Origin of the sequence: Streptomyces sp. NPDC001406 (assembly GCF_042895285.1) — a bacterium.
Taxonomy (GTDB): domain Bacteria; phylum Actinomycetota; class Actinomycetes; order Streptomycetales; family Streptomycetaceae; genus Streptomyces.
On the sequence record NZ_JBIAWG010000012.1, the window covers coordinates 1 to 56,273 of the forward strand.

General features: G+C 71.3%; 52 protein-coding genes (1 of these 52 running past the window's edge). 19 read left to right on the forward strand and 33 right to left on the reverse strand.

Going from position 1 to position 56,273, the window contains the following annotated elements:
* Positions 1-476: 476 nt before the first annotated feature.
* Positions 477-689, reverse strand: a complete 213-nt coding sequence (locus tag ACFY1J_RS27765) for a hypothetical protein (RefSeq protein ID WP_390732175.1) — start codon at positions 687-689, stop codon at positions 477-479.
* Between ACFY1J_RS27765 and trpS the strand changes: the two genes are divergently transcribed.
* On the forward strand, positions 683-1,708 hold the full coding sequence (trpS, locus tag ACFY1J_RS27770; RefSeq protein ID WP_390732176.1) for a tryptophan--tRNA ligase: 1,026 nt from the start codon (positions 683-685) through the stop codon (positions 1,706-1,708). The genes ACFY1J_RS27765 and trpS overlap by 7 nt on opposite strands.
* On the opposite strand, the gene ACFY1J_RS27775 is transcribed toward trpS, so the two are convergent.
* Positions 1,648-2,649 (reverse strand): GlxA family transcriptional regulator, encoded by a 1,002-nt coding sequence (locus tag ACFY1J_RS27775; RefSeq protein ID WP_390732177.1) that lies wholly within the window; start codon positions 2,647-2,649, stop codon positions 1,648-1,650. The two genes, trpS and ACFY1J_RS27775, sit on opposite strands and share 61 nt — an antisense overlap.
* A gap of 75 nt (positions 2,650-2,724) precedes the next feature.
* On the opposite strand from ACFY1J_RS27775, the gene ACFY1J_RS27780 reads away from it, so the two are divergent.
* On the forward strand, positions 2,725-3,309 hold the full coding sequence (locus tag ACFY1J_RS27780) for a cysteine hydrolase family protein (protein ID WP_390732178.1): 585 nt from the start codon (positions 2,725-2,727) through the stop codon (positions 3,307-3,309).
* Between the two features lie 31 nt (positions 3,310-3,340).
* On the opposite strand, the gene proC is transcribed toward ACFY1J_RS27780, so the two are convergent.
* The 3 genes from proC to ACFY1J_RS27795 all read right to left on the reverse strand — a co-directional run bounded on the left by proC (position 3,341) and on the right by ACFY1J_RS27795 (position 6,014).
* A complete protein-coding gene (gene proC / locus ACFY1J_RS27785; protein WP_390732179.1) occupies positions 3,341-4,153 on the reverse strand; it encodes a pyrroline-5-carboxylate reductase in 813 nt (270 codons plus the stop codon).
* A 299-nt stretch (positions 4,154-4,452) separates the two neighbouring features.
* Entirely contained in the window at positions 4,453-5,226 is a 774-nt protein-coding gene (locus tag ACFY1J_RS27790; protein WP_390711609.1) for an ABC transporter permease, read from the reverse strand.
* The gene (locus ACFY1J_RS27795) at positions 5,223-6,014 is read right to left on the reverse strand and encodes an ABC transporter ATP-binding protein (RefSeq protein WP_390711610.1); all 792 of its coding nucleotides are present in this window, start codon (positions 6,012-6,014) and stop codon (positions 5,223-5,225) included. Before ACFY1J_RS27795 ends, ACFY1J_RS27790 begins: the two co-directional genes overlap by 4 nt.
* A 227-nt stretch (positions 6,015-6,241) precedes the next feature.
* Here ACFY1J_RS27795 and ACFY1J_RS27800 point away from each other — a divergent pair, with 227 nt between their 5' ends.
* On the forward strand, positions 6,242-7,678 hold the full coding sequence (locus tag ACFY1J_RS27800) for a SulP family inorganic anion transporter (protein ID WP_390711611.1): 1,437 nt from the start codon (positions 6,242-6,244) through the stop codon (positions 7,676-7,678).
* Between the two features lie 34 nt (positions 7,679-7,712).
* Here ACFY1J_RS27800 and ACFY1J_RS27805 read toward each other — a convergent pair whose 3' ends face one another.
* The 3 genes from ACFY1J_RS27805 to ACFY1J_RS27815 all read right to left on the reverse strand — a co-directional run bounded on the left by ACFY1J_RS27805 (position 7,713) and on the right by ACFY1J_RS27815 (position 9,893).
* On the reverse strand, positions 7,713-8,921 hold the full coding sequence (locus ACFY1J_RS27805; protein WP_390711612.1) for an RNA-guided endonuclease InsQ/TnpB family protein: 1,209 nt from the start codon (positions 8,919-8,921) through the stop codon (positions 7,713-7,715).
* Between the two features lie 83 nt (positions 8,922-9,004).
* Positions 9,005-9,523 (reverse strand): EamA/RhaT family transporter, encoded by a 519-nt coding sequence (locus tag ACFY1J_RS27810; RefSeq protein WP_390711613.1) that lies wholly within the window; start codon positions 9,521-9,523, stop codon positions 9,005-9,007.
* Between the two features lie 43 nt (positions 9,524-9,566).
* Positions 9,567-9,893 (reverse strand): SH3 domain-containing protein, encoded by a 327-nt coding sequence (locus tag ACFY1J_RS27815; RefSeq protein WP_263211155.1) that lies wholly within the window; start codon positions 9,891-9,893, stop codon positions 9,567-9,569.
* Positions 9,894-10,075: 182 nt separating this feature from the next.
* Between ACFY1J_RS27815 and ACFY1J_RS27820 the strand changes: the two genes are divergently transcribed.
* The gene (locus ACFY1J_RS27820; protein WP_390732180.1) at positions 10,076-12,241 is read left to right on the forward strand and encodes a serine/threonine-protein kinase; all 2,166 of its coding nucleotides are present in this window, start codon (positions 10,076-10,078) and stop codon (positions 12,239-12,241) included.
* 55 nt (positions 12,242-12,296) lie between these two features.
* On the opposite strand, the gene ilvD is transcribed toward ACFY1J_RS27820, so the two are convergent.
* The 4 genes from ilvD to ACFY1J_RS27840 all read right to left on the reverse strand — a co-directional run bounded on the left by ilvD (position 12,297) and on the right by ACFY1J_RS27840 (position 16,882).
* Positions 12,297-14,150, reverse strand: coding sequence for a dihydroxy-acid dehydratase (gene ilvD / locus ACFY1J_RS27825; RefSeq protein ID WP_390711615.1), 1,854 nt, complete (start codon positions 14,148-14,150; stop codon positions 12,297-12,299).
* Between the two features lie 178 nt (positions 14,151-14,328).
* Positions 14,329-14,955, reverse strand: a complete 627-nt coding sequence (locus ACFY1J_RS27830) for a TetR family transcriptional regulator (protein ID WP_390732181.1) — start codon at positions 14,953-14,955, stop codon at positions 14,329-14,331.
* Positions 14,952-15,782, reverse strand: a complete 831-nt coding sequence (locus ACFY1J_RS27835; protein WP_390711617.1) for a sugar phosphate isomerase/epimerase family protein — start codon at positions 15,780-15,782, stop codon at positions 14,952-14,954. The genes ACFY1J_RS27830 and ACFY1J_RS27835 overlap by 4 nt, the downstream gene beginning before the upstream one ends.
* Before the next feature lie 167 nt (positions 15,783-15,949).
* Complete coding sequence (locus ACFY1J_RS27840) at positions 15,950-16,882, reverse strand: Ppx/GppA family phosphatase (protein WP_390711618.1); 933 nt, start codon at positions 16,880-16,882, stop codon at positions 15,950-15,952.
* A gap of 71 nt (positions 16,883-16,953) precedes the next feature.
* On the opposite strand from ACFY1J_RS27840, the gene ACFY1J_RS27845 reads away from it, so the two are divergent.
* Positions 16,954-17,802, forward strand: coding sequence for a hypothetical protein (locus ACFY1J_RS27845; RefSeq protein WP_390711619.1), 849 nt, complete (start codon positions 16,954-16,956; stop codon positions 17,800-17,802).
* 32 nt (positions 17,803-17,834) lie between these two features.
* Here ACFY1J_RS27845 and ACFY1J_RS27850 read toward each other — a convergent pair whose 3' ends face one another.
* Complete coding sequence (locus ACFY1J_RS27850) at positions 17,835-19,538, reverse strand: hypothetical protein (RefSeq protein ID WP_390732182.1); 1,704 nt, start codon at positions 19,536-19,538, stop codon at positions 17,835-17,837.
* Positions 19,539-19,737: 199 nt separating this feature from the next.
* On the opposite strand from ACFY1J_RS27850, the gene radA reads away from it, so the two are divergent.
* Both radA and disA read left to right on the forward strand, forming a co-directional pair.
* Positions 19,738-21,147, forward strand: a complete 1,410-nt coding sequence (gene radA, locus ACFY1J_RS27855) for a DNA repair protein RadA (RefSeq protein WP_390732183.1) — start codon at positions 19,738-19,740, stop codon at positions 21,145-21,147.
* Positions 21,148-21,227: 80 nt separating this feature from the next.
* Entirely contained in the window at positions 21,228-22,352 is a 1,125-nt protein-coding gene (gene disA, locus ACFY1J_RS27860; RefSeq protein WP_263211139.1) for a DNA integrity scanning diadenylate cyclase DisA, read from the forward strand.
* Positions 22,353-22,405: 53 nt separating this feature from the next.
* Here the strand turns inward: disA and ACFY1J_RS27865 are convergent, their stop codons facing one another.
* Complete coding sequence (locus ACFY1J_RS27865; protein WP_390732184.1) at positions 22,406-23,257, reverse strand: hypothetical protein; 852 nt, start codon at positions 23,255-23,257, stop codon at positions 22,406-22,408.
* Positions 23,258-23,437: 180 nt separating this feature from the next.
* Here ACFY1J_RS27865 and ACFY1J_RS27870 point away from each other — a divergent pair, with 180 nt between their 5' ends.
* The 5 genes from ACFY1J_RS27870 (at position 23,438) to cseC (ending at position 27,907) form a co-directional block, all read left to right on the forward strand.
* Positions 23,438-24,313: an A/G-specific adenine glycosylase gene (locus tag ACFY1J_RS27870; RefSeq protein WP_390711623.1), complete on the forward strand. Its 876-nt coding sequence runs from the start codon at positions 23,438-23,440 to the stop codon at positions 24,311-24,313.
* A 268-nt stretch (positions 24,314-24,581) separates the two neighbouring features.
* A complete protein-coding gene (locus ACFY1J_RS27875) occupies positions 24,582-25,121 on the forward strand; it encodes a SigE family RNA polymerase sigma factor (protein WP_263211134.1) in 540 nt (179 codons plus the stop codon).
* Complete coding sequence (locus ACFY1J_RS27880) at positions 25,109-25,762, forward strand: hypothetical protein (RefSeq protein ID WP_390711624.1); 654 nt, start codon at positions 25,109-25,111, stop codon at positions 25,760-25,762. Before ACFY1J_RS27875 ends, ACFY1J_RS27880 begins: the two co-directional genes overlap by 13 nt.
* 88 nt (positions 25,763-25,850) lie before the next feature.
* Positions 25,851-26,555 carry a two-component system response regulator CseB gene (gene cseB, locus ACFY1J_RS27885; RefSeq protein WP_390711625.1) on the forward strand — a complete coding sequence of 235 codons (705 nt, stop codon included), beginning with the start codon at positions 25,851-25,853 and terminating at the stop codon, positions 26,553-26,555.
* An 11-nt stretch (positions 26,556-26,566) separates the two neighbouring features.
* Complete coding sequence (gene cseC, locus ACFY1J_RS27890; protein WP_390711626.1) at positions 26,567-27,907, forward strand: two-component system sensor histidine kinase CseC; 1,341 nt, start codon at positions 26,567-26,569, stop codon at positions 27,905-27,907.
* Between the two features lie 253 nt (positions 27,908-28,160).
* Here the strand turns inward: cseC and ACFY1J_RS27895 are convergent, their stop codons facing one another.
* The 3 genes from ACFY1J_RS27895 to ACFY1J_RS27905 all read right to left on the reverse strand — a co-directional run bounded on the left by ACFY1J_RS27895 (position 28,161) and on the right by ACFY1J_RS27905 (position 30,816).
* Positions 28,161-28,607, reverse strand: a complete 447-nt coding sequence (locus ACFY1J_RS27895; RefSeq protein WP_390711627.1) for a VOC family protein — start codon at positions 28,605-28,607, stop codon at positions 28,161-28,163.
* Between the two features lie 59 nt (positions 28,608-28,666).
* Complete coding sequence (locus tag ACFY1J_RS27900; RefSeq protein WP_390711754.1) at positions 28,667-29,089, reverse strand: helix-turn-helix transcriptional regulator; 423 nt, start codon at positions 29,087-29,089, stop codon at positions 28,667-28,669.
* 104 nt (positions 29,090-29,193) lie between these two features.
* Positions 29,194-30,816 (reverse strand): MDR family MFS transporter, encoded by a 1,623-nt coding sequence (locus ACFY1J_RS27905; protein ID WP_390711628.1) that lies wholly within the window; start codon positions 30,814-30,816, stop codon positions 29,194-29,196.
* Between the two features lie 146 nt (positions 30,817-30,962).
* On the opposite strand from ACFY1J_RS27905, the gene ACFY1J_RS27910 reads away from it, so the two are divergent.
* Entirely contained in the window at positions 30,963-31,574 is a 612-nt protein-coding gene (locus ACFY1J_RS27910) for a TetR/AcrR family transcriptional regulator (protein ID WP_390711629.1), read from the forward strand.
* Here the strand turns inward: ACFY1J_RS27910 and ACFY1J_RS27915 are convergent.
* Positions 31,564-32,115 carry a M23 family metallopeptidase gene (locus tag ACFY1J_RS27915; RefSeq protein WP_390711630.1) on the reverse strand — a complete coding sequence of 184 codons (552 nt, stop codon included), beginning with the start codon at positions 32,113-32,115 and terminating at the stop codon, positions 31,564-31,566. The two genes, ACFY1J_RS27910 and ACFY1J_RS27915, sit on opposite strands and share 11 nt — an antisense overlap.
* 372 nt (positions 32,116-32,487) lie before the next feature.
* Between ACFY1J_RS27915 and ACFY1J_RS27920 the strand changes: the two genes are divergently transcribed.
* Both ACFY1J_RS27920 and ACFY1J_RS27925 read left to right on the forward strand, forming a co-directional pair.
* Entirely contained in the window at positions 32,488-35,775 is a 3,288-nt protein-coding gene (locus ACFY1J_RS27920) for an NACHT domain-containing protein (protein ID WP_390732185.1), read from the forward strand.
* A 159-nt stretch (positions 35,776-35,934) separates the two neighbouring features.
* Positions 35,935-36,528 (forward strand): HAD family acid phosphatase, encoded by a 594-nt coding sequence (locus ACFY1J_RS27925; protein WP_390732186.1) that lies wholly within the window; start codon positions 35,935-35,937, stop codon positions 36,526-36,528.
* A gap of 118 nt (positions 36,529-36,646) precedes the next feature.
* Here ACFY1J_RS27925 and ACFY1J_RS27930 read toward each other — a convergent pair whose 3' ends face one another.
* Positions 36,647-39,172 (reverse strand): ATP-dependent Clp protease ATP-binding subunit, encoded by a 2,526-nt coding sequence (locus ACFY1J_RS27930; protein ID WP_390711633.1) that lies wholly within the window; start codon positions 39,170-39,172, stop codon positions 36,647-36,649.
* Between the two features lie 429 nt (positions 39,173-39,601).
* Here ACFY1J_RS27930 and ACFY1J_RS27935 point away from each other — a divergent pair, with 429 nt between their 5' ends.
* Positions 39,602-40,300 (forward strand): SCO3374 family protein, encoded by a 699-nt coding sequence (locus ACFY1J_RS27935; RefSeq protein WP_390732187.1) that lies wholly within the window; start codon positions 39,602-39,604, stop codon positions 40,298-40,300.
* Here ACFY1J_RS27935 and ACFY1J_RS27940 read toward each other — a convergent pair.
* From ACFY1J_RS27940 to ACFY1J_RS27985, 10 genes are all read right to left on the reverse strand, one after another.
* Positions 40,279-40,614 carry an Lsr2 family protein gene (locus ACFY1J_RS27940; RefSeq protein ID WP_030573823.1) on the reverse strand — a complete coding sequence of 112 codons (336 nt, stop codon included), beginning with the start codon at positions 40,612-40,614 and terminating at the stop codon, positions 40,279-40,281. The genes ACFY1J_RS27935 and ACFY1J_RS27940 overlap by 22 nt on opposite strands.
* 234 nt (positions 40,615-40,848) lie before the next feature.
* Positions 40,849-41,382, reverse strand: a complete 534-nt coding sequence (locus ACFY1J_RS27945; protein ID WP_390711635.1) for an amino-acid N-acetyltransferase — start codon at positions 41,380-41,382, stop codon at positions 40,849-40,851.
* Between the two features lie 9 nt (positions 41,383-41,391).
* A complete protein-coding gene (locus ACFY1J_RS27950) occupies positions 41,392-41,787 on the reverse strand; it encodes a BlaI/MecI/CopY family transcriptional regulator (protein ID WP_390711636.1) in 396 nt (131 codons plus the stop codon).
* Between the two features lie 202 nt (positions 41,788-41,989).
* A complete protein-coding gene (locus ACFY1J_RS27955) occupies positions 41,990-42,169 on the reverse strand; it encodes a hypothetical protein (RefSeq protein WP_390711637.1) in 180 nt (59 codons plus the stop codon).
* Positions 42,170-42,255: 86 nt separating this feature from the next.
* Positions 42,256-42,900, reverse strand: a complete 645-nt coding sequence (locus ACFY1J_RS27960) for a hypothetical protein (protein ID WP_390711755.1) — start codon at positions 42,898-42,900, stop codon at positions 42,256-42,258.
* Between the two features lie 725 nt (positions 42,901-43,625).
* Complete coding sequence (locus ACFY1J_RS27965) at positions 43,626-44,423, reverse strand: type III pantothenate kinase (protein WP_390711638.1); 798 nt, start codon at positions 44,421-44,423, stop codon at positions 43,626-43,628.
* A 5-nt stretch (positions 44,424-44,428) separates the two neighbouring features.
* Complete coding sequence (nadC, locus tag ACFY1J_RS27970) at positions 44,429-45,415, reverse strand: carboxylating nicotinate-nucleotide diphosphorylase (RefSeq protein ID WP_390711639.1); 987 nt, start codon at positions 45,413-45,415, stop codon at positions 44,429-44,431.
* A 5-nt stretch (positions 45,416-45,420) separates the two neighbouring features.
* Entirely contained in the window at positions 45,421-47,139 is a 1,719-nt protein-coding gene (locus ACFY1J_RS27975; RefSeq protein WP_390711640.1) for an L-aspartate oxidase, read from the reverse strand.
* Complete coding sequence (gene panC, locus ACFY1J_RS27980; protein WP_390711641.1) at positions 47,136-48,137, reverse strand: pantoate--beta-alanine ligase; 1,002 nt, start codon at positions 48,135-48,137, stop codon at positions 47,136-47,138. Before panC ends, ACFY1J_RS27975 begins: the two co-directional genes overlap by 4 nt.
* Positions 48,138-48,207: 70 nt before the next feature.
* Positions 48,208-49,128 (reverse strand): Rossmann-like and DUF2520 domain-containing protein, encoded by a 921-nt coding sequence (locus ACFY1J_RS27985; RefSeq protein ID WP_390711642.1) that lies wholly within the window; start codon positions 49,126-49,128, stop codon positions 48,208-48,210.
* A gap of 196 nt (positions 49,129-49,324) precedes the next feature.
* Here ACFY1J_RS27985 and ACFY1J_RS27990 point away from each other — a divergent pair, with 196 nt between their 5' ends.
* Both ACFY1J_RS27990 and ACFY1J_RS27995 read left to right on the forward strand, forming a co-directional pair.
* On the forward strand, positions 49,325-50,497 hold the full coding sequence (locus ACFY1J_RS27990) for a threonine aldolase family protein (RefSeq protein WP_390711643.1): 1,173 nt from the start codon (positions 49,325-49,327) through the stop codon (positions 50,495-50,497).
* A 120-nt stretch (positions 50,498-50,617) separates the two neighbouring features.
* A complete protein-coding gene (locus ACFY1J_RS27995; RefSeq protein ID WP_390711644.1) occupies positions 50,618-51,724 on the forward strand; it encodes a DUF5937 family protein in 1,107 nt (368 codons plus the stop codon).
* Positions 51,725-51,770: 46 nt separating this feature from the next.
* Here ACFY1J_RS27995 and ACFY1J_RS28000 read toward each other — a convergent pair whose 3' ends face one another.
* The 3 genes from ACFY1J_RS28000 to ACFY1J_RS28010 all read right to left on the reverse strand — a co-directional run bounded on the left by ACFY1J_RS28000 (position 51,771) and on the right by ACFY1J_RS28010 (position 54,478).
* Positions 51,771-52,403: an AAA family ATPase gene (locus ACFY1J_RS28000; RefSeq protein ID WP_390711645.1), complete on the reverse strand. Its 633-nt coding sequence runs from the start codon at positions 52,401-52,403 to the stop codon at positions 51,771-51,773.
* A gap of 75 nt (positions 52,404-52,478) precedes the next feature.
* On the reverse strand, positions 52,479-53,150 hold the full coding sequence (locus ACFY1J_RS28005) for a response regulator transcription factor (RefSeq protein WP_263211090.1): 672 nt from the start codon (positions 53,148-53,150) through the stop codon (positions 52,479-52,481).
* 122 nt (positions 53,151-53,272) lie between these two features.
* Positions 53,273-54,478 (reverse strand): sensor histidine kinase, encoded by a 1,206-nt coding sequence (locus ACFY1J_RS28010; RefSeq protein WP_390711646.1) that lies wholly within the window; start codon positions 54,476-54,478, stop codon positions 53,273-53,275.
* A 118-nt stretch (positions 54,479-54,596) separates the two neighbouring features.
* On the opposite strand from ACFY1J_RS28010, the gene ACFY1J_RS28015 reads away from it, so the two are divergent.
* Positions 54,597-55,643: an SAM-dependent methyltransferase gene (locus tag ACFY1J_RS28015; RefSeq protein WP_390732188.1), complete on the forward strand. Its 1,047-nt coding sequence runs from the start codon at positions 54,597-54,599 to the stop codon at positions 55,641-55,643.
* A 27-nt stretch (positions 55,644-55,670) separates the two neighbouring features.
* Here the strand turns inward: ACFY1J_RS28015 and ACFY1J_RS28020 are convergent, their stop codons facing one another.
* Positions 55,671-56,273 carry the 3' portion of an NADH-quinone oxidoreductase subunit D gene (locus ACFY1J_RS28020; RefSeq protein WP_390732189.1) on the reverse strand. Its footprint extends 549 nt past the window's final position, so only the last 603 of its 1,152 coding nucleotides appear in the window; its start codon lies beyond the right edge, outside the window; the stop codon is at positions 55,671-55,673.

The following is a 56,273-nucleotide window of genomic DNA, read 5'->3' on the forward strand; positions in this document are numbered from 1 at the left end:
GACTTTTGGCACGCTGTTGAGTTCTCAAGGAACGGACGCTTCCTTTGTACTCACCCTCTCGGGCTTTCCTCCGGGCGCTTCCCTTCGGTCTTGCGCTTCCGACTCTATCAGATCTTTTCTCGACCCGATTTCCTCGGCGCTTTCCAGGTTTCCGCTCTCGCGCTTCCCTTTCCGGCGACTCCGACTCTATCAGATCCTTTCGGGCCTGATTCCCAGTCAGCGGGATTTGCCTTCGCGGCCGTTGGGCCGTTCCGACGAGTGAGACTTTAGCGGATTCCCGGCGCCCGAGCTAATCGGGCCCCGCGCCCTTTCGAACGCGGATTCCTCATTTCGCAAATACGCACGCCAAAGCACTCGGCGACGGATCGCCGATTGATGGTTGGTACCTGCGGAATGGCTGTCCGGGGACCGACCGGAGTCGGTGCTCACGTCGGACAACTCGGAGAACACTACGTATCCGGTTGGGGTGTGTCAACTCACGGCCAGGTGACGCCCCAGGGGCGTACGCTGGTCGACGTGATGACGCGTACGTGCACCCAGCTGTGGTGGGCCGCCTGACGGCGGCCGTACTCACGTATGTACTCAACGGCCGCCGCCTCGGCGGCCGTTCTCGTATCCCCCTCCAGGGCTCCTGAGGGCCGGCCGGCCGGGACGGCGGTCTCGACCAGGAGGTGGAGCAGGGATGACACGGGTATTCAGCGGGATCAAGCCGACCGGGCACCTGACGCTGGGGAACTACCTGGGAGCCATGCGGCAGTGGGCCGCGGTGGACCAGCACCAGGCCGATGCGGTGTTCTGCATCGTCGATCTGCACGGCATGACCGTGGACCACGATCCGGCACGGTTGCGCAGGCTCACTCGTCAGGGGGCGACGCTGTTGCTCGCGGCGGGGCTCGATCCCGAGCTGTGCACCGTGTTCGTACAGAGTCATGTGGACGAACACGCGCGGCTGTCGTACGTGCTGGAGTGCGTGGCGACCGACGGCGAGATGCGGCGGATGATCCAGTACAAGGAGAAGGCCGCGCGGGAGCGGGTCAGGGGCGGGAGTGTGCGGCTGTCCTTGCTGACGTATCCGGTGCTGATGGCGGCGGACATCCTGGCGTACGGGGCGGACGAGGTGCCGGTGGGGGACGACCAGGCGCAGCACGTGGAGCTGGCCCGGGATCTGGCAGTGCGCTTCAACCAGCGGTACGGGCACACGTTCGTGGTGCCGAAGGCGACGCTTCCGCGGGTGGCCGCCCGGGTGATGAACCTTCAGGAGCCGACGTCGAAGATGGGGAAGTCGGACGACTCGGGGCCGGGCATCGTCTATCTGCTCGACGAGCCGGACGTGGTGCGCAAGAAGGTGATGCGGGCCGTGACCGACAGCGGGCGGGAGGTCGTGTACGACCGGGAGGGGCGGCCGGGGGTGACGAATCTGCTGGAGATTCTCGCTGCGTGCACGGGTGGGAACCCTGAGTCACTGGTGGACGTTCATCAGTCGTACGGCGCTTTGAAGAAGGACACCGCGGAGGCGGTGGTCGAGGTTCTCAGGCCCGTGCAGGCCAGGCACAAGGAGTTGTGTGCCGACCCGGGATATGTGGAGGAGGTGCTGCGGCATGGTGCGGAGAAGGCTCGGGCGATGGCGCGGCCGACCGTCGATACCGCCTATCGGGCGATCGGGCTGTTGCCGCCGGTGGCGGAGCCCGCGCTGAACGCGGCCCGGTAGGCGCGCGGGCTGGTGGCGAGGCGCGATGCGAAGTGCTGGCGCATCGTGACCTCGCTGCCGAAGCCGGCGCGGCGGGCGACCTCGGGCATGGGCAGGTCGGTGCGTTCGAGGAGTTTCTGGGCCGCGGCGATGCGCTGGTCCAGGAGCCAGCGCAGCGGTGTCGTGCCGGTGGCGGCCGTGAAGTGGCGGGCGAAGGAGCGCGGCGACATGCCCGCGCGGGCGGCCAGGTCGGCGACCGTGAGCGGTTCGTGGAGGCGGCGCAGGGCGTGTTCCTGTACGGCGGCGAGGGTGTCGGCGTCGCGGTCCGCGCGCGGGGTGGGGTGCTCGATGAACTGTGCCTGGGTGCCGGTGCGGAAGGGGGCGGTGACCATCGAGCGGGCGATGGTGGCGGCCGCCTCGACGCCGTGGGACCGGCGGACGAGGTGGAGGCAGAGGTCGATGCCGGCCGCGGTGCCGGCGGCGGTCCAGATGTTGTCGTCCTCGATGAAGAGGGCGTCGGGGACGACAGCGACACGGGGGTGGTGCGCGCGCAGGAGCTCGACGAGGTTCCAGTGGGTGATGGCTCGGCGGCCGTCGAGCAGGCCTGCCTGGGCGAGGGTGAAGGCGCCGCCGCAGAGGGCGGCGAGGGTGGTGCCGCGGGCGTGGGCGCGGCGGAGGGCGTCGAGGACGGGGGCGGGTGCGGGAGTGAGGTGGTCGTCGAGGCCGGGGACGACGATGAGATCGGCTCGGTTCAGCCAGTTGAGGGTGCGGTCGGCGTGCAGGGCGAAGCCGCCGCGCATGGGGATGGGGGTGGTGCTGTCGGTGGCGACTCTGCGCAGGTCGAAGGCGGGGGCGCCGCGGTCGGTGCGGTCGGTGCCCCAGACCTCGGTGATGACGGAGACGTCGAAGGCGCGGATGCCCGGGAAGGCGACGAGGGCCACGCGGTACGGGGCTGTGGTCACGTGTGGCAGTAAACCATCGATCGCTGTCTTCTGCCCTTCTGGGGCGGGCGGGCCCGCGGCGGCAGGATCGAGGGCATGGAGATCGCAGAGAACGCAGCACTGGTGGTCGTCGACGTTCAGAAGGGCTTCGAGGAGGCCGAGTTCTGGGGGCCGCGCAACAACCCCGGGGCGGACGACAACATCGCCTCGTTGATCGACGAGTGGCAGTCGACGGGGCGGCCGGTCGTCTTCGTGCGGCACGACTCGCCGAAGCCGCAGTCGCCGCTGCGGCCGGGGTACGTGGGCAATGACTTCAAGGACTATGTGGAGCAGCGGCGCGGGAAGGGGGCCGGCAGTGAGCTGCTGATCACGAAGACCGTGAACTCGGCCTTCCTCGGGACGCCGGATCTGGCGGCCTGGCTGGGGGCGCAGGGGATCGCGCAGGTGGTGCTGGCCGGGATCCAGACCAATATGTGCGTGGAGACGACGGCCCGGATGGGCGGCAATCTCGGGTTCGACGTGCTGGTCGCGTACGACGCGACGTACACCTTCGACCTGGCGGGGCCGTTCGGCTGGCGGCGCACCGCGGACGAGCTGGCGCGGGCGTCGGCGGTGTCCGTGCACGGGGGCGGCTTCGCGCGGGTGCTGACCACGAAGGAGATCGTGGACGCGGCGGGCTGAGGTGCCGCCCCTCGTCAGGGACGGTTCCGGGTCAGTCCTTCTTGCCGGAGGCCAGTTCGCGGCTGCGGTCGCGGGCGGCTTCGAGGGCGGCGATGAGGGCGGCTCGTACGCCGTGGTTCTCCAGTTCGCGGATGGCGCTGATGGTGGTGCCCGCGGGTGAGGTGACGTTCTCGCGGAGCTTGACCGGGTGTTCGCCGCTGTCGCGGAGCATCACCGCGGCGCCGATCGCCGACTGGACGATGAGGTCGTGGGCCTTGTCGCGGGGCAGGCCGAGGAGGATGCCGGCGTCGGTCATGGCTTCGACCAGGTAGAAGAAGTAGGCCGGGCCGGAGCCGGAGAGGGCGGTGCAGGCGTCCTGCTGGGACTCGGGGACGCGGAGCGTCTTGCCGACGGCGCCGAAGATCTCCTCGGCGTGGGCGACGTGGTCGGCGGTGGCGTGGCTGCCCGCGGAGATGACGGACATGGCCTCGTCGACAAGGGCGGGGGTGTTCGTCATGACACGGACGACCGGGGTGCCCGCGGCCAGGCGCTCCTCGAAGAAGGAGGTGGGGATGCCCGCGGCTCCGCTGATGACCAGGCGGTCGGTGGGGATGTGCGGGGCGAGTTCGTCGAGGAGGGCGCCCATGTCCTGCGGCTTGACCGTGAGGATCAGGGTGTCGGCGTTCTTGGCGGCCTCGGCGTTGCTGACGGGGGTGACTCCGTAGCGGGTGCGGAGTTCTTCGGCCCGTTCGGGGCGGCGGGCGGTGACCAGGAGGTCGGCGGTGGCCCAGCCGGCTCGGATCATTCCGCTGAGCAGGGCTTCGCCGATCTTGCCGGTGCCGAGGACTGCGACTTTCTGGGTCATGGTGCGGGTGCCCTCCGGGGGTTTGCGTCGTCCGGGTTCATCCTCGCACCGGTGCGGAGGGGTGGGGGTTGGTTGTCCGGTGGGCGGACGTTCGTTGTCGGGTTGCCGTCGAGGGTTCTCGCCCCCGCCGCCCCTACCCGTCCCGTTCCCAGGGGCCGCCGCCCCTTCGACCCCGCCCGGGGGCTGCGCCCCCAGACCCCCGCTTCGGCCTGAACGGCCTCGTCCTCAAGCTCCCCCAAGCCCTACGAGCAGGGGGTACCCCCACGGGCTGGAATGTCACGCCTTCTCGAAGCGAACCGTTACACCGTCCGGCGTCGCAATGTGGCTGCTCCCAGGCCCAGTACCAGTACCGCGCAGCCGGCCACGATCAGGACGTCCCGGATGAAGGTCGTCGTCATGTCCGTGTGGCGCAGGACCTCGTTCATGCCGTCGACGGCGTAGGACATCGGGAGGGCGTCGGAGATGGCCTCCAGGACGGGGTGCATGTTGGAGCGGGGGGTGAACAGGCCGCAGAGCAGGAGTTGGGGGAAGATCACCGCGGGCATGAACTGGACCGCCTGGAATTCCGAGGCCGCGAAGGCGGAGACGAACAGGCCGAGGGCGGTGCCGAGCAGCGCGTCGAGCAGGGCGACCAGGAGCAGCAGCCATGCCGAGCCCGTGACGTCCAGGCCCAGGAACCACACGGCCAGGCCGGTGGCCAGTGCCGACTGGACGATGGCGAGGCCGCCGAAGGCGAGGGCGTAGCCGGCGATGAGGTCGCCCTTGCCGAGGGGCATGGCGAAGAGCCGTTCGAGGGTGCCCGAGGTGCGTTCGCGCAGGGTGGCGATGGACGTGACCAGGAACATCGTGATCAGCGGGAAGATCCCGAGCAGTGATGCGCCGATGTTGTCGAAGATGCGGGGGCTGCCGTCGAAGACATAGCGGAGCAGGAACAGCATCAGGCAGGGGACGAGGATCATCAGCGCGATCGTGCGCGGGTCGTGGCGGAGCTGGCGCAGCACCCGGGTCGCGGTGGCGGTGGTCCGGGAGAGGTTCAGGGCGCTGGTGGGGGCGGGCGCGGTGGTGGTGCTCATCGGGCTGTCTCCTTGGTGCGGCCTGCGGCGACCGCCTCGTCCACCAGGTGCAGGAACGCCCCTTCGACGGTGTCCGCTCCGGTGCGGGTGCGCAGGGCGTCGGGGGTGTCGTCGGCGAGGATCTCGCCCTCGCGCATGAGCAGGAGCCGGTGGCAGCGTTCGGCCTCGTCCATGACGTGGGAGGAGATGAGGAGGGTGGCGCCGCGGGTGGCGGCGATCTCGTGGAAGAGGTTCCACAGGTCGCGGCGCAGGACCGGGTCGAGGCCGACGGTGGGTTCGTCGAGGACCAGGAGTTCGGGGGTGCCGAGCAGGGCCACCGCGAGGGAGACGCGGCTGCGCTGGCCGCCGGAGAGGTTGCCGGCGAGGGCGTCGGCGTGGCTGGTGAGGTCGACGTCGGTGATGACCCGGGTGACGTGCTCGCGGCGGCGTTCGGCGGCGGCGCGGCCGGGGTCGAGGATCGCCGCGAAGTAGGCGAGGTTCTGGCGGACCGTCAGGTCGTCGTAGACGGAGGGGGCCTGGGTGACGTAGCCGATGCGGGTGCGCAGAAAGGGGTCGCCGGCGGGGCGGCCGAGGACCTGGAGGGTGCCCGTGACCTTGGCCTGGGTGCCCACGATCGAGCGCATGAGGGTCGACTTGCCGCATCCCGAGGGGCCCAGCAGGCCGGTGATCTGGCCGCGGGGGACGGTGAAGTCGAGGTCGCGCAGGACGGTGCGGGGGCCACGGACGACCGTGAGGGCGGCGGCCTCGACGGCCGGGGTCTCCGGTGGCCCGGACGAGTAATTCATCATGCGATGAATAGTGCTCGTGGGGCGGGTCGCCGTCAAGTGGGGTGCGTTCGGTGGCACGCAGGCGCTGCAGGGCGGCCGGAGGAGTGCGGTCCGTTCGTGCGCACCCGTCTTCACCAGGTGGGCACACAAATCGGGCGGAACGCCAACTCCCTTTACCGACAATGGCTTTCACTGCCATTCACGCCCTCACGGGCTTCGCGTCCCTCGTCATCGGAGGTACTGCCGTCATGCGCCGTGTCGTAGGCAAGGCCGATCTGTTCTCGTCCCTCGTTGTGTTCCTCGTCGCGCTGCCACTGTGTGTGGGCGTGGCCATGGCCTCCGGTGTCCCGGCCGAACTGGGGCTGGTCACCGGAATAGTGGGTGGGCTGGTCGCCGGGGCGCTGCCGGGCAGCAGCCTGCAGGTGAGCGGCCCGGCGGCGGGGCTGACGGTGTTGGTGTACGAGGTCGTGCAGGAGTACGGGATCGAGGCGCTCGGGGTGCTGGTGCTCGCGGCCGGGCTGGTGCAGATCAGCCTGGGACTGCTGCGGCTCGGGCGGTGGTTCCGGGCGGTGTCGGTAGGGGTCGTGCACGGGATGCTCGCCGGGATCGGGCTGGTGCTGGTGGCCGGGCAGGTCTACGCGCTCGGGGACGCGGCCGCTCCGGCGGGCGGGCTCGCCAAGATCGCCGGGCTGGTGGCGCTGCCCGGGCGGGTGGGACCGGTGGCGTTGTCGGTGGGCGGTGCCACCATTGCCGTACTGCTGCTGTGGCCGCGCTGGCGGCGGGGAGCCCGGCTGGTGCCCGCGCCGCTGGTGGCGGTTGCCGGGGCGACGGCGGTGACCTGGCTGCTCGATCTGGATGTACAGCGCGTCGAGGTGCGCGGTGTGCTGGATGCCGTACGGCTCCCGGAGGCGGCGGACTTCGGCCGGCTGACGGAAGTGGGCGCGCTCGGAACCGTCGTCACCTTCGCGCTGATCGCGTCCGCCGAGTCCCTGTTCAGCGCGGCGGCGGTGGACCGGCTGCACCAAGGGCCGCGCACGGAGTACGACAAGGAGCTGATCGCGCAGGGAGCGGGGAACGCGGTGTGCGGGGTGCTGGGTGCGCTCCCGATGACCGCGGTGATCGTGCGCAGCGCGGCGAACGTGCAGGCGGGGGCCCGCACAAAGGCGTCGCGCGTGCTGCACGGGGCGTGGCTGCTGCTGTTCACGGCGCTGCTGCCCGGTGCGCTCGGGGTGGTTCCGGTGGCGGCGCTGGCCGGGCTGCTGGTGCATGCGGGGTGCCGGCTCGTGCCGGTGCGGGAGCTGCGCGGACTGTGGCGCGGGCATCGGGGAGAGGTGGTGGTGCTCGCGGTGACGGCGATCGTGATCGTCGTCGGGAACCTGTTCGAGGGGGTGCTGGTCGGCCTTGTACTGGCGGTGGCGAAGACCGCGTGGGAGGTCGGCCATGTGCAGGTGGAGAGCGAGGACCGGGGAGAGGCGGGGATCGTCGTGCGGGTGCTGGGCCATGCGACGTTCCTGCGGCTGCCGAAGCTGCTGGACGCGCTGGAGGCGGTGCCGCGCGACCGGGAGGTCCGGCTGGAGCTGGGCGGCCTGCGGTATGTGGACCGGGCGTGCGCGGCGGCCCTGGAGGGGTGGGCCGCCGAGCGGACAGCCCTCGGGTCAGGGTCAGGTGTGGGTGGCCACCATTGACATCCTCGCCGCCCTGAAGGACGGTGATTCCCGCCTACCGCGCCGTTGTCGACTGCGGTGTCGGGTGGGTTCCCGCTTCGCTGCGCGGTGCCGGGACGAGTCCCGGTCTTACCTGCGCTCCACGGGCTGACACGGCCAGTCCGGCCGCCTTGGCGACGTTGACCGCCGCGTTGATGTCCCGGTCCAGGACGGTCCCGCAGGCCCCGCAGGTCCACACGCGGACGTACAGGGGCTTGGGGCCGTCCTTCACACCGCACTGCGAGCACACCTGAGACGTGGGCTCGAAGCGGCCGATCCGGATGAAGGTGCGCCCCCACCGGGCGGCTTTGTACTCCAGCATGCTCACGAACGCCGACCATCCGGCGTCGTGGACGGACTTGGCCAGGCGCGTGCGGGCGAGCCCTTTCACCGCCAGATCCTCCACAGCGACCGCTTGGTTCTCGCGGATCAGCCTCGTGGAGAGCTGGTGATGGAACTCGCGGCGCGCGTCCGCGACACGGGCGTGCGCCCGTGCGACGCGGACCCTGGCCCTGTCCCTGTTCTTGCTGCCCTTCTCCTTGCGCGACAGGGCGCGCTGCGCCTTCTTCAGGCGCTTCTCCGCCCGGCGCAGAAAGCGCGGACTTTCGACCTTCGTCCCGTCGGAGAGGACCGCGAAGTGCCCGAGCCCCAGATCGATGCCTACCTCGGGCCTCACCTTGGGCGGGATCTCCTCCGGGCCGGTCTCCACGACGAAGGACGCGAAGTACCGGCCCGCACTGTCCTTGACCACCGTCACCGTGGACGGGGTGGAGGGCAGGGAGCGGGACCACTTCACCTTGAGGTCGCCGATCTTCGGCAACCGCAGCTTCCCGCCCGAGGTGAGGGACCAGCGGGCGTTCACGGTGAACCGGACGGCCTGCCGGGTGTCCTTGCGCGACTTGAAGCGGGGCGCGCCCATGCGGGGGCGCTTGCCCTTCAGGCCGTCGAAGAAGTTCCGGTACGCCGCGTCCAGGTCCCTCAGGGACTGCTGGAGCACTACCGCCGAGACCTCGCCGAGCCAGGCCCGTTCTGGGGTGTTCTTCGCCTCGGTGATCAGCTGCTTGGACAGGTCGCCGGTCTTCGGGAACGGCAGCCCCTGGCTGCGGGCGGTCTCCCGAGCCCTGAGGGCGTCGTTGTAGACCACCCGCGCACACCCGAACGCTCTCGCCAACGCCATGCGCTGACCGGCACTCGGGTACAGGCGGAAGCTGTACCGAAGCTGCACGCCGATCACGCTACACAGTTGGTTTATGGGTATCGATGAGAACGTTCGTACAGGCCGTCACTGCGTCTTCCGCATGCGGTGGGCTACTTCCTCCGGCGCTTCTTCGAGGGGTTCCCGGTGCGGCGCGAGGAGCGGCGTTCGTACTCCGCGCGCGCCTTCTCGTACTCCTCGCGGTGGAGCTTCTCGCCCGGAGCCTCGGTGAGGGAGCGGAAGAAGTAGGCGAGGAGCGAGCCGATGAAGCCGACGGCCAGGAGCCCGCGCAGGGAGGCCTGACGGTCGGGGTCGAGGCGCTTGCCGAACCCGTCCCAGGTGTTGCGGAAGGCCAGCGCGCTGCAGATCGCGAACATCGCCACGACCAGCACGTTCACAAAGGAGCCGGTGCCGGCGATCTGCAGGCCCTGGTAGGCGAAGCGGAGCACGAACGCGGATGCGACGGCCGCGGCCAGCGAGCCCGCGGCCACCGCGGCACGCCGGCCCGCGTAGCCGCTGTCGTGGTTCACCCAGGACGTGCCGAAGAAGCGCAGGGTCTCGGGGCGGGGCCCGCCGGGGGTTCCGTCGGTGGAGCCCGCGGGGGTGTCCGGGGTGCCGGGTTCGTCGCTCACGGGACGATTATGGCTCCGCGGCCGCCGCGGGCTCCGTACGGGGTCAGCCGCAGCGCGGGGCGACGTAGCCGTCGCTGCCCGTGTTCACATAGGCGTCCGAGACGTACTCGCCGTTGCCGATGTTGTCCCAGATGTTCGTGGTGCCGTAGTAGCCCGACACCGTCGTGCCCGGCGACTGGCAGTAGATCGCGACCTTGGCGCCCTCGGGCAGGACGCGGACGATGCCGTAGCTGGTGCCCGGGCCGCTGCGGACATTGAGCCTGAGGCCCGGGGCGACGGAGTAGTAGCGCAGGGACGCCGTCGCGGCCGCGGTGGCCACGGCCTCCCCGTCGTCGGCTCCCTCGACCTCTTCGACACGGTCAACAGACATGCGATTCCTCCCCCGTTGGCCCCATGACTGTCATGGGGTCCCGTTCATTCCCCTCTTGCGTGTCACGAAACGCTCTTGTGCAACACGCACGCGGAGGCTAGCAAGCCGCCTCTGACTCGTACGAATCATCGACTAGGCTCCGTGCGTCGCGCGCGCGGACGAACAGCACGGGGGGTGGTCCCATGGCGCCACAGCGCAACACCGGAGCGGGCGCGGAAGCGGAACTTCCCGAGTACGCCGGTCACTACCGTCTGGAGTCATGCCTCGGCTCGGGCGGCATGGGCGTGGTGCACCTGGCCCGGAGCACCTCCGGGCTGAAACTCGCGGTGAAGGTCGTACACGCCCAGTTCGCCAGGGATCGCGAGTTCAGGGGCCGTTTCCGGCAGGAGGTGGCCGCGGCCCGCAAGGTGAGCGGTGCCTTCACCGCGCCCGTGGTCGACGCCGACCCGGAGGCCGAACGGCCCTGGATGGCCACGCTGTTCATCCCCGGCCCCACCCTGTCCGATCACGTCAAGCGGAACGGCCCGATGCCCGCCGCGCAACTGCGCCGGCTGATGGCCGGGCTCGCGGAGGCGCTGCGCGACATCCACCGGGTCGGGGTCGTGCACCGGGACCTGAAGCCCAGCAACGTGCTGCTCGCCGAGGACGGGCCGAAGGTCATCGACTTCGGCATCTCCCGGCCCAAGGACAGCGAACTACGCACCGAGACCGGCAAGTTGATCGGCACTCCGCCCTTCATGGCGCCGGAGCAGTTCCGCCGGCCGCGCGAGGTCGGGCCGGCCGCCGACATCTTCGCGCTCGGGTCGGTGCTGGTGCACGCGGCGACCGGGCGCGGGCCGTTCGACTCCGACAGCCCGTACATCGTCGCCTACCAGGTCGTGCACGACGAGCCCGACCTGACCGGGGTGCCGGAGAGTCTCGCGCCGCTGGTCATGCGCTGTCTCGCCAAGGAGCCGGAGGACAGGCCGACTCCGGACGAGCTCATGCGCGAGTTGCGGTCGGTGGCCGCGTCGTACGACACCCAGGCGTTCATACCCACTCAGCGCACGACGGACGGACCTGCTCCGGAGCCCCCTGCCGGGTCGGCCGAGCCGGCCGGGCACGCCGAGGAGAGCGGGGAAACCGCGGCGGCCGAGGAAGCGAAGAAAGCCGCGGAAGCCGAACGGCCGTCCAGGCGTCGCGCGGGCCGGAAGGCGGCGCTGGGCATCGGCGCGCTCGGACTCGCCGTGGCCGCCGTGCTGGCCTCGGTCCAGGCGCTCGGCGGCAGCGACCCCACCCCGCAGAGCACGAGTCCCCGTACCGGCGCGGCCGCCTTCAGCGCGTGGCACACCAAGCCGGCGCCCGAGGCGGCGGGGATGCCGCACTGTGCGTACGGCGCGAAGAAGCTGCTCTGTGCGCAGCCCGGCGTGATCTTCGCGCTCTCCCCCATCGACGGGAAGCTGCTGTGGCGGCACTCGGTGGCCACGAGGACGACCAGCGGCCCCCCGGTCCTGGCGGCCGGTCTGATCCAGCCCTACACCGACGGCGGCTCGCGTCTGGCGGCGCTGGACCCCGCCACCGGCAAGGAGGTCTGGAAGCGGCGTCTGCCGGCGTCCACGACGGTGCGCTACGTGGGCGGCACGGCCCTGCTCACGGCTGCCGACGGGACGGTCACGGGGCTGGACGCCGCGTCGGGCACCACCACGTGGAGCGGCCGGATCGCGGGCCAGAGCCGCCCGGTGTTCGTCTCGTTCCCCGGTGACCCGCTGGCGTACGCGACGAGCACGTCCGCCGACGGGTCGGGCACGCGGGTGACGGCCGTGGATCCGCTGACGGGTGACGTGCGGTGGGATGCCCGGCTGAAGGGGACGCTGACGCCCTTCGGCGCCGAGGACGGCTCGCTCTTCTTCCTCTCCGTCGACCCTGTCTACGGAGAGACATCGGCGGTCGTCCGCTACTCCCCCGGCTCCGGGGCGGCGCGTCGTGTGGCACTGCCCGTCGCGGCGCCGGGCGCCCATGCCACCGTGCGGGGAGACGTGGTCTATCTGCTGGCCACCGGCGGCTCCCTGGAGGCCGTGGACATGGCGGCGGGCAAGTCGCTGTGGCATCTGGAGACCTCGGTGACCCGCGGCTCGGTGCCGGTCACCGACGGCGAGCACGTCTTCTTCACCGCGGGCGACGGGCGGCTGCTCGCCGTCGACGCCCGCAAGGGCAGACTCGTCGGGCAGACCCCGGCGCGGCTGGGCGCGAACTCGGGGCAGGTCACGGCAGCGCTGCCCGCCCCCGTGATCAAGAACGGGCGCGTCTGCGCCACCGCCCCCGACGGCACCGTCTTCGCTCTGGACGCGCGAGACCCCTCGGCCTGGTGACATGCGAAGGGGCCGCCCCCGAGGAGGGAGGCGGCCCCTTGCGGCGGCCGGAGTGTCAGCCCAGCTTGGTCACGTCACGGACGGCGCCCTTGTCCGCGCTGGTCGCCATCGCCGCGTAGGCGCGCAGCGCGGCCGAGACCTTGCGGTCGCGGTTCTTCGGTGCGTACGCCCCGCCCAGGGCCTGCTCGCGGCGGGCCAGCTCGGCCTCGTCGACCAGGAGCTCGATCGTGCGGGCCGGGATGTCGATGCGGATGCGGTCGCCGTCCTCGACCAGGGCGATCGTGCCGCCCGAGGCCGCCTCGGGGGACGCGTGGCCGATGGAGAGACCGGAGGTGCCGCCGGAGAAGCGGCCGTCGGTGATCAGGGCGCAGGTCTTGCCCAGGCCGCGGCCCTTGAGGAAGGACGTCGGGTAGAGCATCTCCTGCATACCCGGGCCGCCCTTCGGGCCCTCGTAGCGGATGACCACCACGTCGCCGTCGGTGACCTGCTTGTTGAGGATCTTCTCGACGGCCTCCTCCTGCGACTCGCAGACCACCGCCGGACCCTCGAAGGTCCAGATCGACTCGTCGACGCCCGCCGTCTTCACCACGCAGCCGTCGACGGCCAGGTTTCCCTTGAGGACGGCCAGGCCGCCGTCCTTGGAGTACGCGTGCTCGGCCGAGCGGATGCAGCCGCCCTCGGCGTCGTCGTCCAGCGCCTCCCAGCGCTCGGACTGGGAGAAGGCCTCGGCGGAGCGGACGCAGCCGGGGGCCGCGTGCCACAGTTCCACGGCCTCGGGGGACGGGGAGCCGCCGCGCACGTCCCAGGTCTTCAGCCAGTCCGCGAGGGACGGGCTGTGGACCGCGTGCACGTCCTCGTTGAGCAGGCCCGCGCGGTGCAGCTCGCCGAGCAGGGCGGGGATGCCGCCGGCCCGGTGCACGTCCTCCATGTAGTACGTGCGGTTCTTGGCGACGTTCGGGGCGACTTTCGCCAGGCAGGGCACCCGGCGCGAGACCGCGTCGATCTGCTCCAGGCCGAAGGGCACGCCCGCCTCCTGGGCCGCCGCCAGCAGATGCAGGATCGTGTTGGTGGAGCCGCCCATCGCGATGTCGAGGGCCATGGCGTTCTCGAAGGCCGCGAAGGTGGCGACGTTGAGCGGGAGGACCGTCTCGTCGTCCTGCTCGTAGTAGCGGCGGGTGATGTCCATGACGGTGCGGGCCGCGTCGACGTACAGCCGCTTGCGGGCCGTGTGGGTGGCGAGGACCGAGCCGTTGCCGGGCAGGGACAGGCCGATCGCCTCGGTGAGGCAGTTCATCGAGTTGGCGGTGAACATGCCGGAGCAGCTGCCGCAGGTCGGGCAGGCGTTCTCCTCGATACGGACAATGTCCTCGTCCGAGATCTTGTCGTTGACGGCGTCGGAGATCGCGTCGACCAGGTCGAGGGTGCGGACCGTGCCGTCGACGAGCGTGGCGCGGCCGGACTCCATGGGTCCGCCGGAGACGAAGACCGTCGGGATGTTCAGGCGCAGGGCCGCCAGCAGCATGCCCGGGGTGATCTTGTCGCAGTTGGAGATGCAGATCAGGGCGTCGGCGCAGTGTGCCTCGACCATGTACTCGACCGAGTCCGCGATCAGGTCGCGGGAGGGCAGGGAGTACAGCATGCCGCCGTGGCCCATCGCGATGCCGTCGTCCACCGCGATCGTGTTGAACTCGCGGGGGATGCCGCCCGCCTCGGTGATCGCCTCGCTGACGATCCGGCCGACCGGCTGGAGGTGGGTGTGCCCCGGCACGAACTCCGTGAAGCTGTTGGCGACCGCGATGATCGGCTTCCGGCCGATGTCCGCACCGGGTACACCGGAGGCGCGCATAAGGGCGCGGGCGCCCGCCATGTTGCGGCCGTGGGTGACTGTGCGGGACCTCAGCTCGGGCATCGCGCTCGCTCCTTCAGAGACTGCGATCAGAGAGACTTCTGATTGCCAACGAGCGTACGCCGGTCATCCAGGGTTCGGGACGAGGTGTCCGGAATGCGGGATGCGCGTCTCGGGGGTCCGACGGGTCGGACGGGTTCGAGGGGTCCGAGGGGGCTGACGGGTCCGACTCGTCCGGCGGTCAGAGAGCCGTGAGATGTCCCTGGACCACGGGTGCCACCCGCGCCACGATCTGCTCCAGGTCCGCCGAGGCCAGCGGCTCCACCTTGATCACGTACCGCAGCATCGCGCACCCCACCAGCTGGGCCGCCGCCAGCTCGGCGCGCAGCTCGGCGTCGGGCAGCTTCAGCTGGGAGGCGATGCGGCGCAGCAGCTGGGAGGCGACCAGGTGGCGGAAGACGGCGGCCGCGGTCTCGTTGTTGACCGCGGAGCGGACGATCGCCAGCAGGGGCGCACGGGTGGTGGGGTTCTCCCAGACGCCGAAGACGAAGCGGGTGAGCCGCTCGCCGACCTCGTCGAGGGGGCCGTCGGCGACCGCGTTCGGCGCGTTGAGCGCGGGCGCGAAGGCGACCTCGATGGCCGCCTCGAACATCTGCTCCTTGGTGCCGAAGTAGTGGTGGACCAGCGCGGAGTCGACACCGGCGGCCTTGGCGATACCGCGTACCGAGGTCTTCTCGTAGCCGCGCTCGGAGAACTCCTCGCGGGCCGCGGCCAGGATGCGGTCGCGGGTGTCGGCGGACTCGGTGCGCGGGGGACGGCCGCGGCGCCGGGAGTTCGCCTGGGTGCGGCGCGGGGTGAGGCCGGTCATCGTCGGGGCACCTTCGCCGCGGAGGCCAGGTGCAGGCGCGTGTACGCCAGGGCCTCGGCCAGGTCGGCCTCGCGTTCGGCGCTGGACATGGCGCGCCGGGTGTTGACCTCGATGACGACATGGCCGTCGAAGCCGGTGAGCGCGAGCCGCTCCAGCAACTCGGCGCAGGGCTGGCTGCCGCGCCCGGGCACCAGGTGCTCGTCCTTCGCCGACCCGTTGCCGTCGGCGAGGTGGACATGGCCCAGACGGTCGCCCATACGGTCGATCATCCGCAGGGCGTCCGTGCGGGCCGTCGCCGTGTGGCTGAGGTCGATCGTGAAGTGGCGGTAGTCGTCGTTGGTCACGTCCCAGTCGGGGGCGTACGCCAGCATCTCGCGGTCGCGGTAGCGCCACGGGTACATGTTCTCGACGGCGAACCGTACGTCCGTCTCGTTCGCCATCCGCCAGATCCCGGCGACGAAGTCCCGGGCGTACTGCCGCTGCCAGCGGAACGGCGGGTGGACGACGACCGTACTGGCGTCGAGCTTCTCGGCGGCCGCCCGGGCGCGCTGGAGCTTGACCCAGGGGTCCGTGGACCAGACGCGCTGGGTGATCAGCAGGCAGGGGGCGTGGACGGCGAGGATCGGGATGCGGTGGTAGTCGCTGAGCCGGCGCAGCGCCTCGATGTCCTGGCTGACCGGGTCGGTCCACACCATGACCTCGACCCCGTCGTACCCGAGGCGTGCGGCGATCTCGAAGGCCGTCGCCGTCGACTCCGGATAGACGGAGGCCGTCGACAGGGCGACCTTCGCATCCGGGATGCGGACAACGTCCCTTGGTTCTGCCACGGAGACAGATTACGGGGTGAGGTTGACGCGGCGCGGGGTGCCCGTTGGCCGTTGTGGGCTTTGCCATAACCGCGGGCGGGCCGCCAGCGGCCGGTCGTGTCCGTGCGGCGGCGCCTGGGACGTCACCGCCCCGCGCCCCTTCGGGGGCGCGGTTGCCGGCGTCGGTTTCAGGCCGGGCCCATGTGGTCGAGCCGTCGCAGGATCACGCCCTCCCGCAGCGCCCAGGGGCAGATCTCCAGGTTCTCCACCCCGAACAGGTCCATCGCCCCCTCGGCCACCAGCGCCCCCGCCAGCAGCTGGCCGGAGCGGCCCTCGGAGACGCCGGGCAGTTCCGTGCGCTGCGCGGTGGTCATGCCGGCCAGGCGGGGCACCCAGGCCTCCAGGGACTCCCGCTTGAGCTCACGCTGGATGTAGAGGCCGTCGGCGGTGCGGGCGGCGCCGGCGATACGGGCCAGCTGCTTGAAGGTCTTGGAGGTCGCGACCACGTGGTCGGGGGAGCCGAAGCGGCTGAACTCTCCCACCGTGCGTGCGATCTCGGCCCGTACATGACGGCGCAGTGTCCTTATCGCCTCGGTGCCGGGCGGGTCGCCGGGCAGCCAGGACGCGGTCAGCCGGCCGGCGCCGAGCGGCAGCGAGACCGCGGCGTCCGGCTCCTCGTCGATGCCGTACGCGATCTCCAGGGAGCCGCCGCCGATGTCCAGGACGAGCAGCTTTCCGGCCGACCAGCCGAACCAGCGGCGGGCGGCGAGGAAGGTGAGCCGGGCCTCCTCGGCGCCGGTGAGGACCTGCAGCTCGACGCCCGTCTCGGCCTGCACGCGCTCCAGGACCTCGTCGGCGTTGCTGGCCTCGCGCACGGCGGAGGTGGCGAACGGCAGCAGCTCCTCGACACCCTTGTCCTCGGCCGCCTGGAGTGCCTCGTGGACGACACCGATCAGTTTCTCGACCCCGTCGAGGCCGATGGCCCCGTCCCCGTCGAGGAGTTGGGCCAGCCGCAACTCCGCCTTGTGCGAGTGCGCGGGCAGCGGGCGCGCGCCTGGGTGCGCATCCACCACCAGCAGATGCACCGTATTAGATCCCACGTCGAGGACACCGAGTCTCATGTACGAAACGCTACTGCCACCTGGGCGCTCGGCCGTCCCCGGAGCCGTCTCGGGCGACTTACCCTGGACGGGTGCCAAAGACGAAAAAGGCGAAGGACCGCAAGACCGCCAAATCCGCCGGCGATTCTTCTCGGGTGACGCCACCGAGGAAGCCGGAGAAGGGCCTCGCGGCCGACGAGAAGGGGCTCGACTTCGCACGCGCATGGGTGGAATTCCCGGATCCGGCGGACGACGAGCAGGTCTTCCGGTGCGATCTGACATGGCTGACCTCTCGCTGGAACTGCATCTTCGGCAGCGGCTGCCAGGGCATCCAGGCGGGCCGCGCGGACGACGGGTGCTGCACGCTGGGCGCGCACTTCTCGGACGAGGACGACGAGAAGCGGGTCGCCGAGCACGTGGCCCGGCTCACCCCGGACGTCTGGCAGCACCACGACGAGGGCGTGAAGCACGGCTGGGTCTCGGAGGACGACGAGGGCTCCCGCCAGACGCGCCCCTACAAGGGCTCGTGCATCTTCCAGAACCGCCCCGGGTTCGCGGGCGGCGCGGGGTGTTCGCTGCACATCCTGGCGCTCAAGGAGGGCCGCGAGCCGCTGGAGACCAAGCCGGACGTCTGCTGGCAGCTGCCGATCCGGCGGACCTTCGACTGGATCGACCGTCCCGACGAGACGCGTGTCCTGCAGGTCTCCATCGGTGAGTACGACCGCCGGGGCTGGGGTCCGGGCGGCCATGACCTGCACTGGTGGTGCACGTCGGCGACGTCGGCGCACGGCGCGGGCGACCCGGTGTACGTCTCCTACCGGGCCGAGCTGACCGAGCTGATGGGCAAGGCCGGCTACGACCGGCTGGTCGAGCTGTGCGAGGAGCGGCTGGCGTCCGGGCTGCCGCTGCTGGCACCGCACCCGGCGGACCCGACGGCCTGACCGGCTGCCGGTCGCCGCTCGGGCGCCCCCGATCACGGGTTCTGGCCGCCCGAGGGGGCCGGCGCGCCACTGTCGGTCGGCGGTGGGGTCGAGCCACCGGAGGGGGTCGGGGACGGGTCGGTCGGTGTCGGGGTCGGGTCGGGTGACGGCGGGTCGCTGGGCGAGGGGTCGGTGGGGGCCGAGGTCGTGGGCGACGGGTCCGGGGCGGAGGTCGGGGGCGGGCCCGACGGGTTCGTGGGGCCGGTGGGCGCGGTGCCGTAGCCGTCGATCGAGACGACGGCGCCCGCCGGTGACACCGCCACCTGGGCGCTCCAGCGGCCGGACGGCTCGCGCAGATGGTCGACGTACACCTTGATCGTCAACGACTCGCCGGGCCGGAGGGTTCCCGAGGACCGGCTGAGATAGAGCCAGCGGGCCGGGGTGGCGGCGGACCAGCGGACCGGCGAGGGACCGGAGGCGGTGAGCGTGATCAGGGTGGTGTCGCCGCTGTTGCCCGCCGACACGGCGAGCTGCCCGGCCCCCTTCTTCCCGGCCCCGGAGACGCTGATCACCTGCACGGAGACGTCGGACTTCCCGTTCCTGCCCACGTGGGCGCCGGGTCCGGGGTTCGCGTTGCCCGCGTTCTCGTAGTCGCCGGCCGGGTGGCCGCCCAGGCTGTCGGGTCCGTGTGCCTCGCTGGCGGTGGCCGTGTTGCTCTCCGGGTCGTCCCCGGCCGGGGAGCCGCGGTAGGCGGCCCACAGGGCGATCACGGGGGCGGCGACGACGGTGGCGACGACGGTCGTCGTGACGGCACGCGCGCGTAGCCGGTCGCGGCGGGCGGCACGGTCCTTCGGGTCCATCGGGAAACCGCGCCGGTCGAAACGCGGAAGCGCCGCGCCCCGCGCGCGCGGGTGGCGCGCCGGCGCGCCGTTCAGGGCGGCGCGGGGCGCCTCCAGGACGGGCAGCTCGGCGGGCGTGACGCTGGCGCCGGGCCAGCGGCCCGGGACCGCGCGTTCGGCGGTCCGGCGGCAGCGCGGGCAGTCGTCGACGTGCCGGATCAGCTCACGCCGTACGGCCGTGCTGAGGACGAGCTGCTCGTCACCGGTGAGGAGGGCCACGCCGGGACAGCCGCCGGTCTCGACGACGGCGAGGGCCGCGCGGGTGCGCTCCACCTCGCAGGCGGCGGAGGCCAGCAGCTCGCGGGCGACGGTGCGGTCCATGCCGAGGACTGCGGCGACCTCGTGGGCGGCGAGGTGGTGCCGGACGGCGAGTTCGAGCGCCTCGCGCTGCTCCGGGGTGGTCCCGGCGGCCTCCGGCCAGGCGAGCAGCGCGAGTTCGCGCCGCCGCTGCTCCTGGACCTCCTCGGACGCGGGCGGGTCGGCGGGCTGCGGGCCTTGCCGCTGGGCTCCGGCGCGGCCCGCCGCGTGCGTGCCCTGACGTTTCTGCTTGGCCTCGGCCAGCTTGCGCAGGCACGCCCAGCGGGCCAGCGCGTACAGCCAGGCCCGGCGGTCCGCCTCGTCCGGGACGCGCTGCCCGCGCCGCTCGGCCAGCGCGACGACGTCACCGAGCGCGGCGGTCGCCGTGTCGTGGTCGCACAGCACCGACAGGCAGTAGGTGAACAGACCGTCCAGATACGGCTCGTAGCGCGCCGGCGTCCGGTGCGCCAGCGTGCGCGCCGCGGCACGGTCACGCGCCTCCCGGTGCGCCCGGTGCGCGCCGGTGGTGCGGGTCGAGGTCTCCGGGCTGCTGCTCATCACCTGTGCGACCGTAGGCGGCGGTGGATGGCCCCTTCTTCCCACTTGAGCACTTTTAATCCGTACGGGTGAAACGATCCCTCATAAGGGGACAGGAACCCCTCATTCCGCGGCTCGTTCACGACCGTGAGTGGCCGGTCCGGTCCCGTACCCGTCCGGTGGCCGGTGCCGCGCTGTCAGTGCAGGCGGCTACGGTTTCCGCATGGCTGCCCGTACCAAGACCACCAAGGACCGCCCGTCCTACCGCTGCACGGAGTGCGGCTGGCAGACGGCCAAGTGGCTCGGCCGGTGCCCCGAGTGCCAGGCCTGGGGGACGGTCGAGGAGTACGGCGCGCCCGCGGTGCGGACCACGACGCCGGGGCGCGTCACCACGTCCGCGCTCCCCATCGGGCAGGTCGACGGACGCCAGGCCACCGCCCGCCCGACCGGTGTGCCCGAGCTGGACCGGGTGCTCGGCGGCGGACTCGTGCCCGGCGCGGTGGTGCTGCTGGCGGGCGAGCCCGGCGTGGGCAAGTCGACGCTCCTGCTCGACGTGGCGGCCAAGTCCGCGAGCGACGAGCACCGCACGCTCTATGTGACCGGCGAGGAGTCGGCGAGCCAGGTGCGGCTGCGCGCCGACCGCATCAAGGCCATCGACGACCACCTGTATCTCGCGGCCGAGACCGATCTGGCGGCCGTCCTCGGCCACTTGGACGCGGTGAAGCCGTCCCTGCTCATCCTCGACTCCGTGCAGACGATCGCCTCGCCGGAGATCGACGGGGCGCCCGGCGGCATGGCCCAGGTGCGGGAGGTGGCGGGGGCGCTGATCCGCGCCTCGAAGGAGAGGGGCATGTCCACGCTCCTTGTGGGCCATGTCACCAAGGACGGGGCCATCGCCGGACCCCGCCTGCTCGAACACCTCGTGGACGTCGTGCTGCACTTCGAGGGCGACCGCCACGCGCGCCTCCGCCTCGTGCGGGGCGTCAAGAACCGGTACGGCGCCACGGACGAGGTCGGCTGCTTCGAACTGCACGACGAGGGCATCACCGGCCTCGCCGACCCAAGCGGACTCTTCCTCACCCGCCGTGACGAACCCGTCCCCGGCACCTGCCTGACGGTGACCCTGGAGGGCCGCCGCCCACTGGTGGCGGAGGTCCAGGCGCTGACCGTCGACTCCCAGATCCCCTCCCCCCGCCGCACCACCTCCGGCCTGGAGACCTCCCGCGTCTCGATGATGCTCGCCGTGCTGGAGCAGCGGGGCAGGATCAGCGCGCTCGGCAAGCGGGACATCTACTCGGCGACGGTGGGCGGGGTGAAGCTCTCGGAGCCCGCCGCGGACCTCGCCATCGCCCTGGCCCTCGCCTCCGCGGCCAGCGACACCCCGCTGCCGAAGAACCTCGTCGCCATCGGCGAGGTCGGCCTCGCGGGCGAGGTCAGACGGGTCACCGGCGTGCAGCGCAGGCTCGCGGAGGCCCACCGTCTGGGCTTCACGCACGCGCTCGTGCCGGGCGATCCGGGCAAGATCCCTCTCGGTATGAAGGTCCTGGAAGTCGCCGACATAGGGGACGCGCTCAGGGTCCTTCCCCGCTCCCGTCGCCGAGAGGCCCCACGGGAGGCGGAGGACCGCCGGTAGACTTTGCCCTGGTCTCGCCCGTCCGTGCGAACCGAGTGCGCGAACGGCAGCGCCCCAGAACCTGCGACCGGAGGAGTGCAGTGGCAGCCAACGACCGGGCAGCAGCTCCCGGAAAGTCCGGTGGGAGTGCCGGTTCCGATGGCCTGATGCGCGCCTCGCTGAGTGCCGTGGCACCCGGTACGGCCCTGCGTGACGGGCTCGAACGCGTACTGAGGGGCAACACGGGCGGACTCATCGTGCTCGGCTCCGACAAGACCGTCGAGGCGATGTGCACCGGCGGTTTCGTCCTGGACGTGGAGTTCACGGCGACGCGACTGCGCGAGCTGTGCAAGCTCGACGGCGGCATCGTGGTCTCCTCGGACCTGTCGAAGATCCTGCGGGCGGGTGTCCAGCTGGTCCCGGACCCCACGATCCCCACGGAGGAGACGGGCACCCGGCACCGCACGGCGGACCGCGTCTCCAAGCAGGTCGGCTTCCCCGTGGTCTCCGTCTCCCAGTCGATGCGCCTGATCGCCCTGTACGTCGACGGGCAGCGCAGGGTGCTGGAGGACTCGGCGGCGATCCTGTCCCGAGCCAACCAGGCCCTGGCCACGCTGGAGCGCTACAAGCTCCGCCTGGACGAGGTCGCGGGCACGCTGTCGGCGCTGGAGATCGAGGACCTGGTGACGGTCCGCGATGTGTCCGCCGTCGCACAGCGCCTGGAGATGGTGCGCCGTATCGCCACCGAGATCGCCGAATACGTGGTCGAGCTGGGCACGGACGGGCGGCTCCTGGCGCTCCAGCTGGACGAGCTGATCGCGGGCGTGGAGCCGGAGCGCGAGCTGGTGGTCCGGGACTATGTGCCCGAGCCGACCGCCAAGCGTTCCCGCACGGTCGACGAGGCCCTGTCCGAGCTCGACGCCCTCAGCCACGCCGAACTCCTCGAACTGCCCACGGTGGCCCGTGCGCTTGGCTACACCGGCTCCCCCGAGGCCCTCGACTCGGCGGTGTCCCCGCGGGGCTTCCGCCTCCTGGCCAAGGTGCCGAGGCTGCCGGGCGCGATCATCGACCGTCTCGTGGAGCACTTCGGCGGCCTGCAGAAGCTCCTCGCGGCGAGCGTCGACGACCTCCAGACCGTGGACGGCGTGGGCGAGGCCCGCGCACGCAGCGTGCGCGAGGGTCTGTCGCGACTGGCGGAGTCGTCGATCCTGGAGCGGTACGTCTGAGCCGAGGCAGGACCTGGTCCGCCAAGGCAGGAACTAGTTTGCCAAGGCAGGAACTAGTCCGCCGACAGCACGAACGACGTCGGCGCGATGCTGAACCCCGAGGCCTTCGCCTCCAGCAGATACGTACCGGCCGCCGCCGACCCCGCCGGAGGCGTGGCGCACTGCGGAGCGCTCGGCTTGCGGTCCCACTTCACCGTGTAGGTGATGCTGCTGCCCGCCGGCACCCGGTAGACCATGCTTCCGGCACCCTTCGGGCAGTCGGCCGACGACCAGTACGAGTCGCTGCCGTGGGCCTGTGTGATCGTCAACACCGCGCTCTTCGGACCGAGATCCACCTTGCAGTCGCCGGACGACGAGTTCTTCGCGGTGAGTTCGAAGGTCGGGGTCAGATCCGGCGAGTACGAGTTGTGCCGGCTGCGCAGGCTCAACGTGACCGCTCCGGAGGAGCAGTTGGGCAGTCCCGAGGAGGCAGGCAGCGTGGCCGCCGCATTGACGCTGCCATCGGAGGAGGAGCCGGAACCCGATCCCGATCCCGATCCGGAGCCGTCGCCCGAACCGCTCCCGTCCGTCGAGCCGGAGCCACCGCCGTCGCCCGACCCGCCGTCACCGGACCCGGTGTCGCCGGACCCGGTGCCGCTCCCGCCGCTGCCCCCGCCCCCCGACTCGTCACGCCCGCCGGGGTGTTGGCTGTACGCCGGCCCGCTCCCGGACGGACCCGCCGTGATCGTGGACGCGGGATTCTTGCCGTCGGGCGTGCCGGTGTTCTTCTTGCCGCCCCCGCCACCCGCCGTGGCGATCCAGGCGATCAGCAGCGCCAGGACGGCGACCACCGACAGCATGACGACCCTCCGTCGCCAGTAGATGGAGGAGGGAAGCGGCCCGACCGGATTGCGCAGAGATCCCACGGCGCAAACTTTACGAGAGATCCGCCCGCTTGCTGGCGCCACCCGCCGCCCGGAACCAACTTTTCCGGATCATCATCCCGGCAACTTCCCACGAAGTGGCTTCGCTTCACGCTCCGCACGCCCCGCCCCGGCGCCGCCACGAACCGTGTCCGGCCAACGCGTGGCAGGATCGGAAGGGCCATGACTGAGATGCTCCACGCCCCCGTGATCGCCTGGTTCGACACCCACGCCCGCGACCTCCCCTGGCGCCGCCCGCAGGCGGGCCCCTGGGGCGTGATGGTCAGCGAGTTCATGCTCCAGCAGACCCCGGTCAGCCGGGTCCTGCCCGTCTACGAGCAGTGGCTGGCCCGCTGGCCCCGCCCCGCGGACCTGGCCGAGGAAGCGCCCGGTGAGGCCGTCCGCGCCTGGGGCCGGCTCGGCTACCCGCGCCGAGCGCTGCGTCTGCACGGCGCCGCGGTCGCCATAACGGAACGGCACGGCGGCGACGTACCGACGGACCACGCACAACTGCTCGCGCTGCCCGGCATCGGCGAGTACACGGCCGCGGCGGTGGCCTCCTTCGCCTACGGGCAGCGGCACGCCGTGCTGGACACCAACGTCCGCCGGGTCTTCGCCCGCGCGGTCACCGGTGTCCAGTACCCGCCGAACGCCACCACCGCCGCGGAGCGCAGGCTCGCCCGTGAGCTGCTGCCCGAGGACGAGGGCACAGCCGCCCGCTGGGCCGCCGCCTCCATGGAGCTGGGCGCGCTGGTGTGCACGGCGAAGAACGAGACCTGCCCGCGCTGCCCGATCGCCGCCCAGTGCGCCTGGCGGCTCGCGGGCAAGCCGGAGCACGAGGGCCCGCCGCGGCGCGGCCAGACGTACGCCGGTACGGACCGTCAGGTCCGCGGCAAGCTCCTCGCCGTACTGCGCGAGGCGCACGTCCCCGTGCCGCAGCCGGCTCTGGACCGGGTGTGGCACGAGCCGGTGCAGCGCGCCAGGGCGCTGGACGGGCTCGTCGCGGACGGTCTGGTGGAGCCGCTGCCGGGCGGTCTGTATCGGCTGCCGCTGAGCTGACGCACAGACAAGTCACAGAGCCAGGCGGCTGTTTCACAGCCACCCCACCCACCAAATCACCCCATACAAGAGCAATTCGGCCGCCCCCCTTACCCCGAACTCATTTCCGTTACACAACCGACGGACAGCCGAGTGCTACCCGCAGGCTGCTTCGGACAGCGCCGTGACAACCGCTCCGTAACTTCATTCCTGTGCCCGGCACGACCAACCGGAGCACAGCGACAGAGGCACGGGGCCGGAGAAAAACGGGGAACGGAGGCGGTTGATCATGGCGCAGGGCGAGGTGCTCGAATTCGAGGAGTACGTCCGCACTCGGCAGGACGCGCTGCTGCGCAGTGCACGCCGTCTGGTCCCGGACCCGGTCGACGCGCAGGACCTGCTCCAGACGGCGCTGGTGCGGACGTACGGCCGCTGGGAGGGCATCGCGGACAAGCGGCTCGCGGACGCCTATCTGCGCCGGGTGATGATCAACACGCGTACCGAGTGGTGGCGGGCCCGGAAACTGGAGGAAGTCCCCACCGAGCAGCTGCCGGACGCCTGTGTGGACGACGCCACCGAGCAGCACGCGGACCGCGCGCTCCTCATGGACATCATGAAGGTGCTCGCTCCGAAGCAGCGCAGTGTCGTCGTGCTGCGACACTGGGAGCAGATGTCCACGGAGGAGACGGCCGCCGCCCTCGGCATGTCGGCCGGAACGGTCAAGAGCACGCTGCACCGGGCGCTCGCCCGGCTCCGCGAGGAGCTGGAGGCCCGCGATCTGGACGCACGCGCGCTGGAGCGTGAGGAGCGGGAGCGGTGCGCGGCCTGACCGACGAAGAGCCCACAGCGGCTCGCGGGGTCTACCAGGCGGCGATCACGGCGGTGGCCGTGATCGCCGCCCTCGGCCTTTTCGTCGCCGCCTGTGCCACGGGCGGCACCGGTGCCCGTGACGAGGGCCCGGCACACTCCGACTCGGTGGCGGGGGCGGTGGCCTCCCCCGCCCCCAACCCCTCCGACACGTACCAGCAGGTGGACGCGGTCGCGCTGGTCAGGAGCGACCCGCGGGTCTCGGCCGCGGTCAAGCGGTATCTGAAGCCGTGCGCCGGCGACGAGTACCCGGTCGACGTGTCGTACGGCGATCTGACCGGCGGCCCGGTGGAGGACATCGTGGTCAACGTGCTGACCTGCGCCGACGCGGTGGGCGTCGGGTCGTATGTGTACCGCGCGGAGGGCGGCGCGTACGAGAATGTGTTCAAGGCCGAGGAGTCCCCGGTCTACGCGGAGATAGACCGCGGCGACCTGATGGTGACCAAGCAGGTGTACGACAAGGGCGACCCTGTGTCGAGTCCGTCCGGGGAGAACGTGTACACGTACAGCTGGACCGCGGGGCACTTCGTCCAGGAGGACTACCACCACACCGACTACAGCAATGCGGTCGGTGGCGATCCGTCGCCGGTGCCGTCCGGCTGATGTGAACCCGACACACGATCCGTGCGTCAAGTCAATGACGGCACGAGAACCACACGGCACGAGAATCACGAGGACTGAGAGCAGCGGGATGGCAGACCAGACCCATGTCCTGTTCGTCGAGGACGACGACGTCATCCGCGAGGCCACCCAGCTCGCCCTGGAGCGGGACGGCTTCGCGGTCACCGCGATGCCCGACGGGCTGTCCGGCCTGGAGGCGTTCCGGGCGAACCGCCCCGACATCGCGCTGCTGGACGTCATGGTCCCGGGCCTGGACGGGGTGAGCCTGTGCCGGCGCATCCGGGACGAGTCGACAGTGCCGGTGATCATGCTGTCGGCGCGGGCCGACTCCATCGACGTCGTCCTCGGTCTGGAGGCGGGCGCCGACGACTATGTGACCAAGCCCTTCGACGGCGCCGTCCTGGTCGCCCGGATCCGCGCGGTGCTGCGCCGCTTCGGCCACGCGGGCGGGGGCGTCCATGCGGACCCCGACCCCTCCGCGATGGACGGCGGGGTGCTGACGTTCGGCGAGCTGGAGATCGACACCGAGGGAATGGAGGTGCGCCGGGCGGGACAGCCGGTGGCGCTGACGCCCACCGAGATGCGGCTGCTGCTGGAGTTCTCCTCGTCGCCGGGCACGGTGCTCTCGCGGGACAAACTGCTCGAACGTGTGTGGGACTACGGCTGGGGCGGGGACACCCGGGTCGTCGACGTCCATGTGCAGCGGCTGCGCACGAAGATCGGCCAGGACCGCATCGAGACGGTCCGTGGCTTCGGCTACAAGCTGAAGGCCTGAGCGGGGCGGGCATGCGGGGGAGCAAGCGGCGGCCGATGGGGCGGCACATGCGGCGCGCCGGCATCCGTACGGGACTCAGATGGAAGCTGAGCGCGGCCATCGCGCTGGTCGGCGCGCTGGTGGCGATCGCGCTGAGCCTGGTCGTGCACAACGCCGCGCGGGTGTCGATGCTGGACAACGCGCGCGACCTCGCCGACGAGCGGCTGCAGATCGCCCAGCGCAACTACGACCTGTTCGGGCGGCCGAACTTCCCCAGCATCGACGTCGACGACCCCGGACTGCCGCCCGCGCTGCGGGAGAAGGCCGAGGAGGGCCGCCGGGCCACCTACGTCACCGACCACGGCGGCGTGCCGGACATCTGGGCGGCGGTCCCGGTCAAGGGCGGACACATTCTGTCGCTGCACACCCGCTTCACCGACCGCAGCACGAACGTGATGAAGGACCTCGACCAGGCCCTGGTCATCGGCTCCATCGCGGTCGTGCTCGGCGGCAGCGCGCTCGGTGTGCTCATCGGCGGGCAGTTGTCGGGCCGGCTGCGCAAGGCGGCGTCCGCCGCGAACCAGGTCGCCATGGGCGAGCCGGACGTCCGGGTGCGGGACGCCATCGGCGGTGTCGTACGGGACGAGACCGACGACCTCGCCCGCGCGGTGGACGCCATGGCGGACGCGCTGCAGCAGCGGCTGGAGGCCGAGCGCCGGGTCACCGCCGACATCGCGCACGAGCTGCGCACGCCGGTGACCGGGCTGCTGACGGCTGCCGAGCTGCTGCCGCCGGGGCGGCCGACCGAGTTGGTGCTGGACCGGGCCAAGGCGATGCGCACGCTCGTCGAGGACGTACTGGAGGTGGCCCGCCTCGACGGCGCCTCCGAGCGGGCCGAGCTGCAGGACATCATGCTGGGCGAGTTCGTCAGTCGCCGCGTGGCCGCCAAGGACCCGGCGATCGCCGTACACGTGGTGCACGAGTCAGAAGTCACGACCGACCCACGTCGTCTGGAGCGGGTGCTGTTCAACCTGCTCGCCAACGCCGCCCGGCACGGCAAGCCGCCCATCGAGGTCATCGTGGAGGGTCGGGTCATCCGGGTCCGCGACCACGGCCCCGGCTTCCCCGAGGAACTCCTCGCCGAGGGCCCGAGCCGCTTCCGCACCGGCAGCAAGGACCGCGCCGGGCAGGGCCACGGCCTGGGCCTGACCATCGCGGCGGGCCAGGCCCGGGTCCTCGGCGCCCGCCTGACGTTCCGCAACGTACGCCCCGCGGGCGCACCGCCCCACGTATCGGCGGAAGGCGCGGTGGCAGTCCTGTGGCTCCCGGAACACGCCCCGACGAACACGGGCAGCTATCCGATACTGCCGTAGCACCGATCTGCTGCCGCAGCGCCGGGCCACCGGAACAGACACGCGCGCCGGCGCGACGGTGATGACGCGTCGCTGGGGGGACGGGGCTCAGCAGACCCCATGCGATCCCCGGCGCGAACTGGCGACGGACCGCTGGAGGCTGGGCGCCGCCGCGGATCGACGCCGTCTGACGCGACCGGCCGCCGAGACCGACGACGGGCCCCTGAAAGCCCAGCGCTGCCCGAAGGCCAACGCCCCCGCGCCGCACGCCGGTTCAGCTGGCCCAGTCCTTGTCCATGTCGAGGCCGCCCTCGCGGGGCTGGGTGAAGGAGAACCAGTTGCCTGAGTCGTCGCGGAAGAGGGCCTCCGTGCCGTACGGGCGCTCCTGCGGCTCCTGGAGGAACTCCACGCCGCGGTCCTTGAGTCGCTTGTAGTCGCCGTGGATGTCATCGGTGGTCAGTACACCCGCGCCCAGCGCCCCCTTGGCGACGAGCTTCTTGACCATCTCGGCGGACTCGGGGTCCATCGCCGGCGGCCCGGGCACCATCAGCGTGAGCTCGACGTCGGGCTGGTCCGGGGAGCCGACGGTGAGCCAGCGCATTCCGCCCTCGCCCATCGACATGTCCGTACGGACCTCAAGGCCCAGCTTCTCGGTGTAGAACTCCTTGGCCCGGTCCTGGTCGAGTACCCAGACGGTGGAAATCCTGAGTCCCTTGATCATGGCGTGCTCCTGTCCGCGGGGATCGGCTGCTTGCCCCGCCACCGTAGGCAGCCGGGATCTCAGCCCGCTTCTCCAGAATTGCTCCGGGCATTGCCGGGGCCGCTTCTGAACCCGCCCGCCCAGAGCATGGCGTAGCAGCCCGGTATGAGCGCGGCCCCGCGGCCCACGTGCTTGACCCGGTACTCGCTGGGAGTCAGCCCGGTCCACGTCTTGAACCGCGTCGAGAAGGTGCCCAGGCTGCTGAAGCCGACCAGATGGCAGATCTCGGTCACCGAGAGATTGGCGGTGCGCAGCAGGTCCTGGGCCCGCTCGATGCGACGGTGCGTCAGATACTGGCCGGGCGTCTCGCCGTACGCCTCCTTGAAGGCGCGGATGAAGTGATAGCGCGAGTACCCGGCGTGGGCCGCCACCGCGTCCAGGTCCAGCTCCGGGTCGGCCCAGTCACGGTCCATGGCGTCCTTCGCCAGGCGCAACTGGCGCATCTTGTCCATACGGCGATGGTGGCACGCGGCACTGACATCGGGTCCCGGGCACGAAGAAGGCCCCCGGGGCGGACACCGTCCGGGGGCCTTCGTTCAGGGGCGGCTCAAACGGCCTCGATCACCGGGGCCGGCGCCGCGTCACCGCTGTCGGCCGCGGTCTCCGCCTTCTGGGGCCCGCTCTTGAGCGGGACCTCCTTCACGAACAGCGCCGCGGCCAGCACGATCACCGCGATCACCGCGCCGAGCAGGAACGCCGAGTGCGTACCGGCGGACACCGCGTGCTGGTACGCCTCCCGCACCGGCGCGGGCAGCTTGGCCAGGCTGGCCGCGTCGAGCTGTGCGGACTTCTCGGTCATCTTGGCGGCCAGCGCACCGCCCCGCTCGGCCATGACGTCCTGGACCCGCTGGTTGAACAGCGCGCCCATGATGGCGACACCGAAGGAGGAGCCGAGCGTACGGAACAGGGTGGTCGACGAGGACGCGACGCCCATGTCCTTCATCTCCACGCTGTTCTGCGCGACCAGCATGGTGATCTGCATCAGGCAGCCCATGCCGAGACCGAGGACGGCCATGTACACGCCCGAGGTGAACCGGGAGGTGCCGGTGTCCATCAGCGACAGCAGGTACAGGCCCGTGATCATCAGGACGGCGCCGACGATCGGGAAGACCTTGTAGCGGCCGCTGTTGGTGGTGACCCGCCCGGCCACCATCGAGGTCACGAGCATCGCGCCCAGCATCGGCAGGAGCAGCAGACCGGAGTTGGTGGCGGAGGCACCCTGCACCGACTGCTGGTACAGCGGCAGGAACAGTGTGGCGCCGAACATCACGAAGCCGGTGATGAAGCCGATGACCGACATCAGCGTGAAGTTGCGGCTGCGGAAGATGTGCAGCGGCAGGACCGGCTCGGCGGCCTTGGTCTGCCAGAACACGAAGCCGACCAGGGCGACGACGCCGATGGCGATCAGTTCCATGATCCGCGCGGACGTCCAGGCGTACTCGGTGCCGCCCCAGGTGGTCACGAGCACGATCGAGGTGATGCCGACGGTCAGCAGCGCGGCGCCCAGGTAGTCGATCCGCGCCTTGGTGCGCTTCTTCGGCAGGTGCAGCACGGCGCTGATCAGCAGCAGCGCGACGGCGCCGAGCGGCAGGTTGATGTAGAAGGACCAGCGCCAGCCCCAGTTGTCGGTGATGGTGCCGCCGACCAGCGGGCCGCCGATCATCGCGAGCGCCATGACGCCGGCCATCATGCCCTGGTACTTGCCGCGCTCCCGCGGCGGGACGAGGTCGCCGATGATCGCCATGACGCCGACCATCAGACCGCCGGCGCCAAGACCCTGGACGGCCCGGAACCCGATCAGCTCGCCCATGTTCTGGGCCATGCCGCTCAGCGCGGAGCCGATCAGGAAGATCACGATCGAGGTCATGAAGGCGCCCTTGCGCCCGTACATGTCGCCGAGCTTGCCCCAGATCGGGGTGGACGCCGCGGTGGCCAGTGTGTAACCGGTCACCACCCAGGACAGGTGCTGCAGGCCGCCCAGCTCACCGACGATGGTCGGCATCGCCGTGCCGACGATCATGTTGTCGAGCATCGCGAGCATCATCGCGATCATCAGCGCGAGCAGGACGACCCGCACGCTCCGCTGCTTCTTGCCCGGCTTGCCCGGCTGCTCGTCGGAGACCCCTTCGGGTGACTCCTGGCTCACCGAAGCCGCTTGTGTGTCCGCCATCTTCCCACTCCCCCAGCGACTGCCACTTACTTGCCGCCCGGCTAGTTGTCTACACTGGGAAGTTAGCGTCGCAACTAGCCGGGCGTCAAGTAAGTTTGCTAGTCGGGCGGCAAGTAAGTTTCCGCGGGAGCGCGAGGAGTACGAGGATGGGCGTCACCATGGACGGCACCAAGCAGCAGCGCCGCGGCAACACCCGCCAGCGCATCCGGGACGTCGCGCTCGAACTCTTCGCCGAGCAGGGCTACGAGAAGACGTCATTGCGAGAGATCGCCGAGCGCCTCGACGTGACCAAGGCGGCGCTCTACTACCACTTCAAGACGAAGGAAGAGATCATCGTCGGCCTCTTCGAGGATCTGACGCAGCCGATGGAGGACCTGATCGAGTGGGGCCGGCAGCAGCCCCACACCCTGGAGACCAAGCAGGAGATCGTACGGCGCTACAGCCAGGCACTGGTCGGCGCGGAACCGCTCTTCCGCTTCATGCAGGAGAACCAGGCGACGGTCCGCGAACTGCGCATCGGCGAAACCTTCAAGGACCGGATGCACAGTCTGCGGGACATCATGATCGACCCCGCGGCACCCCTCGTCGAGCAGGTCCGCTGCGTCAGCGCGCTGTTTACGCTGCACGCCGGGATGTTCGTGATGCAGGACCTGGAAGGCGACCCCGAGAAGCGGCGCGAGGCCGTTCTCGAAGTCGCCGTGGACCTCGTCACGCAAGCCCATCGGGGCGCCTGCCCGGAGGACCAGGTCAGACCTTGACACCCTTGGCGTGCAGGAAGGCGACCGGGTCGACCGCGGAGCCGTAGTTCGGGGTCGTACGGATCTCGAAGTGCAGGTGCGGACCGGTGGAGTTGCCGGTGCTGCCGGACAGGGCTATGTGCTGGCCGGTCTTGACGACCTGCCCGATCCTGACGTCGATCCGGGACAGGTGGGCGTACTGCGAGTACGTCCCGTTGCCGTGCTTGATGACGACGGCGTTGCCGTACGCGGGACCGTCACCGGCGCCGTTGCCACCGGCCTTGACGACCGTGCCGCCGTGCGCGGCGACGACCTCGGTGCCCGTCGGCACGGCGAAGTCCTGGCCGCTGTGCTTGTGCGCCCAGTGGCTGCCGTCCTGCATGAAGCTGGCCGAGAGCGTGTACTTCTGCACCGGGTCGACCCAGGAGGTGGCGGACGCGGTGGCGGCGCTTGCGACCCCGGTTCCCACGACGGCCGTGGCACCCAGACCGGCGGCCAGGACGGCCACCCGGGTACGGAGGTTGGACGTGCGGGTGGAACGGGACGTAACGCGCTTGAACATCTGGACCTCGTGGAGTCGGGGACTTGGAACCACCCGGCGCGCAACCGTCCGCCGGATGGGGCATCTCTTGGTAACCCGCCATGCCGCCTGGTCTCAAACCCCCCCGTCTACGGCGAAAGCTAGTACTCAGCCGCATAATCCGCAGATCCTTGACAGATAGGCGTTTTTCGGGCATCACCCCTCCGACGTCGCCCGTTCACGGAGTATTGGGTAGTAAAAATCCCTTTTGCCCGGCCAGAAATTCCCACTATCTCCTCTAGTAACGGACAAATCGCCTGTGCGGCATGTCACCGGCTTCCAAGATCGACGGACACCGGAATGTGACCGGCGCTACGCTGGCCGGCGTTCGCGCGACTACGGGGGTGGGCGGGGATGGATCCGGCAGTGCTCGGCACCAGGCTCGCGTCGGGTCTGGTCGGCCCGCTGGTGAAGAAGCTCTTCGTGCAGGACGGGCCGGGGGCGGGGCTGGTCGACAAACCGGTGCGGCTGTCGGCCCTCGTCTCCTTCAGGGGCGAGAAGCGGACCCTGACCGACAAGGACGTACGAAAACTCGCGACCCGTCTGGTCAAGGAGGCCGTGGACTCGCCCGGGGAGCGGCCGTTCCCGGCGGACGAGGAAGAGGCGGTCGCCCACGCCCTCACCGGCAAGCTCCTCGCGCTGGGCGAGCTCGACATGGACGACGTGCAGGCGGTGCAGCTCGGCTACCGGGAGCTGGCGCGCAAGCTGCACCACCGGGCACCGACCAGGGACCTGACGGCCGACGCGTCCTTCTTCCTCGACTCGGTCACCGAGTGGGCCTGCCTGCACATCATCGACTTCTTCACCCGGCGCTCCACCTTTGTCGCCCACACGCTGATCGAGCAGAGCCGGGCCCAGGCGGAACTCATCGCCAAGCTGGACGAGCTGATCATCCGCAGCCCGCGGCCGTTCGCCCGGGACGCGACGTTCGAGCGGCGGTATCTGGCGTATGTGGCCAAGAAGCACGGGCAACTGACGATCTACGGCATCGATCTGGTGAACTCGCCCGCCAAGTGGCCCTTGGACGTGGCGTATCTGAGCCTGGAGGCCACCGGGGAGAAGGCCCGTCTCGCGGACTTCGCCACCGGCCTGCCGCGGGAGGCCTTACCGGGCGGCGACGGCACGACGGCCGACGCCGTGCTCGCCGAACTCCGGGCGGAGCTGCGGACCCTGGAGTCCCGCCCCGCCGACCAGGTCCTGGCCGAACACGACCGCGTCCTGCTGCGCGGCGTCGCCGGCTCCGGCAAGACCACCCTCGTGCAGTGGCTGGCCGTCTCGGCCACCCGCGGCGAACCCGAGGGCCCGATGGCCTATCTGTACGGCCGCGTTCCGCTGGTCCTCCCGCTGCGCTCGCTCACCCGGCACGGAGAGCGGCTCCCCTCCCCGGACGGCTTCCTGAAGGCCTCCGGCTGTCCCCTGGCCGGGGCCCAGCCGGAGGGCTGGGCGGACCGCGTGCTCGACCGCGGCCGGGGTCTGGTCCTGGTCGACGGCATCGACGAGGTCCCCGAGACCGAGCGGGAGCGCGCCCGCGTCTGGCTCGGCGAGCTGGTCGCGGCCTACCCCGGCAACCGCTGGCTGGTGACCTCGCGCCCGAGCGCCGTACAGGACGACTGGCTGGCCGACGACGACTTCACCGAGCTCACGCTCTCCGCGATGAGCCCGGCGGACGTGGCGTCCTTCGTCCGCCGCTGGCACACGGCGGCCCGCGGCGGGAACGAGGACGAGGACGCCGACCTGCGGACGTACCAGAGCCAGCTGCTCGCCGCCATCCGCGGCAAGGCCGACCTGGGCCGCCTCGCCACCAACCCCCTGATGTGCGGTCTGATCTGCGCCCTGCACCGCGACCGCCGCGGCTATCTCCCGCACGGCCGCAAGGAGTTGTACGAGGCCGCGCTCACCATGCTGCTCACCCGCCGGGACCGGGAGCGGGACGTGTCGGCCGGCGTGGAGCTGCAGCAGGAGCCGCAGACACAGCTCCTGCAGCGGCTCGCCTACTGGCTGATCCGCAACGGCCGTACGGAGCTGGACCGGGAGCGCGCCGAGCAGATCATCGCCGAGGCGCTGCCCGCCGTACCGGCCGCCGCCGCGCTCGGTGAGGCGCCCGTCGTCTACCGCCACCTCCTCAACCGCAGCGGGCTGCTCCGTGAACCCGCCCCGGACACGCTGGACTTCATCCACCGCACCTTCCAGGACTATCTGGGGGCGCGCGCCGCCGTGGAGGTCTGGGACATCGGCCTGCTCGTCGAGCACGCGGCCGACGACCAGTGGGAGGACGTGATCCGGATGGCGGTGGCCCACGCCCGCCCCCGGGAGCGGGCCGAGATCCTGACCGGGCTGCTGGAGAAGGGCGACGCGTCGCTCGAAGGACGGGAGCGCAACCGGGTCTTCCTGCTGGCCGCCGCCTGTCTGGAGCATGCGGCGGAGCTGGATCCCGGGGTCCGGGCCGCCGTGGAGAAGCGGGCGGGGACGCTGATTCCGCCGGTGAGCGTCACGGCGGCGGAGCAGCTGGCGGCCGTGGGTCCGCTCGTGCTCGATCTGCTGCCGGATCCGGAGGAACTGGAGCAAGGGGACGCGGTGATGGTGCTGATGACGGCCACGCGCGTGCGGTCGGACGCGGCGATCCCGTATCTGGCGCGATTCGCCAAGAACGTCTCGTCGCTGGTGATGTCGCGCCTGTTGTGGGCATGGGACCAGTTCGACACCGAGCGCTACGCCCTGGAAGTGCTCGCCCATGTCGATCCCACGGCGGTCGTGTTCCCCGTCACCAACACGGCCCGGCTGCGGGCGCTGCGCGCACTGGGCGGGCGTCCCATGGTGGAGTTCGTCGGCCGGGGCGTGGGGGTGGGCGAGCTGAGGTCGTACGTCGCCGACTTCCCGCCGGACAGGCTGGCCGTCAGGGGCTATCTGGGACTCGACGACCTCTCCTTCCTCAAGAACGCGGCGTCGCTGACCGAGCTCGACATCACTGACTGCCCCAGCCTCAAGGACCTGGCCCCCCTGGCCGGACTCGGCCTGCGGACGCTGCATCTGCGCAGGCTGGGCTCCGGCCCGGAGCTGCGGGCCCTGGCGACACTCGACCGGCTGACGGATCTCGTGCTCGAACTCGCGCCGACCGACACCTGGAACCTGGGCCTGCTCTCGGAGCGCGCGCCCCTGAGCCGGCTCGTCCTCGACGCCGGCACCGCCCCGGAGGACGGACTGGCGGGCCTCGGGCGTCTCACCCGGCTGGTCGAGCTGAGCCTCAACGCCCGCAGCAGCCCCTCGTCGGCGGCCGACTGGGCGGATCTGGTCTCGCTGCCCGCGCTGGGCCGTCTCAGTCTGAACGGCGCCTCGCTGGGGCTGTGTCCGCGCTCCTTCGCCCTGCCCTCCGTGCACCTTCTGGCCCTCGCGGACGACGGCCCCGAGCCGCTGGCCATGGAACGGATCGCCACGCTGTTTCCCCGGCTGGTCGAGTTGCACTTCCTCGGCGGCGCGGATGTCAGGGAGCGTCTCGACCTCGAACCGCTCCTGGATCTGCCCGACTTGAAGTGCGTCTACGTCCCGGCCGGGCCCGCGCCGGTGCGCGGGCTCGACCAACTGCGGGGCAGACAGGTCCAGATCCTGGAGCAGATGGGGGGCGTGCCGTGGAAGTCACGGCGCTAGACGGCGAGTTCGGGTTGTAGCGCGCCGAGAATTCACAGCTCGGTGTGACGCAGATCTCTGTACGCCTACCCCTCGGTAACCTTACGGTTCCCCTCGCGCCATCCTCACCCAAGATCATGCCCCTGACAGGCCTGTACGGACGTGAGAGGACCCCCACCGATGACCAGACGCCCCTGGGCTCGCCGTATCACCGTGACCGCCGTCTCGGCGGCCGCGCTGGCGGCCATGGCCACCCCGGCCGACGCCGCGACCGCCACCAAGGTCGACTACGCGACCTGGCAGCAGGACTGCCAGAGCGTGATGGGCCAGGCCCTGCCGTATCTGAAGGACCGTATCGACGACGCCAAGCCCGGCGAGAAGCAGGCGATCGTCTTCGACATCGACAACACCACGCTGGAGACCGACTTCGGTTTCAGCTACCCGCAGCCGGCCAACAAGCCGGTCCTGAACGTCGCGAAGTACGCCCAGGAGCACGGCGTCTCCCTCTTCTTCGTCACCGCCCGCCCGGGCATCATCGCCGCGCCCACCGAGTTCAACCTCGAATACGACGGCTATGACGTCTCCGGTCTCGACGTCCGCGGCTTCTTCGACCTCTTCAAGGACGTCGCCGCGTACAAGACCGCCCAGCGCGTCGCCATCGAGAACAAGGGCTACACGATCATCGCGAACATCGGCAACAGCGCCACCGACCTGTCGGGCGGCCACGCCGAGAAGACGTTCAAGCTGCCCGACTACGACGGCCAGTTGTCGTAACCCGGATCTTCGCGGCGCAGCGCATACGGCGGCGCAGCGCATACGGCGGCGCAGCGCATACGAAAGGGGCCGGTGCTGGAAAGCATCGGCCCCTTTCGTCGGCTCGACCCGCGGGGGGTCAGGCGTCCTTGCTCAGGTTCGGCCCGGCTCCGCCGGCCGCCTGCTCGATCGGCGGGACGTCGGGCAGTGCCGACTTCTCCTCACCTCGGAAGGTGAAGGTCTTGGTCTCGCCCTCGCCCTCGGTGTCCACGACCACGATGTGACCGGGGCGCAGCTCGCCGAAGAGGATCTTCTCCGACAGCGAGTCCTCGATCTCGCGCTGGATGGTGCGGCGCAGCGGCCGGGCGCCCAGCACGGGGTCGTAACCCTTCTTGGCCAGCAGCTCCTTGGCGGACTGGGAGAGCTCGATGCCCATGTCCCGGTCCTTGAGGCGCTCGTCCACCTTGCCGATCATCAGGTCGACGATCCGCAGGATGTCCGCCTGCGTCAGCTGCGGGAAGACGACCACGTCGTCGACGCGGTTCAGGAACTCGGGGCGGAAGTGCTGCTTGAGCTCGTCCGACACCTTGTTCTTCATGCGCTCGTAGTTGGACTTCGTGTCACCCGTGGCCGCGAAGCCCAGGTTGAAGCCCTTGGAGATGTCCCGGGTGCCGAGGTTGGTCGTCATGATGATGACCGTGTTCTTGAAGTCCACGACCCGGCCCTGGGAGTCGGTCAGACGACCGTCCTCCAGGATCTGCAGCAGCGAGTTGAAGATGTCCGGGTGGGCCTTCTCGACCTCGTCGAAGAGGACGACGGAGAACGGCTTGCGGCGGACCTTCTCGGTCAGCTGGCCGCCCTCTTCATAGCCCACGTAGCCGGGGGGCGAACCGAAGAGCCGCGACACCGTGTGCTTCTCGCTGAACTCCGACATGTCGAGGGAGATCAGCGCGTCCTCGTCGCCGAAGAGGAACTCGGCGAGCGCCTTGGACAGCTCGGTCTTACCGACACCGGACGGACCGGCGAAGATGAACGAGCCACCCGGGCGCTTCGGGTCCTTCAGACCCGCGCGCGTACGGCGGATCGCCTTCGACAGCGCCTTGACGGCGTCGTCCTGGCCGATGACCCGCTTGTGCAGCTCCTCCTCCATGCGGAGCAGGCGGCTGGACTCCTCCTCGGTCAGCTTGAAGACCGGGATACCGGTGGCCGTGGCGAGGACCTCGGCGATCAGCTCGCCGTCGACCTCGGCGACGACGTCCATGTCGCCGGCCTTCCACTCCTTCTCCCGCTTGGCCTTGGCGGCCAGGAGCTGCTTCTCCTTGTCGCGCAGGGAGGCGGCCTTCTCGAAGTCCTGCGAGTCGATCGCGGACTCCTTGTCCCGGCGGACGGCGGCGATCTTCTCGTCGAACTCGCGCAGGTCCGGCGGCGCGGTCATCCGGCGGATACGCATCCGGGAGCCGGCCTCGTCGATCAGGTCGATCGCCTTGTCCGGCAGGAAGCGGTCCGAGATGTACCGGTCGGCCAGGGTGGCGGCCTGGACCAGGGCCTCGTCCGTGATCGAGACACGGTGGTGGGCCTCGTAGCGGTCGCGCAGACCCTTGAGGATCTCGATCGTGTGCGGCAGGGACGGCTCGGCGACCTGGATGGGCTGGAAGCGGCGCTCCAGGGCCGCGTCCTTCTCCAGGTGCTTGCGGTACTCGTCCAGCGTGGTCGCACCGATGGTCTGCAGCTCACCGCGGGCCAGCATCGGCTTCAGGATCGAGGCGGCGTCGATGGCGCCCTCGGCGGCACCCGCACCGACCAGCGTGTGGAGCTCGTCGATGAACAGGATGATGTCGCCGCGGGTGCGGATCTCCTTGAGCACCTTCTTCAGGCGCTCCTCGAAGTCACCGCGGTAGCGGGAGCCGGCGACCAGGGCGCCGAGGTCCAGCGTGTAGAGGTGCTTGTCCTTGAGCGTCTCGGGCACCTCGCCCTTGACGATGGCCTGGGCGAGACCTTCGACGACGGCGGTCTTGCCGACGCCGGGCTCACCGATCAGGACCGGGTTGTTCTTCGTACGGCGGGACAGCACCTGCATGACCCGCTCGATCTCCTTCTCGCGCCCGATGACCGGGTCGAGCTTGGACTCACGAGCGGCCTGGGTGAGGTTCCGGCCGAACTGGTCCAGGACGAGGGATGTCGAGGGGGTGCCCTCGGCCGGGCCGCCGGCGGTGGCGGTCTCCTTGCCCTGGTAGCCCGACAGCAGCTGGATGACCTGCTGGCGGACACGGTTGAGATCGGCACCCAGCTTGACCAGGACCTGGGCGGCGACGCCCTCGCCCTCACGGATCAGGCCGAGCAGGATGTGCTCCGTGCCGATGTAGTTGTGGCCCAGCTGAAGGGCCTCTCGGAGCGACAGCTCCAGGACCTTCTTGGCACGAGGGGTGAAGGGGATGTGCCCGGACGGGGCCTGCTGGCCCTGGCCGATGATCTCCTCCACCTGCTGGCGGACCGCCTCGAGCGAAATCCCGAGGCTCTCAAGGGCCTTGGCGGCGACACCCTCACCCTCGTGGATCAGGCCCAGGAGGATGTGCTCGGTGCCGATGTAGTTGTGGTTGAGCATCCGGGCTTCTTCCTGAGCCAGGACGACAACCCGCCGCGCGCGGTCGGTGAACCTCTCGAACATCGTTAATCGCTCCTCAGAGCGGTCAGGCAGTGGGGGGAACTTCCCCTCCCTGTCCTTCCGCAGCTTAGTCCCGCAAGCGGGGACCGCTCATTCCAACTGCCGACACCGTCGATGGCCTCCTGACCCCGAACGCCGACATATGCTCCAACCCGATGGTGCGAGACGATGTTCCCGCAGGCCAGGCAGTTACCCCTATCTCCAGTACGCCGATGGCGAACGTGAGACGGCCCGCCCTGCGTGTCGCCCCCTCCCACTAGGGATGTCTTACCCGTACGGACTGACACTCCATGCCGTGGGCACCGGTTCCCTCCGCTATGGGCGAACAACCTTGCGTCTGCCCGGGCCCCCTCAAGGCCCTCACCGGAGACTCTCCGCTGTCAATTGAACACTCAGCGTAACTTGCGAGGGTCTTCGGCGGTTGCACTTGGCATGGCTGGCGCAGTCCCCAAGGTTCCGCTCCCCCGTCGTCCACTCGATGCGCACGATCCCTCCGGTCCGTACGACCCCTACGATCCGGCCGACCCGGGCGACCCCGCGGCCCGGATCCGGCACTGGTACGAGAACGAACTGGAGTGGCCGACAGTGCCCGGTGAGCCGGTACGGCTCGTCACCGGGCTGCGCTTCGACGTGCTGGACGTGCCGGCCGGGGCGGGCGCCGTGGCGCTGCGGCACCTGGAGCCGGGCTCTCCCGTGGCCCTTCAGGGGGACCGGATGCGGCTGCTGGTGGCCGCGGGCAGCGCGGAGGAGCTTCCGGGGCTGCTGGAGTGGCTGGAGTGGGGCGCGCTGGCCCTCGATCTCGTCGCGCTGGGCGCGGGCGGGCGCGTGGACGCGCCACTGCCTCCCGAGCGGGCCTCCACCGGGCCCCGGCCGCTGCCCCGGGGCCGCTCCGGTGCCGGTCCCGCGCTGCGCGCCCCCGGCTCCGTGGAGGGGGCCGCCGTGTGGCTGCGGCCCCCCGAGCCGGGGTGCGGGGCCGAGGCTTCGCTGCCGACGCTGTCGGCCATGGGGGGCGTGGGGGGCGCCCCCGATCTCGTACGACTCGTGGACACGGTGGCGACGCAGTGCCACCGGATCCGGCTGCGGCGCGTGTGCGCCGGGCCGCCGGTCTCTCAGCCGTTGGCCTTCTCGTAGGCCTCGCGGATGGACGCGGGAACACGGCCACGGTCGTTGACCTCGTAACCGTTCTCCTTCGCCCAGGCACGGATCTGCGCGGTGTCCTGGCTGCCACCGGAAGCGGCACGGGCCTTTCCACGCCCGCCCGAAGCACGGCCACCGGTACGCCGGCCGCCCTTCACATAGGGCTCAAGAAGGCCACGCAGCTTGTCCGCATTGGCGGTCGTGAGGTCGATCTCGTACGTCTTGCCGTCCAGCGCGAACGTCACGGTCTCGTCCGCCTCGCCGCCGTCGAGGTCGTCGACAAGAAGGACCTGAACCTTCTGTGCCACCGGATTTCCTTTCATCGATAACTTCAAGGGCCGGGGGTCTGCGGCGTCCGCCGTTTCGCCGCCCCCTGTTATATGCAGTACTGCAGTACGTCGGAAAGCAAACCGCTTTTGCTGGAAAAACACAAACCCCTGGGAGAGACTCAGGGGCTGCCCCCGCCCCGGAAACATGCGCGTTTCGGACATAGGGAACCTGGGCATGGCCGTAGGGCCGGAATACCGGACCAAGCGCGGCGATCACAGATGCAGAAGCATCCGGCTGTTGCCCAAGGTGTTCGGTTTCACTCGTTCGAGACCGAGGAACTCCGCGACGCCCTCGTCATAGGAACGCAACAGCTCCGCGTAGACATCGGTGTCGACGGGCGTCTCGCCGATCTCCACGAAGCCGTGCTTCACGAAGAAGTCGACTTCGAAGGTCAGACAGAAAACACGGCGAACACCGAGCCAGCGCGCGGTGTGCAGCAACTTCTTCAGCAACTGATGGCCGACACCCGCGCCCTTCAGGCCGGGCTTCACCGCGAGAGTTCGGACTTCCGCGAGGTCTTCCCACATCACGTGCAGTGCGCCGCAGCCGACCACCTCGGCGTTGTCGTCCCGTTCCGCGACCCAGAACTCCTGGATGTCCTCGTAAAGCGTGACGGTCGCTTTGTCGAGCAGGATGCGGTCTCGGACGTACACGTCGAGGAGGCGGCGCACGGCCGGCACATCGCTGGTCCGGGCCCGCCGGACCGTGATGGCTTTAGCGGTGACTTCGGGACGCTCTGCTGACATGAGCGGACGCTATCGCCCGCCGCCGTCCTGTGCGGAGCCGGGGTTCTCGGCGCCGGTATCGGTGGGGGTATCCATGGTTTCCGGACCCTGGACGATCCGTACCGCGTCCCTGAGGGCCTGTCGCTGTTCGTCGCTCATCATCCCGAAGAATGCGACGAGAGCGGCGGCCGGGTTGTCGCTCTGCGACCAGGCGTCGTTCATCAGGGCGGCGGCGTACGCGGCGCGTGTGGAGACGGCCTCATATCGATAGGCCCGGCCTTCAGCCTCGCGGCGCACCCAGCCCTTCTGATGGAGATTGTCCAAAACGGTCATCACCGTGGTGTACGCGATGGACCGTTCCTGCTGAAGGTCTTCAAGGACTTCTCGAACGGTCACCGGGCGGTTCCACTTCCACACCCGCGTCATGACCGCGTCTTCGAGTTCTCCCAATGGGCGAGGCACAACTCAGAACAATAGTGGGAGATCCCGGCAATGGCGTGCCGGACGTGCACTTTCAGCGCCAAACGCGGACAAAAGGGGCGTATGGCTCAAAGAAGGTGAGCGGCCGGGGGCCGTACCCCCTGACCCCGGGCGTTCCGGGGCGTCGTCGAACGCCTGCCGGAGTCCGTCAGGCGTCGCTGCTGCTGGCGGAGGCCCTCCGTGCACCCTCCGCGCGCGCGATGGCGTCGACGACGGCGTCCTCCTTGGCCTTGGCGGCCCCGCCCTGGGTCTTCACGATCACGCGGACCAGACCGATGAAGAACACGGCCATGACGACCGGGGGCACGAGCGCGGAGACGTAGTCCATGCGACCAGGGTAGCCACGGGGGGACGAACAGCCGGGTTGGGGTGGACCCATCCCTGTTTCGGCACGTCGCCCGTCCGCCGTGTCCGTCAGCCCGCCGCGAGCCGGTGCTGCGGCGGATCGGCGGGCGGCGAGGACGGCTTCCGGCGCGGGAAGACCTCGCCCGGGGTCGGAATGGGCCGGGAGGGCTTGGGGGCGGCGGGCTCGGCGGGCTCGGGTCCCGGACGCTCCGCGGGACGCTCGGCGGGCTTCTCCGCGGGCTTCTTTCCCTGCTCCTCGCTCGCGCCCCTCGCACCCCTCGCGCCCCCGGGAAGGGCCATCAGCCGCGTACGGGCCTGTACGGGCGTACGGCAGGCGGGCACGCTCGGAAGCCCGGCGCTTCGGCCCGCGCCGCGCACAGGCCCCTCGCAACGCTCCAGGAGGGCCGCGGCGACCGGACTTCCGCTCAGCGCACGCAGTGCGGCGAGGTCGTCCCCGACGGGCCGGTAACCGGCCTCCAGCGCCTCGTCCAGGAGGGTGAAGTACCCGGTGGCGGTCCCGGGCAGGGCGGCGCGGTACCGGGCGAGGTCGGCCACCAGGAAGGCGCGCAGCCGGGCGCCCTCGCGCATCGCCTCGTCGAGCGAATCGGCGAGGCTCAGACAGTCCTGGACGTCCTCTGCCGAGGTGGGACCGGGGTGAAGGGCGAGGGCGAGAGCGCGGCGGAGCACACGCAGCTCCGCCACACCGAACACCATGCCGCCGCGGGATCCGTATGGCGTGGGCATGCACCGAAGATACGCACTAATCAGACAAACCCGACATAGAAGCCGGGCGTGGCGCCCACAAGCCACCCACCTGGCCGGTGCCACGCGCTACCGGGCTCCGGGCTGCCCGCTGCCGGCTCCGGCCTGGACATCCATCCACCCGGACACCGTCCGGCGGGAGCAGGGGCACCGCGTCCCGGCGGAAGCACGGGTGCCGTCCCGGCGGGAGGGGGGCACCGTCCCGGCAGGAGCACAGGCGCCGTCCCGGCAGGAACACGGGCCCCATCCCGGCAGGAACACGGGCCCGCCCCAGCGGGAGCAGGGGCACCGGTCCCGGCAGGAGCACAGGCCCCAGCCCAGCGGAGCACGAGCCGCGCCCCAGCAAGAAGACAGGCACCGCCCCGGCACGAGCAGGGGCACCGCGTCCCGGCGGAAGCACGGGCCCCATCCGAGCGGGAGCACAGGCGCCGCCCTGGCGGGAGCGCGCGCCGCCCCGGCAGGAGCACAGGCCGTCCCAGTGGGAGCGCAGGCGGCGGCCCGTAGGAGCGCGGCACGTGGGAGGGGGTCCGGGCGGCGGGTAGGAGGCGCTGGCGGTAGGCCGGTCCGAACCAGGTCGTGCCGGTGGCTGTCGGCGCAGGAGCGGGACGCTCAGGTGTCTCGCTCGGTCGGTGGCCAGGTGGGCCGGGCACCGGCACCCTCGTGGGCCGGTGCCGCGCTCACATGCGCGAGACGTTGCGCTCGTACACCAGGCGCAGTCCGATCAGGGTCAGCCACGGCTCGTGTTCGTCGATGACCGACGACTCGCCGAGGACCATCGGGGCCAGGCCGCCCGTCGCGATCACCGTCACGTCCTCGGGATCGTCGGCGAGTTCCCGGGCCATCCGGCTCACCACGCCGTCGACCTGCCCGGCGAACCCGTACACGATGCCCGCCTGCATGGCCTCGACGGTGTTCTTGCCGATCACGCTCCTGGGCCGGGCGACCTCGATCTTGCGCAGCTGTGCGCCCCTGACGCCGAGCGCCTCGACGGAGATCTCGATGCCGGGCGCGATGACACCGCCGACGTACTCCCCGCGCGCGGACACCGCGTCGAACGTCGTCGCCGTACCGAAGTCCACGACGATCGCGGGGCCCCCGTACAGCTCGACGGCCGCCACCGCGTTGATGATGCGGTCCGCGCCGACCTCCTTAGGGTTGTCGGTGAGGATCGGCACGCCGGTCTTCACGCCGGGCTCCACCAGCACGGCGGGCACGTCGCCGTAGTAGCGCCGGGTCACCTCGCGCAGCTCGTGCAGCACCGACGGGACGGTCGCGCAGATCGCGATCCCGTCGATGCCGTCCCCGAGGTCGTCGCCGAGGAGCGGGTGCATGCCCATCAGGCCCTGCAGCAGCACCGCCAGCTCGTCCGCCGTGCGGCGCGGGTCCGTGGAGATCCGCCAGTGCTCGACGATGTCCTCGCCGTCGAACAGGCCGAGAACGGTCTGTGTGTTGCCCACGTCGATCGTGAGGAGCATGGCCGTTACTCCGCCTCGCGCAGGTCCAGGCCGATGTCCAGGATCGGCGAGGAGTGGGTCAGGGCCCCGACGGCCAGGTAGTCCACGCCGGTGTCCGCATAGGCCTTGGCGTTCTCCAGCGTGAGCCGGCCGGAGGCCTCCAGCATCGCCCGGCCGTCGACGATCGCCACCGCCTCCTCGCACTCCAGGGGCGTGAAGTTGTCCAGCAGGATCAGGTCGGCGCCCGCGTCCACGACCTCGCGCAGCTGGTGCAGGGTGTCGACCTCGACCTCGATCGGCACGTCCGGGAAGGCAGCCCGCACGGCCTCGAAGGCCTGGGCGACCCCGCCCGCGGCGACCACGTGGTTGTCCTTCACCAGCGCCGCGTCCGACAGCGACATGCGGTGGTTGACGCCGCCGCCGCAGCGCACCGCGAACTTCTCCAGCGACCTGAGGCCCGGCGTCGTCTTGCGGGTGTCCCGGACCCGGGCCTTGGTGCCCTCCAGGACGTCCTCCCACGCGCGCGTGGCGGTCGCGATGCCCGACAGACGGCACAGCAGGTTGAGCGCGCTGCGCTCGCCGGTCAGCAGGTCCCGGGTGTGCGTGGTGACCGACAGGAGCTTCTGCCCGGCCTCCACCCGGTCGCCGTCCTCGACGTGCCGCTCGACCTCGAACTCGTCCGTGCAGACCACGGAGAGCACGGCCTCGGCGACCCGGAGGCCGGCCACCACGCCCGCCTCGCGGGCGGTGAAGTCGCCGGTGGCCACGGCGTCCTCGGGGATGGTCGCGACGCTCGTCACGTCCACGCCGTGGGCGAGGTCCTCCTGGATGGCCACGTTGGCGATGTCCTCGACCTCCACCGGGTCGAGTCCGGCGTCGGCCAGGAGCTGCGCGAGCGCGGGGTCGAGCCCGCACTCCAGGTACGCGTCGTCTCCTTCGGCACCCTCGGCGCCGCAGGCGCAGCCGTCGCCGCAGCCGCCGGTGGGGGCGAGGGGAAGGTCGTCGGTGCTCACTTCTGTCACTGCTCCTGGGGACGCGGGTGGTGCTGGGTAGGGGGGAAGTCTGCGGTGTCAGTGGTGCGTACGGCCAACGTGCGGTCCGGATTCAGCCGTACGACGATGTGGCGCCGCCAGCCGGCGTCGTCACGGTCGGCGCGGTCCTCGCGCCAGTGGCAGCCGCGGGTCTCCTCGCGCAGCCGCGCGGCGGCGACCAGGACGCGGGCCACGCACATGAGGTTGGTGGCCTCCCAGGTGTCGACGCCCGGCTCGGCGGTCTTGCCGTTCTCGTCGAGGGCGTCGCGGGCCTCGGTGTGCAACTGCTGAAGCTGGTCGGCGGCCTTGGCGAGGGAGTCGTCCGAGCGCAGGACGCCCGCGCCCTCGGCCATGATCCGCTGGATCGCGAACCGGGCCTCGGGGGCGAGGAGCGGGTGGGCGGGCGTCTCGGGGTGCTCGACCGGCTCGGGCACGCGCGCGTGCAGGCCGTCGCCCGCGTGGCTCGCCGCGATGTCGGCGGCGATCCGCTCGGCGTAGACGAGCCCTTCCAGGAGGGAGTTGGAGGCGAGCCGGTTCGCGCCGTGCACGCCGGTGCAGGCGACCTCGCCGCACGCGTACAGGCCCGGGACGGTCGTACGGCCCCGGGCGTCGGTGCGCACGCCGCCAGAGGCGTAGTGGGCGGCCGGGGCGATCGGGATGGGCTCGGTGACCGGGTCGATGCCGTTGGCGCGGCAGGCGGCCAGGATCGTCGGGAAGCGGTGCTCCCACATGTCGGCGCCGAAGTGCCGGGCGTCCAGGAACATGTGCTCGGCGTCCCGCTCCTGCATGCGCCGCATGATGCCCTTGGCGACGATGTCCCGGGGTGCGAGCTCGGCCAGTTCGTGCTGCCCGATCATGAAGCGCACCCCGTCGGCGTCGACCAGGTGGGCGCCCTCGCCGCGCACCGCCTCGGAGACCAGCGGCTGCTGGCCCTCCGCGTCGGTGCCGAGGAACAGCACGGTCGGGTGGAACTGAACGAACTCCAGGTCGGAGACCTCCGCGCCGGCACGCAGCGCGAGGGCCACGCCGTCGCCCGTGGACACGGACGGGTTGGTGGTCGCCGAGAAGACCTGACCCATGCCACCGGTCGCGAGGACCACGGCGGGGGCGTGCACGGCGCCGACGCCGTCGTGCTGGCCCTCGCCCATGACGTGCAGGCTGACACCCGCGGTACGGCCGTCCGCGTCCGTCAGCAGATCCAGGACCAGCGCGTTCTCGATCGTACGCAGGCCCCGCGCGCGTACGGCCTCGACGAGCGCCCGGGAGATCTCCGCGCCGGTGGCGTCGCCGCCGGCGTGCGCGATGCGGCGGCGGTGATGGCCGCCCTCGCGGGTGAGCTCCAGCCGTCCTTCGGACTCGTCGAAGTGCGCGCCGGTGTCGATGAGCCGCCGTACCGCGTCGGGACCCTCCGTGACGAGGATCCGTACGGCCTCCTCGTCGCACAGGCCCGCGCCCGCGACCAGGGTGTCGTCCAGGTGCTGTTCGGGGGTGTCGCCCTCGCCGAGGGCCGCGGCGATGCCGCCCTGCGCCCAGCGCGTGGAGCCGTCGTCGAGCCGGGCCTTGGTGACCACGACGGTCTTCAGGCCCGCGGCCTCGCAGCGCAGGGCCGCTGTGAGGCCGGCCACCCCGGAGCCGACGACCACCACGTCCGCGGAGATGGACCACCCGGGGGCGGGCGCGTGCAGTCGTATGCCTGTGCTGGTCACGAGGCGGCTCCGAAGGTTCCGAAGGTGAGAGGGAGGTTGTCGATCAACCGGGTCGTCCCGACCCGGGCGGCGACGGCGAGGACGGCTTCGCCGGTGAAGTCGTCACCGATGTCGGTGAAGTCGGACGGGTCGACCAGGGCGAGGTAGTCCAGTTCGAGCGGCGGGTCGAGGCGGGCGGCCTCGTCCAGGACCAGGCGGGCGGCGGCACGGACGGCCGCGGCGGCCCCGGGCACGGCCTTGGCGACGGCGTGCGCGTCGGCGGCCGCGCGGGACTCCCCTATGGCGCTGAGCGCCTCGGCACGCGCGCGCGTGGAGGGCACTTCGAGGGCCCGCGCGCGCAGCGCCTCCTGCGCGGCGTGCCGGTCGCGGCCGGCGAACAGGGACTGGGACAGGGCGAGGGCCGTGTGCCGCTCCTGGGGCGAGAGATACCGGTTGCGGCTCGACAGGGCGAGGCCGTCCTCCTCGCGCACGGTCGGTACGGCGACGATGTCGACGCCGAAGTTCAGGTCCCGCACCATGCGGCGGATCAGGGCCAGCTGCTGGGCGTCCTTCTGGCCGAAGAGGGCCACGTCGGGGCGGGTGAGGTGGAGCAGCTTGGCGACCACGGTGAGCATGCCGTCGAAGTGCCCGGGCCGCGAGGAGCCCTCCAGGCGCTCGCCCATGGGGCCCGCGGTGATGCGCACCTGGGGTTCGCCGCCGGGGTAGACCTCGTCCACGGAGGGGGCGAACACGGCGTCCGCGCCGGACTGTTCGGCGATCTTCAGGTCGGCTTCCAGGGTGCGCGGGTAGCGGTCGAGGTCCTCGCCCGCGCCGAACTGCAGCGGGTTGACGAAGACGGTGACGACGACCTCGCCGTCCGGCCCGGCGATCGCGCGCGCGCTGCGGATGAGCGTGGCGTGACCCTCGTGCAGGGCGCCCATGGTCATCACCACGGCACGGCGACCGTGACGCACACGCGCGTGCAGCTCGTCGGCGGTGCTCAGCAGGGCGGTGGTCATCGGAAGTCTCCGTTCCGGGGCACGCGTGTGGTCGGACGGCTCTCCTGCGCGGTCGTGGGCGCGGACCGGCTCATCGGGTGTCCCCCTCGGTCCGGCCGGCGAGCACCCCGAGGAGGTCCTCCGCGAGTTCCGGCTTCAGCAGCCCGTGCGCGAGCGCGCGGTCGGCGGTCGCGCGGGCCATCGCCAGATAGCCCGCGACGGTCTGCGGGGAGTGCCTGCGCAGCTCGGCGACGTGTGCGGCGACCGTGCCCGCGTCGCCGCGCGCGACCGGCCCGGTCAGCGCCGCGTCGCCGGAGCGCAGGGCGTTGTCCAGGGCGGCGCCGAGCAGCGGGCCGAGCATCCGGTCGGGGGCCTCGACGCCGGCGGTGCGCAGCAGCTCCATGGACTGGGCGACCAGGGTCACCAGGTGGTTGGAGCCGAGGGCGAGGGCCGCGTGGTAGAGCGGGCGGTTCTCCTCGGCGATCCACTCGGGCTCGCCGCCCATCTCGATGACGAGGGCCTCGGCGGCCAGCCGCAGTTCCTCGGGGGCGGTGACGCCGAAGGAGCATCCGGCGAGCCGCTGGACGTCCACCGGGGTGCCGGTGAAGGTCATCGCGGGGTGCAGGGCCAGCGGCAGCGCGCCCGCACGCAGGGCGGGGTCCAGGACCTTCGCGCCGTACCGCCCGGAGGTGTGCACGAGCAGTTGGCCCGGCCGTACCGCGCCGGTCTCGGCGAGGCCCGCCACCAGGCCGGGCAGGGTGTCGTCGGGGACCGTGAGCAGCACCAGGTCGGAGCGCTGGAGGACGTCGGCGGGCGGGGCGAGCGGGACGTCGGGCAGCATCAGCGCGGCACGTCGCCGGGAGGCTTCGGAGACCGCGGAGACGGCCACCGGGCGGTGGCCGGCGAGCTGGAGAGCCGCGGCCAGCGCGGGGCCCACGCGGCCGGCGCCGACGACGCCGACGGTGAGCCGCGCGGGGCGGTCCTTGAGGTCTGGCTGCTGGTCTGTACTCACGCCACGGTGGCCTTCCCGTTCCAGTCCGCTCTGGGTACCGGACGATTTCTCGTCATGTTAACGCTATCGGCTTGAGGACCGATCGCGTTGTCCACAGGCTGTGGGTTTCCACACGTCCGCACGGCGGGCCCGACAACGGTTCGCCCGGCGAAAATCCGGCTGCTCGCGCGGAGGCCGGCAGGGCATGATCCGGCGCATGACTGATACGGGTGAACAGGGCGAAGAGCGCTCGGCACAGCAGCGGTTGCGGGAGCGGCGGTCGGCGGCCCACCGGAACGCACAGCGCGTCCTGTCGCGCGCGGGCTGGCGGGGCACGATCCGCGAACGGCTCGCGCTGCTGCAGGAGACACCGCCCCAGGTGTACGACCTGGACGAACCGGCGGACATGTACGGCGACCGGATCGTCGCGTCCCTGGAGGAACGGGTCGCCGCGCTGCTGGGCACGGAGGCGGCCGCGTTCTTCCCGACCGGCACGATGGCGCAGCAGGTGGCCCTGCGGTGCTGGGCGGGCCGCACCGGCGACCCCACGGTCGCCCTGCATGCGCTGGCCCACCCCGAGGTGCATGAGCGGAACGCGTTCAGCCAGGTCAGCGGGTTGCGTCCGGTCCGGGTGGCCGATGCGCCCCGGCTCCCCACCGCCGAGGAGATACGCGACTTCCCGGAGCCCTTCGGGGCGCTGATGCTGGAACTGCCCCTCAGGGACGCCGGTTTCGTACTGCCTTCGTGGGAGGAACTCACCGAGCTCGTCGCGGCCGCCCGGGAGCGCGACGCGGTGGTGCACTTCGACGGGGCGCGCCTGTGGGAGTCCACCGTCCACTTCGGCCGCACCCTGGACGAGATCGCGGGCCTCGCGGACAGCGTCTACGTCTCGTTCTACAAGTCCCTCGACGGCTTCGGCGGAGCCGCGCTCGCCGGTCCGAAGACCCTGGTGGAGGAGGCGAAGACCTGGCGGCACCGGTACGGCGGCATGGTCTTCCAGCAGTTCCCCACCGCGCTGTCGGCGTTCGCCGGGCTGGAGCGGGAGCTTCCCCGGCTGCCGGACTATGTGCGCCACGCGCGCGTGGTGGCCGCCGCGCTGCGCGAGGGGTTCGCGGCGGCCGGGGTGCCGTGGGCACGGGTGAACCCCGAGGAACCGCACACCCACGAGTTCCAGGTGTGGCTGCCGTACGACCCCGAGGTGGTGGCGGAAGCGGCGGTGCGCCAGGCCGAGGAGACCGGGACGCTCCTGTTCGGCGACGGGTGGCAGCCGCGCGGCCCCGGCCTTGCCGTCACCGAGGTCACGGTGCGCTCCGCGGGCCTGGAGTGGACGGCGGCCGACGTACGGGCAGCCGTCGCGGACTTCGTGACCAGGTTGCCGGAGAAGGCCTAGCCACAAGATCCGCGGGCGACACCACCGGCCGGGCCGCGCCGGCCGAGGCGGGAAGTCCCCGATTGACGGCCGCCGTCAATCGGGGACGGGCTTGTCAGTGGCGGCGTGCACCATGGGTGCATGAGCGTGCGCATCGACATCGCGGGGCTGCGGCCGGAGAGGGTCGCCGTCGTGCCCTCGCCCCTGGCCGAGCTCGGCATGGCGCTGCACGCGCTGTCCGAGCCGGGGCACCACCCGGGGCTGCAGGGCTGGGTCACCGGCGTCACCGCCCGGCTCGACTCGCATCTGGCCGACCGGATGTGCGAGGCCGACTTCCTGTGGCGGACGACGTTCTCCGATCTGTTCCTGCCGTTCGCGGGCATCCCGGGCGGGTCCGGGCTTCCGGGCGCCACGCTCGCCGAGGACCTCGATCTGCTGGACAAGCTGACGGACGAGCAGTTCGTGGACACGGCACTCGAGTTCACCTGCGCGCTTCCCTACGGACTGCCGGGCCCCGGCCCGCTCGCCGACGCCGAGCTGCGCCGACGCGCCTTGGAGCTGGCCGCGGCGCGGGGGCCGCAGCAGATGCGCTTCGCCGAGCGGCTGCTGGCCGACCCGCCCCGGATCCGGGGCTGGCTGCGGCAGTTCCTGGAGGACTGCGACGAGGCGTTCTTCGCGGAGACCTGGTCCCGGCTGCGCCACCAGCTCACGGCGGACGCCCGGCACAAGACGGAGCTGCTGCGCCGCAAGGGCCTGGCGGAGGCGCTGGCGTCCGTGTCCCCGGTCGTGACCCTGGACGAGCCGGCCGGCCGGATCACGGTCGACAAGCTGGGCGAGGGGCGTACGGCCACGGCGGACGGCGGCCTCCTGCTCGTGCCGACGAGCCTGGGCTGGCCCCACCTGATGGTGCTGCACCGGTACGACTGGCAGCCGGTCCTGCACTATCCGGTCGGCTCCCCCGAACTCGCCGCCCCGCCCTCCGTCGAGCAGCTCACCCTGCGGATGACCGCCCTGTCCCACCCCGTCCGCATGCGCATCTGCCGCAATCTCGCCCGCAGCGCCTACACCACGAGTGAGCTGGCCCAGGTCCATGGCATGACCGCCCCCGAGATATCCCGGCACCTGAGCGTCCTCAAGAAGGCGGGCCTGATCACGACCCGGCGCCGCGGGCGGTACGTCCTGCACCAGCTGGACGTGTCGGTGGTGGCGCGGCTCGGCAGCGACTTCCTGGAGGGGATCCTCAGATAGCCGGGCCGCCGGAGACAGCCGGGCAACCGGGCAACCGGGCCGCCCGTCAGTCGAAGCGGATGTGCTTCACACCGACCCCGGCCTGCCTGAGCCGCGTCCGCAGCGCGCCCTCGGTGTTGGGCCTGAGGGTCAGCCCGGCCAGGACGGCGATCCGGTCCGCGGTCTTCGGCACGGTCGAGTGGTCGGTCCACAGGTGCTCGGCGAACTCCGGCTCGCTCAGCCGCTCCAGGCAGTGGTCGAGCTGCCGCACGGCCCAGCTCTCTCTGCGCAGACCGGCGTTCTTCCCGGCGACGTGGCGCAGGAGGCGCCCGAAGCCGCGCTCGCGCAGCCGCCGAAGGACGGTCTCGCGCTGGGCGAGGAGCGTGAAGTGGCGCACGTCGTGGCCCAGTTCGCGCAGCCGGCCGACCGTCTCCTCGAAGCAGACGGGATCGGTGACGGTCATGGGCGCGATCACCGCGCCGTCGCGCTTGGTGAGGGCGAGGTCGAGCACCTCGACGACGCCCTGTCGCCAGGAGGTCAAGTCCCGGAAGTCTCCGCGCAGTTCGGGCGGGAGCGTGCGGTGCAGGCCGAAGCCGGCGTACTCCGGATCGCAGATCACGCTGCCCGGAAGCCGACGCTGGATCTCGTGTGCGGTCTGTGTCTTGCCGCCCCCGAAGGGGCCGTTGATCCACAGGAGCATGCGCAGACCCTAGTGCCCGCCGGGCACGCGGGAGTCACGTTTCCGGGAGTCGTCCCCGAGACACGGTGCGCGGACTCAGCCGTGCCCGCCGGCCCGTACCAGCCCCGTCTCGTACGCCAGGACCACCACCTGCACCCGGTCCCGCAGTCCCAGCTTGGTCAGGATGCGGCCGACGTGGGTCTTCACCGTCGCCTCGGACAGCACCAGCCGGGCCGCGATCTCGCCGTTCGACAGGCCCTGCGCCACCAGCACCATGACCTCGCGCTCACGGTCGGTGAGCCGCTCCAGCTCCTTGTGCTGGGGTTCGCGGCCGGTGGCGGGCAGCATCGGCGCGAAGCGGTCGAGCAGGCGGCGGGTGGTGGAGGGGGCGACGACGGCGTCGCCGCTGTGCACGGCGCGGATCGCGGTCAGGAGTTCACCGGGCGGCACGTCCTTGAGCATGAAGCCGGAGGCGCCCGCCTTCAGCCCGGAGAAGGCGTACTCGTCGAGGTCGAAGGTGGTCAGGATCAGCACCTTCGGCGGGTCGGGCTCGGAGCAGACGCGGCGCGTGGTCTCCACGCCGTCCAGCTTCGGCATGCGGACGTCCATCAGCACCACGTCGACGGGGGTGGAGCGCAGCACCTGCAGGGCCTCGACGCCGTCGCCCGCCTCCGCGACGACCTCCATGTCCGGCTGGGCGGCGAGCACCATCCGGAAACCGGTGCGCAGCAGCACCTGGTCGTCGACGAGCATCACGCGGATCGTCATCGGGGCCTCTTCCGTTTCCGTCTTTCCGACTGCTTGCCGGTATGTCTGTGGGTCTGGTCGTGGGTCTGCTGGTGCGTCTGCCGGAGGGCGTGACAGGTGTCAGCAGGGGGTGCGCTGCCGCGTCAGTGCGCCGGTTTGAGCGGGAGCAGGACGCTGATACGGAAGCCTCCCCCGGGACGCGGGCCCGCGTCGAGGGTGCCGCCCACCATGCCGACCCGCTCGCGCATGCCGATCAGCCCGTGGCCCTGGCCGTCGGCACCGCCCTCCTCGTACAGCTCGTGCGGGGCGCCCTTGCCGTCGTCCTCGACGAGCAGGCCCAGCCCGTCGTCGAAGTAGACCAGGCGCACGCTGGCGCCCGCGTTCGGCCCCCCGTGCTTGCGGGTGTTGGTCAGCGCCTCCTGCACGATGCGGTACGCCGTGAGCTCGACACCGCTGGGCAGCGGACGCGGGGTGCCCTCGACCTTGAAGTCGACGGGCAGGCCGGAGCTGCGGCACTGCTCGACGAGGTCGTCGATCTGCTCGACGTCGGGCTGCGGGACGTACTCACCGACCTCCTGGTGCTCCCCGGTGCGCAGGACGCCCAGCAGGCGGCGCATCTCGGCGAGGGCCTGGCGGCCGGTCGAGGAGATCGTCTCCAGGGCCTTCTTCGCCTGGTCGGGCGCGGCGTCGAGGACGTAGGCGGCGCCGTCGGCCTGCACCACCATCACCGACACGTTGTGCGCGACCACGTCGTGCAGCTCGCGCGCGATGCGGGCGCGCTCGGCGGCGACCGCGACCTTGGCCTGCGCCTCGCGCTCCTTCTCCAGCCGGGCGGCGCGCTCCTCCAGCTGTTCGAAGTAGGCGCGGCGGGTGCGCATCGAGTCGCCCAGCACCCAGGCCAGGGCGAAGGGCACCGTCTGGAAGACCGCTATCGCGACCTTGCCCGGGAGGCTCGCCTCCGCGGCGGGCCAGCGGATCTGCGCCAGGGTGGCCGCGCACAGGCTGATGGTCAGGGCGAAGCGGGAGGCCCAGCGCGCTCCGAGGGTGGCCACCGTGTAAGTGATCACCAGCATGGCGAAGTCGGCGACGGTCGTCTCGATGTCCAGGACCAGCTGCGCCAGTCCGGTCGCGGCGGCCAGGAGCAGCATCGGCTCCGGGAAGCGGCGGCGCAGCGCGACGACGACGCACAGCACGGCGGACACCGCGAGTCCCGCGGCTACCGATCCGTGGTGGTCAGGGGCCCCGTTGACGCTGGTCACGCTCACGCCGGAGATCCCGAAGAGGACGACGGCCCAGAAGGTGTCGACCCACGTCGGGTGCCTGCGGAGGAAGTCATAGAGGCGCTGCACGTAACCCAGAGTAGGGAAGCGAGATGCGTGCAGGGGTCAACCGAAGGATCGATCCGGGCCCGACGCGCGTACTCCGCAAGGTGGAGGCCGTGATCATCTGTGCGCCTAGTCTGTTCCGGTGACGGACGAAACAGCGGCCGATACGGCGGACGAAGCGGCAGGCGGGGCGGCTGGCGACTGGCGTGGCTGGCGGGCCGCGGCGAAGGCGGCGCTGTACGGGCCCGGCGGCTTCTACCGGCGCCCCGAGGGCCCGGCCGGGCACTTCCGTACGTCGGTGCACGCCTCGCCGCTGTTCGCCGAGGCCGTGGCGGGGCTGCTGTGCCGGGTCGACGAGGCGCTGGGGCGGCCCGGAACGCTGGACTTCGTCGACATGGGTGCCGGGCGGGGCGAGCTGGTCTCCGGCGTGCTCGCCGCGCTGCCCGCCGACGTGGCCGCCCGCGCGCGCGGGTACGCCGTCGAGGTCGCCGACCGCCCCGAAGGCCTCGATGGGCGGATCAGCTGGCTGAGCGAACCCCCGGAAGGGATCACCGGGCTGCTCTTCGCCAACGAGTGGCTGGACAACGTACCCGTCGAGGTCGCGGAGGTGGACCCGGCGGGCGTCCCACGGCTGGTGCTCGTACGGGAGGACGGGGCCGAGCGGCTCGGGGAGCCCCTGGCGGGGGCGGAGGCGCGGTGGCTCGCGCGATGGTGGCCGCTGCCTGCCGAGGAGGGGCTGCGCGCGGAGATCGGGCTGCCCCGGGACACCGCCTGGGCGTCGGCCGTCTCGCGCGTCGCGCGGGGGCTCGCGGTGGCGGTGGACTACGGGCACACGGCGGACGCACGCCCCCCGTTCGGGACGCTCACCGGCTTCCGGGAGGGGCGGGAGACGGCGCCCGTGCCGGACGGGTCGTGCGACATCACGGCGCACGTCGCCCTGGACGCCTGCGCCACGCTCCACACGGCGCGCACGCTGCCGGGCGCACGCCTGCTCACGCAACGCGAGGCATTGCGCGCCCTGGGCATCGCGGGCGCACGCCCTCCGCTCGCACTCGCCTCCACCGACCCCGCGGCATACGTCCGCGCCCTCGCGAGCGCCGGCGAGGCCGCCGAGCTCACCGCGCCGGGCGGACTCGGCGACTTCGGCTGGCTGCTCCAGCCGGTCGGAATTCCGGACGCACTTCTCTAGAGCGGCCTGCTTGTCGTGGAGGGCGGCCTACTTGTCGATGTCCCCGACCACGAAGAACATCGACCCCAGGATCGCCACCATGTCGGCGACCAGCGTTCCCGGCAGCAGCTCGGTCAGGGCCTGGATGTTGTTGTACGAGGCCGAGCGCAGCTTCAGCCGGTACGGGGTCTTCTCACCCTTGCTGACCAGGTAGTAGCCGTTGATGCCGAGCGGGTTCTCGGTCCATGCGTAGGTGTGGCCCTCGGGCGCCTTCAGGACCTTCGGGAGCCGCTGGTTGATCGGGCCGGGCGGCAGCTCGGCGAGCCGGTCGAGGCAGGCGTCGGCCAGGTCCAGCGCGTTGTGGGTCTGCTCCAGGAGGCACTCGAAGCGGGCCAGGCAGTCGCCCTCGCTCCGGCTCACCACCTTCAGGGTGTCCTGGAGTTCCCCGTACGCGAGGTAGGGCTCGTCGCGCCGCAGGTCGAAGTCGACGCCCGAGGCGCGGGCGATGGGGCCGCTCACGCCGTACGCGTGCACGGTCTCCGGCGCGAGCCCACCCACGCCGCGGGTACGCCCCCGGAAGATCTCGTTGCCGAGCACCAGGTCGTCGAAGACATCCATGCGCGAGCGCACGGCGGCGACGGCCGCACGCGC

Coding starts and splice junctions, on each gene's coding strand:
- ACFY1J_RS27955 (WP_390711637.1), bottom strand. CDS start 42,169: ATGGACTACGTCTCCGCGCTCGTGCCCCCGGTCGTCATGGCCGTGTTC.
- proC (WP_390732179.1), bottom strand. CDS start 4,153: ATGACCCAGAAAGTCGCAGTCCTCGGCACCGGCAAGATCGGCGAAGCC.
- ACFY1J_RS27795 (WP_390711610.1), bottom strand. CDS start 6,014: ATGATGAATTACTCGTCCGGGCCACCGGAGACCCCGGCCGTCGAGGCC.
- ilvD (WP_390711615.1), bottom strand. CDS start 14,150: ATGCCCGAGCTGAGGTCCCGCACAGTCACCCACGGCCGCAACATGGCG.
- ACFY1J_RS27935 (WP_390732187.1), top strand. CDS start 39,602: ATGGCTGGCGCAGTCCCCAAGGTTCCGCTCCCCCGTCGTCCACTCGAT.
- trpS (WP_390732176.1), top strand. CDS start 683: ATGACACGGGTATTCAGCGGGATCAAGCCGACCGGGCACCTGACGCTG.
- ACFY1J_RS27800 (WP_390711611.1), top strand. CDS start 6,242: ATGCGCCGTGTCGTAGGCAAGGCCGATCTGTTCTCGTCCCTCGTTGTG.
- ACFY1J_RS27840 (WP_390711618.1), bottom strand. CDS start 16,882: ATGAGACTCGGTGTCCTCGACGTGGGATCTAATACGGTGCATCTGCTG.
- ACFY1J_RS27830 (WP_390732181.1), bottom strand. CDS start 14,955: ATGACCGGCCTCACCCCGCGCCGCACCCAGGCGAACTCCCGGCGCCGC.
- ACFY1J_RS27965 (WP_390711638.1), bottom strand. CDS start 44,423: ATGCTCCTCACGATCGACGTGGGCAACACACAGACCGTTCTCGGCCTG.
- ACFY1J_RS27815 (WP_263211155.1), bottom strand. CDS start 9,893: ATGTCTGTTGACCGTGTCGAAGAGGTCGAGGGAGCCGACGACGGGGAG.
- ACFY1J_RS27990 (WP_390711643.1), top strand. CDS start 49,325: ATGACTGATACGGGTGAACAGGGCGAAGAGCGCTCGGCACAGCAGCGG.
- ACFY1J_RS27945 (WP_390711635.1), bottom strand. CDS start 41,382: ATGTCAGCAGAGCGTCCCGAAGTCACCGCTAAAGCCATCACGGTCCGG.
- ACFY1J_RS27920 (WP_390732185.1), top strand. CDS start 32,488: ATGGATCCGGCAGTGCTCGGCACCAGGCTCGCGTCGGGTCTGGTCGGC.
- ACFY1J_RS27930 (WP_390711633.1), bottom strand. CDS start 39,172: ATGTTCGAGAGGTTCACCGACCGCGCGCGGCGGGTTGTCGTCCTGGCT.
- ACFY1J_RS27915 (WP_390711630.1), bottom strand. CDS start 32,115: ATGTTCAAGCGCGTTACGTCCCGTTCCACCCGCACGTCCAACCTCCGT.
- ACFY1J_RS28005 (WP_263211090.1), bottom strand. CDS start 53,150: ATGACGATCCGCGTGATGCTCGTCGACGACCAGGTGCTGCTGCGCACC.
- ACFY1J_RS27910 (WP_390711629.1), top strand. CDS start 30,963: ATGGGCGTCACCATGGACGGCACCAAGCAGCAGCGCCGCGGCAACACC.
- cseC (WP_390711626.1), top strand. CDS start 26,567: ATGCGGGGGAGCAAGCGGCGGCCGATGGGGCGGCACATGCGGCGCGCC.
- ACFY1J_RS27995 (WP_390711644.1), top strand. CDS start 50,618: ATGAGCGTGCGCATCGACATCGCGGGGCTGCGGCCGGAGAGGGTCGCC.
- ACFY1J_RS27905 (WP_390711628.1), bottom strand. CDS start 30,816: ATGGCGGACACACAAGCGGCTTCGGTGAGCCAGGAGTCACCCGAAGGG.
- ACFY1J_RS27780 (WP_390732178.1), top strand. CDS start 2,725: ATGGAGATCGCAGAGAACGCAGCACTGGTGGTCGTCGACGTTCAGAAG.
- ACFY1J_RS27870 (WP_390711623.1), top strand. CDS start 23,438: ATGACTGAGATGCTCCACGCCCCCGTGATCGCCTGGTTCGACACCCAC.
- ACFY1J_RS28000 (WP_390711645.1), bottom strand. CDS start 52,403: ATGCTCCTGTGGATCAACGGCCCCTTCGGGGGCGGCAAGACACAGACC.
- cseB (WP_390711625.1), top strand. CDS start 25,851: ATGGCAGACCAGACCCATGTCCTGTTCGTCGAGGACGACGACGTCATC.
- ACFY1J_RS27790 (WP_390711609.1), bottom strand. CDS start 5,226: ATGAGCACCACCACCGCGCCCGCCCCCACCAGCGCCCTGAACCTCTCC.
- ACFY1J_RS27925 (WP_390732186.1), top strand. CDS start 35,935: ATGACCAGACGCCCCTGGGCTCGCCGTATCACCGTGACCGCCGTCTCG.
- ACFY1J_RS27820 (WP_390732180.1), top strand. CDS start 10,076: ATGGCGCCACAGCGCAACACCGGAGCGGGCGCGGAAGCGGAACTTCCC.
- ACFY1J_RS27875 (WP_263211134.1), top strand. CDS start 24,582: ATGGCGCAGGGCGAGGTGCTCGAATTCGAGGAGTACGTCCGCACTCGG.
- ACFY1J_RS27960 (WP_390711755.1), bottom strand. CDS start 42,900: ATGGTGTTCGGTGTGGCGGAGCTGCGTGTGCTCCGCCGCGCTCTCGCC.
- ACFY1J_RS27950 (WP_390711636.1), bottom strand. CDS start 41,787: ATGACGCGGGTGTGGAAGTGGAACCGCCCGGTGACCGTTCGAGAAGTC.
- radA (WP_390732183.1), top strand. CDS start 19,738: ATGGCTGCCCGTACCAAGACCACCAAGGACCGCCCGTCCTACCGCTGC.
- ACFY1J_RS27895 (WP_390711627.1), bottom strand. CDS start 28,607: ATGATCAAGGGACTCAGGATTTCCACCGTCTGGGTACTCGACCAGGAC.
- ACFY1J_RS27900 (WP_390711754.1), bottom strand. CDS start 29,089: ATGCGCCAGTTGCGCCTGGCGAAGGACGCCATGGACCGTGACTGGGCC.
- panC (WP_390711641.1), bottom strand. CDS start 48,137: ATGACCACCGCCCTGCTGAGCACCGCCGACGAGCTGCACGCGCGTGTG.